Annotated in this window: 37 protein-coding genes and 1 tRNA gene; 18 read left to right on the top strand and 20 right to left on the bottom strand. The window is 29.0% G+C overall.

The annotated features are described in order from the left end of the window. The 8 genes from KQ44_RS00780 to KQ44_RS00810 all read left to right on the top strand — a co-directional run. The coding region (locus tag KQ44_RS00780; RefSeq protein WP_096735826.1) for a pyridoxine kinase at positions 1–682 on the top strand (682 nt) is incomplete at its 5' end. After that, a complete protein-coding gene (locus KQ44_RS00785) occupies positions 670–1,713 on the top strand; it encodes a hypothetical protein (protein ID WP_096735827.1) in 1,044 nt (347 codons plus the stop codon). The genes KQ44_RS00780 and KQ44_RS00785, both read left to right, overlap by 13 nt. Positions 1,714–1,950: 237 nt before the next feature. Further along, the gene (locus KQ44_RS00790) at positions 1,951–2,859 is read left to right on the top strand and encodes a radical SAM protein (RefSeq protein ID WP_096735828.1); all 909 of its coding nucleotides are present in this window, start codon (positions 1,951–1,953) and stop codon (positions 2,857–2,859) included. 368 nt (positions 2,860–3,227) lie between these two features. After that, the gene (locus KQ44_RS00795; RefSeq protein ID WP_168171242.1) at positions 3,228–3,380 is read left to right on the top strand and encodes a 50S ribosomal protein L19; all 153 of its coding nucleotides are present in this window, start codon (positions 3,228–3,230) and stop codon (positions 3,378–3,380) included. Positions 3,381–3,487: 107 nt separating this feature from the next. Next, a complete protein-coding gene (locus KQ44_RS00800; RefSeq protein ID WP_096735829.1) occupies positions 3,488–5,467 on the top strand; it encodes a hypothetical protein in 1,980 nt (659 codons plus the stop codon). A gap of 18 nt (positions 5,468–5,485) precedes the next feature. Further along, positions 5,486–5,611, top strand: coding sequence for a hypothetical protein (locus KQ44_RS15340; protein WP_276307022.1), 126 nt, complete (start codon positions 5,486–5,488; stop codon positions 5,609–5,611). Positions 5,612–5,877: 266 nt separating this feature from the next. Beyond that, entirely contained in the window at positions 5,878–8,055 is a 2,178-nt protein-coding gene (locus KQ44_RS00805) for a PTS transporter subunit IIABC (protein ID WP_096735830.1), read from the top strand. A 197-nt stretch (positions 8,056–8,252) separates the two neighbouring features. Further along, positions 8,253–10,058 (top strand): methyl-accepting chemotaxis protein, encoded by a 1,806-nt coding sequence (locus tag KQ44_RS00810; RefSeq protein WP_096735831.1) that lies wholly within the window; start codon positions 8,253–8,255, stop codon positions 10,056–10,058. 297 nt (positions 10,059–10,355) lie between these two features. Here KQ44_RS00810 and KQ44_RS00820 read toward each other — a convergent pair whose 3' ends face one another. After that, a complete protein-coding gene (locus KQ44_RS00820) occupies positions 10,356–11,444 on the bottom strand; it encodes a PP2C family protein-serine/threonine phosphatase (RefSeq protein WP_096735969.1) in 1,089 nt (362 codons plus the stop codon). Positions 11,445–11,619: 175 nt separating this feature from the next. Between KQ44_RS00820 and KQ44_RS00825 the strand changes: the two genes are divergently transcribed. Together KQ44_RS00825 and KQ44_RS00830 are read left to right on the top strand one after the other, a co-directional pair. Next, the gene (locus KQ44_RS00825; RefSeq protein WP_096735833.1) at positions 11,620–12,516 is read left to right on the top strand and encodes an N-acetylneuraminate lyase; all 897 of its coding nucleotides are present in this window, start codon (positions 11,620–11,622) and stop codon (positions 12,514–12,516) included. Positions 12,517–12,607: 91 nt separating this feature from the next. Further along, positions 12,608–13,072, top strand: a complete 465-nt coding sequence (locus KQ44_RS00830) for a YhcH/YjgK/YiaL family protein (protein WP_096735834.1) — start codon at positions 12,608–12,610, stop codon at positions 13,070–13,072. 679 nt (positions 13,073–13,751) lie between these two features. Here the strand turns inward: KQ44_RS00830 and KQ44_RS00835 are convergent. The 12 genes from KQ44_RS00835 to rpmG all read right to left on the bottom strand — a co-directional run bounded on the left by KQ44_RS00835 (position 13,752) and on the right by rpmG (position 27,644). Further along, entirely contained in the window at positions 13,752–14,702 is a 951-nt protein-coding gene (locus KQ44_RS00835; protein WP_096735835.1) for a flavodoxin family protein, read from the bottom strand. A gap of 492 nt (positions 14,703–15,194) precedes the next feature. Further along, the gene (locus KQ44_RS00840) at positions 15,195–16,136 is read right to left on the bottom strand and encodes a TDT family transporter (protein ID WP_096735836.1); all 942 of its coding nucleotides are present in this window, start codon (positions 16,134–16,136) and stop codon (positions 15,195–15,197) included. A gap of 85 nt (positions 16,137–16,221) precedes the next feature. After that, on the bottom strand, positions 16,222–20,424 hold the full coding sequence (gene rpoC / locus KQ44_RS00845; protein WP_096735837.1) for a DNA-directed RNA polymerase subunit beta': 4,203 nt from the start codon (positions 20,422–20,424) through the stop codon (positions 16,222–16,224). Positions 20,425–20,443: 19 nt separating this feature from the next. Next, entirely contained in the window at positions 20,444–23,965 is a 3,522-nt protein-coding gene (rpoB, locus tag KQ44_RS00850; protein ID WP_096735838.1) for a DNA-directed RNA polymerase subunit beta, read from the bottom strand. Between the two features lie 132 nt (positions 23,966–24,097). Continuing rightward, on the bottom strand, positions 24,098–24,484 hold the full coding sequence (gene rplL, locus KQ44_RS00855) for a 50S ribosomal protein L7/L12 (protein ID WP_013114408.1): 387 nt from the start codon (positions 24,482–24,484) through the stop codon (positions 24,098–24,100). Positions 24,485–24,545: 61 nt separating this feature from the next. Further along, positions 24,546–25,070 carry a 50S ribosomal protein L10 gene (gene rplJ, locus KQ44_RS00860; RefSeq protein ID WP_020004950.1) on the bottom strand — a complete coding sequence of 175 codons (525 nt, stop codon included), beginning with the start codon at positions 25,068–25,070 and terminating at the stop codon, positions 24,546–24,548. Positions 25,071–25,174: 104 nt separating this feature from the next. Continuing rightward, on the bottom strand, positions 25,175–25,876 hold the full coding sequence (rplA, locus tag KQ44_RS00865) for a 50S ribosomal protein L1 (RefSeq protein WP_013114406.1): 702 nt from the start codon (positions 25,874–25,876) through the stop codon (positions 25,175–25,177). A gap of 75 nt (positions 25,877–25,951) precedes the next feature. Beyond that, entirely contained in the window at positions 25,952–26,374 is a 423-nt protein-coding gene (gene rplK, locus KQ44_RS00870) for a 50S ribosomal protein L11 (protein WP_020004949.1), read from the bottom strand. Positions 26,375–26,401: 27 nt separating this feature from the next. Then, complete coding sequence (gene nusG, locus KQ44_RS00875; protein WP_096735839.1) at positions 26,402–26,989, bottom strand: transcription termination/antitermination protein NusG; 588 nt, start codon at positions 26,987–26,989, stop codon at positions 26,402–26,404. 5 nt (positions 26,990–26,994) lie between these two features. Then, a complete protein-coding gene (gene secE / locus KQ44_RS00880) occupies positions 26,995–27,315 on the bottom strand; it encodes a preprotein translocase subunit SecE (RefSeq protein WP_096735840.1) in 321 nt (106 codons plus the stop codon). A 43-nt stretch (positions 27,316–27,358) separates the two neighbouring features. Next, positions 27,359–27,431, bottom strand: a tRNA-Trp gene (locus KQ44_RS00885). 36 nt (positions 27,432–27,467) lie between these two features. After that, positions 27,468–27,644, bottom strand: a complete 177-nt coding sequence (rpmG, locus tag KQ44_RS00890; protein ID WP_008723772.1) for a 50S ribosomal protein L33 — start codon at positions 27,642–27,644, stop codon at positions 27,468–27,470. Positions 27,645–27,855: 211 nt separating this feature from the next. Here rpmG and KQ44_RS00895 point away from each other — a divergent pair, with 211 nt between their 5' ends. Beyond that, positions 27,856–28,215, top strand: coding sequence for a CidA/LrgA family protein (locus KQ44_RS00895; protein ID WP_096735841.1), 360 nt, complete (start codon positions 27,856–27,858; stop codon positions 28,213–28,215). Positions 28,216–28,245: 30 nt separating this feature from the next. Next, on the top strand, positions 28,246–28,956 hold the full coding sequence (locus KQ44_RS00900; RefSeq protein WP_096735842.1) for an LrgB family protein: 711 nt from the start codon (positions 28,246–28,248) through the stop codon (positions 28,954–28,956). A gap of 3 nt (positions 28,957–28,959) precedes the next feature. Here the strand turns inward: KQ44_RS00900 and KQ44_RS00905 are convergent, their stop codons facing one another. After that, a complete protein-coding gene (locus tag KQ44_RS00905; RefSeq protein ID WP_096735843.1) occupies positions 28,960–29,373 on the bottom strand; it encodes a hypothetical protein in 414 nt (137 codons plus the stop codon). A gap of 26 nt (positions 29,374–29,399) precedes the next feature. Continuing rightward, a complete protein-coding gene (locus KQ44_RS00910; RefSeq protein ID WP_096735844.1) occupies positions 29,400–29,624 on the bottom strand; it encodes a hypothetical protein in 225 nt (74 codons plus the stop codon). A 185-nt stretch (positions 29,625–29,809) separates the two neighbouring features. On the opposite strand from KQ44_RS00910, the gene KQ44_RS15345 reads away from it, so the two are divergent. Together KQ44_RS15345 and KQ44_RS15350 are read left to right on the top strand one after the other, a co-directional pair. Then, a complete protein-coding gene (locus tag KQ44_RS15345; RefSeq protein WP_276307023.1) occupies positions 29,810–30,478 on the top strand; it encodes an ATP phosphoribosyltransferase regulatory subunit in 669 nt (222 codons plus the stop codon). Continuing rightward, positions 30,454–30,921 (top strand): ATP phosphoribosyltransferase regulatory subunit, encoded by a 468-nt coding sequence (locus KQ44_RS15350; protein ID WP_276307024.1) that lies wholly within the window; start codon positions 30,454–30,456, stop codon positions 30,919–30,921. The genes KQ44_RS15345 and KQ44_RS15350 overlap by 25 nt, the downstream gene beginning before the upstream one ends. Positions 30,922–30,924: 3 nt before the next feature. On the opposite strand, the gene KQ44_RS14365 is transcribed toward KQ44_RS15350, so the two are convergent. Together KQ44_RS14365 and KQ44_RS00920 are read right to left on the bottom strand one after the other, a co-directional pair. Then, the gene (locus KQ44_RS14365) at positions 30,925–31,068 is read right to left on the bottom strand and encodes a hypothetical protein (protein ID WP_168171243.1); all 144 of its coding nucleotides are present in this window, start codon (positions 31,066–31,068) and stop codon (positions 30,925–30,927) included. 539 nt (positions 31,069–31,607) lie between these two features. Then, on the bottom strand, positions 31,608–32,609 hold the full coding sequence (locus KQ44_RS00920) for an FAD:protein FMN transferase (RefSeq protein WP_096735845.1): 1,002 nt from the start codon (positions 32,607–32,609) through the stop codon (positions 31,608–31,610). A gap of 406 nt (positions 32,610–33,015) precedes the next feature. Between KQ44_RS00920 and KQ44_RS00925 the strand changes: the two genes are divergently transcribed. From KQ44_RS00925 to hisD, 3 genes are all read left to right on the top strand, one after another. Then, positions 33,016–33,447 carry a PepSY-like domain-containing protein gene (locus tag KQ44_RS00925; RefSeq protein WP_096735846.1) on the top strand — a complete coding sequence of 144 codons (432 nt, stop codon included), beginning with the start codon at positions 33,016–33,018 and terminating at the stop codon, positions 33,445–33,447. Positions 33,448–33,791: 344 nt separating this feature from the next. Beyond that, positions 33,792–34,412 carry an ATP phosphoribosyltransferase gene (gene hisG, locus KQ44_RS00930; RefSeq protein WP_096735847.1) on the top strand — a complete coding sequence of 207 codons (621 nt, stop codon included), beginning with the start codon at positions 33,792–33,794 and terminating at the stop codon, positions 34,410–34,412. A gap of 12 nt (positions 34,413–34,424) precedes the next feature. After that, entirely contained in the window at positions 34,425–35,699 is a 1,275-nt protein-coding gene (gene hisD / locus KQ44_RS00935) for a histidinol dehydrogenase (RefSeq protein ID WP_096735848.1), read from the top strand. 571 nt (positions 35,700–36,270) lie between these two features. On the opposite strand, the gene KQ44_RS00940 is transcribed toward hisD, so the two are convergent. Together KQ44_RS00940 and KQ44_RS00945 are read right to left on the bottom strand one after the other, a co-directional pair. Continuing rightward, complete coding sequence (locus tag KQ44_RS00940; protein WP_096735849.1) at positions 36,271–37,428, bottom strand: phosphopentomutase; 1,158 nt, start codon at positions 37,426–37,428, stop codon at positions 36,271–36,273. A 109-nt stretch (positions 37,429–37,537) separates the two neighbouring features. Continuing rightward, on the bottom strand, positions 37,538–38,299 hold the full coding sequence (locus tag KQ44_RS00945; RefSeq protein WP_096735850.1) for a glucosamine-6-phosphate deaminase: 762 nt from the start codon (positions 38,297–38,299) through the stop codon (positions 37,538–37,540). A 180-nt stretch (positions 38,300–38,479) separates the two neighbouring features. On the opposite strand from KQ44_RS00945, the gene KQ44_RS00950 reads away from it, so the two are divergent. After that, positions 38,480–39,139: an HAD family phosphatase gene (locus tag KQ44_RS00950; protein WP_096735851.1), complete on the top strand. Its 660-nt coding sequence runs from the start codon at positions 38,480–38,482 to the stop codon at positions 39,137–39,139. Positions 39,140–39,221: 82 nt separating this feature from the next. On the opposite strand, the gene glyA is transcribed toward KQ44_RS00950, so the two are convergent. Beyond that, on the bottom strand, positions 39,222–40,622 hold the full coding sequence (glyA, locus tag KQ44_RS00955; RefSeq protein WP_096735852.1) for a serine hydroxymethyltransferase: 1,401 nt from the start codon (positions 40,620–40,622) through the stop codon (positions 39,222–39,224). Between the last annotated feature and the right edge of the window lie 426 nt (positions 40,623–41,048).

Consider the following 41,048-nt stretch of genomic DNA (forward strand, 5'->3'; position numbering starts at 1 on the left):
TTCTCATATACCTGGTTCAGATGATAAATTAGAAGTTCAAAGAGAATCTATTATCAATTTAATAAGAAGATCAAACAGCAATGAAGCTTTTTTGGACTATATATCATATACATATACTATACTAGAAAATGACATAATAAGACAGATAATCTCCATCTCTTGGATTAAAGGCAATGGTATTGAGGATAGAATTATTAATGATGATAAATTTGAACTTAATAATAATGAGCTTATAAATTACATATCTATACTCTTGGTATTAAGAGATATAATGCATACAAGCTATATAGCCTCTCTTCCTATATACTATGAATACAAGTATGAACCAAAAGAGTTTATAGATAAAGCCAGAGAAATGATAGAGCATTCTATATCAAATATATCAACACTAGAGCATATTAATCCCATATTTATAGCAATAGCAGCTAAAAGTGTTTTACCATATTCTATAACAAATGATGAGCTTTCAAGTTCTTCTAAATTAATAGCAATACTTTTTAATTTGTCAAGAATAATGGCTTCATATCCTTATACTGATAAAATTATAGAAAACACTCAGCCTATATTTTCAAGTGCTTTGTATAACTTGGTAAACAACGCTTCTTTTTTGGGACTGGATTATAAAATGGTTAGGGTAATATATGATAAAGCAAAAACAGGAGAAATAAAGTGGAAAAACTAGCAAAATATAATATCACTTTTATAGTAGCTGCTGTATCATCTTTAACTATAATATCGATGTGTGCATACATGATAGTGAATATGCATACTTATATTATGAGAGTATTAATGTTTATAGAGTTTTTATGCTCTTTTTATTTTGTATGTGTTTTCTTCTATAAGATGAACAGATACTCAAGAATAGAACTTTTCTTCTATCTTATTGTATATTTAGTACCATTTGTATTATCAATATTAGGTCTTTTTTATATAACTAACTTTTTCTCTCTAAACAGAGTATTTTTAAGAGAAAATATTGCAGCCTCTTTCCTTACAAGAGGATATCATGTATTATTTATATTTTATATATCACATATAATATATTTCTTTTATTTGTTTAGTGCTGAAAATAAAACCAGCTTTTATTCTCTTATATCATCATATTTTATAATAACTATTTCTATCATTATGGCTATAATATTTATAGTATTATACGGAGTAATAAACTGGGTATTTGACAATAAAATCATTACATCTTATGAAAACACAAAAAATGAAATTGTATATGAAGCAGAACTTGCTTTTTCTCAAAATGCTGATAATGATAAATTAGAGTATGAAGGATTTGCTAAAAGCTATAATATGGCGGCAATTTATTATGAAAATGAACTTAAATACAGAACTAATAATTGGGAAGATTTCGAAAGCAGACATTTGCTTTTTGAAGCAGCTATTATGCAGGGAAATGGATTCTTATTTATAGGAAGCGGAAAAGATTTTACATATCCTTATTATATGTTTATACTAATATACGTAATAGTAAACTCTTTAATATTAACTTGCTCAATAATATTCTTTAAGATTTTCCTTACTAACAAATTTAGTAATTATGTTCATATTATGATAAAGGGTTTTAAAGAAGATAGTTATATATATGCCATAGAAACAGAAAATATGGATAATACCGAAATTAAAACTTTATCAGAACTATACAATAAAAAATTATTAACTTATAAATATAGAGAAAGATTTATTAAGATGTTCACTAGATAATATTATTATCCATTTTATATTTCTAATTTGCAAGTATTTTTTATAAGTTTAATATAATAAATATATTTTTGTTTTATCAATTTTTTCTAAATCAATATTTTTATATTATAGATGTTTATGTGTAATATTTTTTTAAATTTTTTGTTTTGATTTTTACAACCATACTTGATAAAAATATTAATATACAGTATTATATATAAATATAATGTTTTAATATATTATTAAAGAGATAAATATATGATTAAATACAGAGAAATTAACTGCAAATCAGCTTTAAATAAAATAGATAATGAATATGGATTTTGCTATGATTTAAATATTTACAGAGGATGTATCCATAAATGCTATTACTGTTTTGCTGTATATTCTCATAAATATATTAATTCAAAAGATTTTTTTGGTGAAATATTTGTAAAAAAGAATATTGCAGAAGTTTTAGAAAAAGAATTAGCATCAAGAAATTGGAAAAGAGATATTATTAATCTAGGAAGTGTTACAGACAATTATCAGGAAGCAGAAAAAGATTATAAACTTATGAGAGATGTTTTGAAACTATTAATAAGATATAAAACTCCAATGTGTATATCCACAAAAAGCGATTTGATATTAAGAGATTTTGACTTGATAGATGAGCTTTCAAGTATAGTACCTGTAAGAATAGCAACAACAATAACGGCATTAGATGAAAAATTATCTTCATTAATAGAGCCTAATGTAATAATCCCAGAGAGAAGATTAAATATATTAAAAGAGTTTAAAAAGACAAAAGCTGTAACAGCAGTTCATACTATGCCAGTAATGCCTTTTATTACAGAAAATGAAATTGAAAATATTTTTAAAAAAGTGAAAGAGTATAATATAGACTATTGTGCAACAGATGTTCTCAAATTAAGAGGAGAATGTAGAAAGATATATTTAAACTTTGTTAGGCGTACATTTCCAGAACATTATAAAAAATATTTGTATATTTACGGAAGCGATGGGCTTTTAAAAGATGAATATAAAGAAAAACTATACTCAAAAATAGAAGCACTAGAAGAAAAATATAATATTACATATAAAACTAAAGAAGAACTCAATACAGAAGATAGTGTTTATAATAGATACAAGAATAAAGTGCTGGAAGAAGAGCCTAGTTTATTTTAATTTTACATCATAATATATTAAATCAATATAAATTCATTTTTTATTAGTATTATTTTACAATTAATATTACGTAATTCATCATAAAATAACAAACTTAAAAAATTCTTTGTCAATTACTTTGAAACAACCAATATATATTTTTTTTATACTTTTAAATATAATTAATATTTTTATATTATAAATAAATTTTATATAAATTTTTTTATTAATATTATAACACTATATATATAATTACATAGTATTATTAATATTATTTAAAATAAATATATGGTTTTAAAATATATAATAAATTAATATATATAAATAAATTGACATATTTAATTAATTAGTGTATAATTTCAAGTAACTATTTACTTAAAGAGAACATTATGACAAGCATCAAGCATCAAGCATCAAGCATCAAGCATCAAGCATCAAGCATCAAGCATCAAGCATCAAGCATCAAGCATCAAGCATCAAGCATCAAGCATCAAGCATCAAGCATCAAGCATCAAGCATCAAGCATCAAGCATCAAGCATAATAATATTATTTTATTTATTACACATCATTATTTTATATCAAAAAAATTATTATGATAACAAAGTCATACCTTTTGACTTTTTATAAAAATATTTAAGGAGTAAAACTATGAAAAAGTTTTTTTTACAATTTTTTATAGCAGCTTTAGTAACCATTATTGCTGTAAGCTGTTCTAAAAGCCCAACAAATCCATCAGGAGGTATTAACACACCTGCCAGTCCTAGCGAATTTGTAGAAAAATTAAAATATATAGGCATGGTAAAGGCAGGAGAGCAGGAGTGGAATTTTGCGACTATTAGTCAATCTGGAAATGTTTTGACAGTAAAGCCTATGAATAATAATAAGTCTGGATATTTAAGAGGGCTTGAAAATTATATAAGAGAAAAAATATATGAAATTGAAGAAAGTTTTCAATATGAAGTGAACTTTATCACTTCTGACAGTACTGCCTCAGACGGATCGGAACCCAATTCGCAAGCAAACAGTAATCCTTTAGAAGCAAAAATAACTTTTGATGACAAACAAACTGGAAACCCAGTAACTGATGCAAATTTTAAAGACGGCTTTATATTAAAAATAGAAGCTAATGCAAATTGGGCAGTTACACCTGAGGCTACAGAAGAAGATTATAAAAAATCTATCAATCAATTAGGCACTATAAATGTAACAGGTAAAAGCGGAAATACTTTTGCTGTTAATTTTGGCGATTTAAATGTAACTAAAGAAAGTCAATATAGATATACTGCTAACTTAACTATAGACGCTAACGGCAAAACTGATACTATTGATTTACTTAACTTTGTAAATGCTATAGAAGGACAAATATCAAAATCAAAAACAGAGTATTTAGAAATATCTTATGTATCTATTAGTAGTGAAAATAGTTTCTATATTAGTTTTAATCAGGTATCTGCTAATAAAGTAATAAATAATTCTGTTAATCTTCAGGTAAACTTTAGTGGAAATTTAAGCTTTGCTAAAAGAGATTTGAGTATAACTATTAACAGCATACCTGAAATAGTTACAGACAACAGAGGTGAATATAAATCTGCTGAGTTTAATATTTCTACAGATGCAGAAAGTATAGGTTTTCAATCTACATCAATAGTAGAAACAACTTCAACAGGAATAAAAATTGATTATATTTCTGCCTCTTATTATAAAGAAGATGGAGCTGCATCTATACAATTGCAAGGTAATGATCTATTAAATGCCCATAATACTTTAAAAGCAGGAGAAACTGCAGAATTTGAAATAACTTTCACAGCAAGAGCTAGCGGATATAATGATAAAACAGATGTAAAAGTTACTCTTAAAATTAGAAAAGGAGATGACTTACCTGATATAACATTAGATGAGTTTAATACTTGGCTTAATACTATTGAAGTAAGCGGATTCAGCAAAAGTGTAGGCTCTGCTTCTCTTACTCTTACAGCATCAGCAGATACTACTCCAGATACAGCTTTAAATAACATTAAAGAGGCTTTGAAAAAACTTTCTAAAGATAAAATAGTTATTGATGATTATAGTATAAATTATTTAAGCTGGAGTACATTCCCTACAGGAAATAAAGACGGCATTATAAATGTATATAGCATAGAGGCAGCAGAAGGATATGCATTCAGTGATGAGTTAAATAATGGCGGCTATGCTAATTTTACAATAACAGTTAAAGCTGCATCAAGCTGGCCTTTAAATATATCTATAGAAGGTGCAGGTTCAAGTTCTTCAAATCCTTTAACTGTTAATTTGGGAGACGGAACTGTAAATACTCAAGTTTCTTATACAATAAAATATCCTGAAAATGCCCAACAGGCATATAATATAAGCGTATCATCATTAAAACAGGCTGATTCAATAACTGACAGCTGGGGTTTAGTTGGTAATCAACTTTTTAATCAATATAATAGTTCGGCAGTATTGGAGATACAGTCTTATGCAGTTCAAAATATAATAAATGATCAGAACATAGCTAAAGATTCATCTCAAGTTTATAAAGTTACTTTAACTGTAAACTATAGTATGAATGGTTCAGTTTTAGAAGATATTGATTTGTATGTAAAATTGGTTAAAGATTATTCTGCATAATACGTATTGGATTTAAGTATGAATATATATGATAATGCTGCAGTTATTAATAATTTATCAAAAGTAGATAGTTATATATTCAGTGATACAGTGTTTGATACTTCAACTGGTATAACAATTGACTACTTCTCAAACTTGGCTTGATTAATTTCAATCATTATTTTCAAAAAAGGCTGTCTGCTTTTTGCGGGCAGTCTTTTTTATGAACATAATAAATTAATTATAATAATTCAATATAAAAGCCAATTTATAAAAATTGTTGATAAAAATATATACAATTATAAAAAAATTTATTATACTTATAGTAAGAATTGATGTTTATATGTGATATTAGTATACATAATACTTTATTTTATCATGTCTCTCATATTCTTATCAAAAATATATTTTAATAATCTGGAGTTCTTTATATGAAGGATAAAATTTTCGGTGTACTGCAAAGGGTAGGAAGATCATTTATGCTTCCTATAGCCGTACTTCCTGTTGCAGGTTTGTTTTTAGGTATAGGAAGTTCATTAACTAATACCACAATGCTTGAAACCTATAATTTAATGGGTATCTTGGGGCCGGGTACTATTGCTTATGATATATTATCAGTATTAAGTGAGGCTGGTAATATCATATTTGGAAACCTTCCCATTATATTTGCTATGAGTGTAGCTATAGGTATGGCAAAAAAAGAGAAAGAGGTTGCTGCTTTATCTGGAGCTATAGCATTTTTTGTAATGCATGCTTCTATAGGTAAAATGATACAAGTTATGGGCGGAGCTGAAAAACTTTTGGCTGGATCTACTACAAATGTTGTAGGTATATTATCACTTCAAATGGGTGTATTCGGTGGTATTATAGTAGGTCTTGGAGTAGCTGCTTTGCATAATAAATATTATAATATAGAGCTTCCTCAAGTATTGTCATTTTTCGGCGGTACAAGATTTGTTCCTATAATATCTTCTATAGTATTTTTAGTAGTTGGTATATTGATGTATTATGTATGGCCTCCAGTACAGGTTGTCATGAATAAATTAGGAGACTTAATAGCTGGTTCTGGTTATATAGGTACTTTATTCTATGGTATAATAGAGAGAGCATTAATACCTTTCGGACTTCACCATGTATTCTATACTCCATTATGGCAGACTTCACTTGGCGGTACTATGATGATAGACGGCAATTTGGTAGAAGGTGCTCAAAACATATTCTTTGCTCAGTTAGGCTCCCCTACTACAACTGCTTTCAGTGTTGAAGCTACTCGTTTTATGACTGGTAAATTCCCATTTATGATATTCGGTTTACCTGGTGCTGCTTTGGCTATGTATAAAACTTCAAGACCAGAAAAAAGACAGGTAGTAGGTGCTTTGCTTTTCTCTGCTGCCCTAACAGCTATGCTTACTGGTATTACTGAGCCTATAGAGTTTACATTTATATTCGTAGCTCCTATATTTTATGCTATTCACTGTGTACTTGCAGGTATATCTTTCATGCTTATGCATATACTTCATGTTACAGTAGGTATGACATTCTCTGGCGGTTTTATAGACTTGTTGTTATTCGGTATAATACAAGGCAATGCTAAAACTAATTGGGTATGGATAGTAATAGTTGGTGTTGTTTATTTCTTTGTTTACTATTTCCTATTCTCTGCCTTAATTAAAAAATTCGATTGGAAAACACCTGGAAGAGAACCAGATACAGAAGAGCCTAAACTATATAGAAGATCTGATGTTGAAGCTGCTAAAAATGCAGGAAAAGAAGGTGAATCATCTCCAGCATCTAAATATGAAGAAGCTCCTTTAATAACATCAGGGCTTGGCGGAAAGAAAAACATAAGCGATGTGGACTGCTGTGCTACAAGACTTCGTATAACAGTATTTGATGCCTCTAAAGTTGATGATGCTCTATTAAAACAAAGCGGTGCTGCTGGTATTATCAAAAAAGGAAATGGTATACAGGTAATATACGGACCTAAAGTTACTGTAATAAAATCAAGACTTGAAGATTATTTGCATGATCCTATAAGTGATGAAGAAGTATCTGTTAATACTGCAAATACTGCGTCAGAAACAGTAAAACAGGAAGAAAAGAAAGAAGAGCCTTCTGCAGATAAAAAAGAAGAGAATAAAGAAACTACTTCTTTGGTAGATAAAGTATATGCTCCTATAAAAGGTAATATAGTAAAATTAGAAAGTGTTAAAGATGAAGCATTCTCAAGCGGTGCTATGGGTAAAGGTATAGCTATAGAACCTAAAGAAGGTAAAGTATATGCTCCTTTTGACGGTATAATAGAGACTGCTTTCCCTACAAAACATGCTATAGGATTAACTTCTGATAATGGAGTTGAACTTCTTATCCATGTTGGTATGGATACTGTAAAATTGGGCGGTGCTCACTTTATTTCACATATAGAAGAAGGACAAAAAATTAAAAAAGGTGATTTATTATTGGAATTTAATATTGAAAAAATAAGGGGAGAAGGATATCCTACACTTACTCCTGTTATAGTAACAAATTCTGATGATTATTCTGAAGTTAATGTTATAAGTGCTTCTTCTGTAAATATAGGTGACGATTTGCTTGATATAAAAAAATAAAAAGTAAAAAACAAATAATATAAAAATAGGAGAGTTATTAATTTAGCTCTCCTATTTTTTTATTTTATTTTTTTATTGCATTTTTTCTATTTTATTATTATATTATCAATATAATTTTTTTGATTATTAATTAATAATATTTGATAATATTACCGAAAAATGTTAATTTATTAATTAAAAGATTTGGAGAATTATTTATGAATGATAACAAAAAGAAGTATATATTAATGCTTAAATTTTTACTTCCATTTGCTGGGTTTATAATAGTTATAGTTGCAGCGTTGATGTTATATTTTATACCTAGGTACGAAAGAGAATTTGCCTTAGAGATAGAGTCTAATATGTATAAGAATGAAACATCAGTTACTACTTGGCTTAATTATTATTATTCACAAATAGAAGTTTTAGCAGCATATTGTAAATATGAAACAGATTATACTCAAATGCTTGATTCTTTTAAGGAATTAGAAAGCATAAAAGAAGAGATTAAAAATATACATTTCAGCGGAACAGTATCATATAAAGACGGAGGATTATTGGTAATAGTATACGGAGATAATATTGAAGGATTTGACCAAACTACTAGAGAATGGTATATAGAAGCTAAAAAAAATCCTTCCAACATATTTATAAGCTCTCCATATATAGATGCAGAAAGTAAGGAAACAGTTATTACTATATCCAAAGGCGTAACATTAAATGGAAGTTTTATAGGTGTAATTGGTATAGATATATCTTTTAAAAAAATATCTGAGCTTTTGCTTAGCAATAGCGACAGTAAATATTATATAGCATTAGAAGATGGGCTATTTATTACTCATTCGGACAATACTTTAATTTTTAATAAACAAAGAACTATATATACAGAACTTAATGCTCCTAAACTCAATGGAACAGATTATACTTCTAGTATTGGTAAATCCAAATGGACAGCCGTGTATGATATACCTAATACTCCTTGGCTTTTAGTTGGAAATGGAAGTTCATCTTATCTTAATAATAAAATAATCACACTTTCTATTATAATGGTTGTTGTTGCTATAGGATTTTTATTAATTCAGTTTGTACTTGTTATGTTAAATGTTACACCATTATCTCAAACTTTAGATAGAGCTATAGATGTTATAAAAAATATGACAGATAAACATTTCAATGCTGTATTTGAAGATAAGTTATTAAAAAAGTCTGACCAAACAGGTGTTTTAGTAAATTCTATACAGAATATGCAGAAATCTCTTGGAAACTCTATACATTCTCTACAAGAATCTTTAAATTTTATTAATAATGAAATAGATACAGTTTCTGATGGAAGTACAAATTTATCTGACAGAACTAATACTCAGGCTTCTTCACTTGAGGAATTATCTAGCTTAATAGAATCTTTATCATCATCACTTGATGAAACAAATATTCAGTCTAATGATGCTAAGGATATGAGTGTAAAAGTGGCAGATGCTACTAAAATAGGGGTTGAATCCTCTTCAGAAATTATAAGCAGTATGAGTGAGATATCTGAATCTAGTAAAAAAATATCAGAAATGACAAAACTTATACAGTCTATTGCTTTTCAGACAAATATACTTGCATTAAATGCAGCAGTTGAGGCTGCAAGAGCTGGGGAGCAAGGTAAAGGTTTTGCTGTAGTAGCAAGCGAGATACGTTCTTTAGCCCAGAATGTTGATGAAACGGCTAAAAATATTACTAATACTATTAATGATGCTTTAGCAAAAGTAGAGGCTGGAAATAAAGCCGTTGAAAACTCTTCAAAAATACTTGAGGATATAGAATCTTTAGCACAGGATATGCTTACTAAATTAAGCTCTATCTCAGAGAGAGCAGTTATAGAGGCTGACAGTATAAATCAAATTAATGTTTCTGTAAGACAGCTTAATTCTATTACAGGTGAAAATAGTAATTTAGCAGAGGCAAATGCTAGTTCCACAAAAGAAGTAAGAACAAAAATAGAAGATATGGTTGAACAAATTAATAGTTTTAAATTTTAATATTTATATAAAAGAAATGGCTTTTTATATAGGTCATTTCTTTTATATAAATTTTCTTCACAAAATATATATTATACTTGTTTCAAAACTAATTTCATTTATGATTGCAAGGACTAGACCTGAGAAATACACAGTTATCCTCTCTGCCGAAAGACTGCATATTTGATACTAAAATGATAATTTATACAACATATAAAACATTGTTTTTTAAATTTATTAATTAATAAAATTTTATATATAATCTTGTCTGGCATTTCTTAAATAAGTCTATTAATTTATAATTTAATAAAAAATTATCTATTTTAATTTAAATGCTGCAATAGTAAAATCATCATCAGGTACCATATATGAAAGATATTCATAAAAATCTTTTTCTATATTCTCCATTACTTTTTCTATTTTATTACTTCTATTATCATAAAGAACTTTTTTTAATCTATCTATACCATATAAATCGTACTTATTCTTTGATTTTGATGCTTCTGTTACTCCATCAGTATAAAAAAATAATATGTCATTTGTTTTTATATCAATTGTTTCTTCCTCATATTTTGCTTTTGGAAAAAGCCCTATTATAGTACCTCCCTTAGTAAATTCATTTATACTATTTTCTCTTACTAAAAGCATTGGAGTATGAGAGGCATTTGAATATGTAAGTTTTTTATTTTTTAAGTCTATTTCTGCTATAATCATAGTAAGATAATAGTTAATTGGAAGTATCTGTAATAGGTAGTTATTTATATCATACAAAAAAGAACTTACAGATTTGAAAGAAGAGGCCAAATTTCTAAAAGCTGTTTTAAACATAGCAGTAATGATTGCCGCCTCTACACCATGTCCGCTTATATCAGACATAATAAACAGTATTCGGTTATTATCTATATTTACATAATCAAAAAAATCTCCGCCTATTACTTCAAATGGTTTATATAATGATGCTGAAGTAATATAATTATTGTTTGGCATTTTATTTGGAATCATGTATTGCTGAAGTTTTCTTGCTTTTTTCATATCTCTCTTATATTGTTTTTTTATATTATCAAGTACATCATATCTTCCTAAAATATAGCTGTTTTTCTCTTTTAAGTCTATTATTGCCTTTTGATAATCATTTATTACAGAACTATTTATTTTTGAAAATCTGTATATTTTACCGTCTAATATCTTTTCTTCTATTTCTTTATATTCTTTAATTAAATACGTTTTTGTTAAATATTTGTAAAGTATAAATGAAGGAACAAAAAATAATAAAAATAATAGAAACAATAGTATAAATATAAATTTATTTTCATAATACGAAATAGAAGCTATATTAAGAAGTATAAACAGCACTAGAAATACTATAGAAATAAATTTTAAAAATATTAAAATACGCTCATCTTTCATTTTCATATACAAAACTTTATATTACAATAATGAATTATAACAAAAAGATTATAGTTTGCAAATATTTTTTGCAAAATAAAGAGTATAGATATTGCAAAAATTGGACTTACTTTATACAATATAGATATATTAAGCATACATAAACGCTTAATAAATTTTTTTAAGGAGAAGTAATATGAATAGATGCGAAGGTATATTATCAGCTCTAATGACTCCATTTACAAAAGAAGGTAAATTGGACGAAAATGTTTTAAGAAAATATGTAAGACATAATATAGACCGCATGAAAGTAGATGGTTTATATGTAGGAGGTTCTACAGGAGAGGGACTTCTTATGTCTAAAGAAGAAAGAATGGCAGTTTTTGAAATAACAAAAGAAGAGGTTGCTGGTAAAATTCCTCTTATTGCTCATGTAGGTACTTTAAATCTTAATGAAGCATGCGAAATGGCAAATAAAGCTGAAGAATTAGGTTATGATCTTATTTCTGCTGTTACTCCATACTATTATCCATTCTCTTTTGATGATATTAGCAAATATTATAATACTATATTAAACTCTACAAGCAAAACACCTATTGTTATATATTTCTTACCTACACTTTCAAATAACAGTATATCTTTAGATGATTTTGGAAAATTATTTGAAAATGATAGAGTAATGGGTATAAAATACACTTCATCTGATTTGTTCCTACTTGAAAGATTAAAACAAAAATTCCCTACAAAAATGATGTGGGCAGGTTTTGATGAATTATTAATAGCTTATGCTTCTTATGGTTTAAGATCTGGTATTGGTTCTACTTACAATATTCAAGCTCCATTGGCTAAAAAAGTTATAGAAGCTGTTGAAAAAAAAGATATGGAAGAAGCTTTAAAAATTCAGCATAATATGAATGATGTAATATCAACTTTATTAAAAGTAGGTATATATCCAGCTCTTAAAGAATGTATTACTTTCTACGATCCTTCCGCTGTTTCTTACTGCAGAGCTCCTATGGGTTCAAAACCTCTTGGTGAAACTGAAAAAGCTTTATTAAAGAGTATGTTTGATAAATATTTATCTAAACTATAATTAAAAAAGTATTATTTTTTGATGTTATGCTTATTAAACATAATTGTTCACGTGTGCATAACAGCATTAAAAAATTATTAAAGGATTTATTATGATATTAAAACCAATAAACAGTGAATTTAATCAGGATTTTCATGATACTATATGGAAAGCAAAAAACTATATTAGAGATCATTATGATGAATTAAAAAAACTTCCTAACGGGAAACATTTACTAGACAAAGAAATTTGTGAGGGTGCTTTTATCAATGTTGCAGAATATGATAACAAAGATAATCCGCCTTGGGAATCTCATTTAAAATTTGTTGATATTCAGATTATATTTGAGGGGGCTGAAGATTTTATCATAGCAAATACTTCTACTTTAAAGCCTAAAACTTATGATGAAAAAACAGATTATCATGATTGGGAAGGTGAAGGAACTGTACGCTTAACTTTATCTCAGGGAGAAATTTTGATACTTCTTCCTTATGATGCACATAGAGTAGGACTTCCTCCAAAAACTGGAAAAACTCATGTTAAAAAAGCTATAGTAAAAGTTCCATATAAAGCTTAATAAAAATTAATAAAAAAATTTAAAGACTGATGCTAGAATTAGTATCAGTCTTTTATTTGTTCTAAAATTATTTTAATAATTATTAGTAATAGTTTAAATATTTAGTGGAACAATTTTATTTTGTAAACAGACACACTTTATATAGAATTATATACTTTTTGACGTACAGCTCTGCTGTTTTTGCCCGAGGTACACTTCGCGAAAAAACAATTGCTATAATTTTATATTTTAAAGATATGTATTAAATTGTAGGATATGACTTAAATTTAGGCTAAAAATGCAGGCTTTTGCTACTTCGGGCTGTGTCTGCTTCTAACCACACAGGCGTACTTCGTATGTGGCACACCTATCTACGGTACGCAGAGCGTGCAGACAGGGTACAAACGAACTTGCTAGCATCATGACTGTGAAGCCCTCAATATTTTAAATTTAAAAAATTAATTTTTTGACAAACTATATTTTTTAGGTATATACCTACATACATATACAAAATTGCAAAAAACTATATTTATTTTTGATAAGTTATAGTTGTTTAAATTCAGCATAAAATATGTGACTTACAAAAATTGTCTCTTAATATATTTTCAACATATATATCATAAGCAAAAAGCACTATGATAAATAATTAAATATTATCATAGTGCTTATTTTTATTTTATTGAAAAAGTTTTATTAACGGCTATTTTATAGTTTCAAATTTCATTTCTCTGAATTTCTTATATTCTTCTTCTATTTCGCTTTTTTTCGACATAAAATTTTCTCTTGTATGAAGTATTTCCTGCAAATGAACAGCCCTTGCTTCATTGATATTTCTGTCTCTTATAAGTCCATTTTCAGCAATTACAAATTTATATTTTCCATTTTCATCTTTTACTAAATCGCCACCCGCACCGCATACAGCACATTCAAAATTAAATTTCACTCCGTCCCAATGCTCATCACCTTGATATATTAAAGAAGAATGACATCTAGGGCATAATCCCAAATCAGTATCTCCAAGCCATTTTCTTTCATTAACGGGTGTATTTATCGCATCAACAATATTTTTACCCATCTGATAAGCTCTTTCTAAATAGTCTTTATGTATTAAAACATTACCAGGTCTTCCAACACTAGTAGCCAAATACATATCAACAACTGTCATAGATTGAGTAAACATTGTAGCAGCAAGTCCTTCCAAACTCATAGTCTGCCAATCATGTTTGGATCCGCCTACAGCTATAAGACCTGCAACTGTATGAGGGTCCTCTTTTACCTGCCCTATTTGTATTCTAAAAGATAATTCGTATGCCAAAAATCTCTGAGCAAAAGATAAATATAGAGAAGAAGGAAGGAGATCATATGTAGGACAACCTACTATTATACCTTGACATTCATTCATAACATTTACTATTTTATCCATATCATCTTTTTCTTTGTAAATACAACCCTTATACTCCCCACCTTCTTTAAATATTTTACCCATAGCTATAGTACAAGATTCACATCCTGAGCATGGTTTTATATTGTAATCAAACAGATTAATAAGTACTACTTCACCGCCTGCATCTTTGATAGCTGTTAAAGCTTGTTTCACCAAAATTTCACTATTGCCATTATGTCTTCCAGCTACTATTCCCATAACTTTCATAAAATATAATTCTCCTTTTTATAAAAATGATTATTACTGGACAGGCTGCCAGTCTTCGTTTTTGAATATAAAAGAGTAAATTATCGAAGTTTATCGGAAATCTTATATTAAAGAACTAATATAAGCCCTACCTTATTAACACATATAGCATACAATATATTTTAATATTGTCAATATAAAAATATGATATTATCTACTGAATTTTATGAACAATTAAAGCATGTAAATTTTAGTACATACCTAGACAATTACAATTTGTCAAAAAATTAATTTTTTAAATTTTGATATTTGCAGGGCTTCACTACCGTACCGCTACCAACTTCTTTTTGACTTAGCAAAGCAAACCTTCGATAAAGCAATCGCTAAAGACTGCATATTTGTGTATTAAAATAACAACTTACACAATATATAAAACATTATATTTCATAATTTCAAAATTAAATAATTTTAAAGTTAATATTGTCAAGTACTTTTGAAACAAGTATAATAGTATTATTTATTTTCTTTTATAACATTATTATGAACAAAGAACATCATATTAATAAACACATAAAGTATCATCATACTTGCTATTATAAGCTCAAATATAGCTATAGCACCCCATACATTTGAATATTCTCCATTAATACTTTTTGAATAATTAGCATATTTAAGCAAAGCCTGAGCACCAACAGCCAAAGGGAAAGTATAAGCTGCAAATAAAGGTATAAACTTAATTCTAAAAGCCCTTATAAGAGATAAATAAACCTTAAATGTGGTAAATAATCCCAAAGCTAAAAGAAAATTAAGCAAGGCAGTATTGTAAGTTTGAAAAGCTGCTAAATAGCCGCATAAACAAAGATTAGCAGGAGCACCCATTACAGCAAAAGCAGGAAATCTGTCATCAGGTAAAGGTTCATGAAAAATAATTCGGTAAAATATAAAAGGAAATATTACAATATAAAGAATAGTTCCTATATAAACTATTATTTGAGACACTTGAGGAAAACCCATATTAGCACCGCTAACAGCAGCAACAACTATACCAACAGGAGGAACAAACCAGCTAGGCACCATATGATGTAAATCTTTTAAATTAATTCTGTGTGCTATAAATGTAAAAGCAAATATTATATGTACAGCAATTGCAATAAACCACATAGCTATACCAAGAGGTCTTATAAACTGTACCACAGAAGAAGATATAACCATAACAGCCATATCAAGAGTAGGAATAGTGCTTCCTGCAACTGGGTGTTCTAAATCATTTAGGAAATCACCAAATGATGAAAATATTTTAGTTATGACTGTAAGTATTAAAATAGATGAAATTACAGCACCAATATAAGCAAAATACTTAATGCCAGTAAATATAGTCCAAGCATTAAATATACCTCCTATACCAAGTGCTAAACCAGTAAGAGCCAAAGGCATTTTATTAATTTTATTTATCATTTTATTACACTTTATTATTTGAATATACTAAGCATTATAAAAAGAGGTTCTCATATTATAATGAAAACCTCTTTAATTAAATTATTTATACGGTTATTTGCATAACCTCTTCTTCTTTATCGGTAGTTTCCACAGTATCTTTTTTATCTAAATCTCCGCTATTTTTGTTATAGACATGCAATTTATTATATAATTTAACACCAGTACCTGCAGGTATCAAATGACCTATAATAACATTTTCTTTAAGCCCTAGAAGTTTATCAACTTTTCCTTTAATAGCAGCATTAGTTAAAACTTTAGTAGTTTCTTGGAAAGAAGCAGAAGATATAAAGCTTTCAGTATTTAAAGCAGCCTTAGTTAATCCTAAAAGTACTGGCTTACCGCTTGCAGGAGAACCGCCAGCTTCTTCATAGCGTTTATTTTCTTCTTCAAACTCATATTTATCTACATACTGACCTACAATATATTTGGTATCGCCTGGATCGGTAATTTCAAGTCTTCTTAACATCTGTCTTATAATGAGTGCAAAGTGCTTATCATTAATGCCTACACCCTGCTGCTTATATACACCCTGAATCTCTTCAAGCAAATAAGTCTGTAAAGCCAAATCTCCCTGAGTTTCTAATATGTCATGAGGATTTATTTTACCAGCACATAACTGAGTACCAGTTTTTACATAGTCTCCGTTTCTTACAAGAAGCATTTTACCATGAGGAACTAAATGTTTAGTTTCATCAAATTCATTTCTGATTTTAACTACTTTTTTACCCTTATGAGAACCACCTATTTCAACCTCGCCGTCAATACCTGCAATAATAGCAGTATCTTTAGGTTTCTGAGCTTCAAGTAATTCCTGTACTCTAGGAAGACCTCCAGTAATATCCCTACTTTTTTGCTGTATACGAGTAGTTTTGGCTATAACTTCCCCTATTTCAACTTTTTGGTTATTTTCAACCATAAGCTGAGCACCATTAGGTATATCTGTTTCAAAAGGATCACCCTCGCCTGTAATTAATATCTTAGGCTGCATACTGGCATCTTTAAACTCTTGAATGATATTGGTTACGTTTCCAGTCTGTTCGTCTATGGATTCAACTAAAGTTCTTCCAGGGATAATATCCTGCCATCTTACAATACCTGATTTTTCAGAGATAATAGGTTCATTATAAGTATCAAAGCTAGCTATAACAGTATTAGGTTCTATGAATACATGTTCATCAACTTTATACTCACTTCCCACTTTAATAGCAAGAGAGTGTTTTACTCCTGTAATCATCACATATTTATCATCATCAGTAACTATCAAAGTACCATTATGAGTAGCTTTTATTTCATTTCCGTCTTTAGTATTGGCAATAACGTCTCCTATAAGAACTTTAGAATTATTTTCAACTAGTAATTCTTTTATAGTATTTTTCTCAAATTTTTCAAGTACACGTCTTATAACCAAATCACCCTTTCTAGCAGTAATTTTTACACCATTAGGCTGAACAACATAATTTGAGAATTGTTCTATATATATAGGATAATTAACTTTAACTTCATTTTCTTCAACCATCTGAGTAGCAACACCACCGATGTGGAAAGTTCTCATTGTAAGCTGAGTACCCGGCTGACCAATACTTTGAGCAGCAACAACACCAACGGCCTCTCCAATAGAAGCAAGATTATTAGTAGATAAACTTCTTCCATAACATTTCTGACAAACACCCATTCTACTTTCACAAGTAAGAGGATGTCTTATTCTTATTTTTTCTATGCCAGCTTTTTCTATAATATCCCCAATCTCTTCAGTAATTTCAGTATTAGCAGGGCAAATAAGCTCTTTAGTAACTGGATGATAAATATATTCATTACTGAAGAAACCAACTATACGGTTTTTAAGAGGGTCAATAATTTCATCCCCAGATTTTATAGCTTCTATTTCAATACCTTTAACAGTACCGCAGTCATGCTCAGAAACAACAACCCCAATAGCAACATCTACTAATCTTCTAGTAAGATAACCAGCATTAGAAGTTTTTAATGCTGTATCGGCAAGACCTTTTCTAGCACCGTGTGTAGAAATAAAGTATTCTTGTACAGTAAGACCTTCTTTAAAGTTAGATATAATAGGAAGCTCAATAATTTCACCAGAAGGTTTAGCCATAAGTCCTCTCATACTAGCAAGCTGTCTTATCTGCTGCTTAGAACCTCTAGCTCCTGAGTCTGCCATTATATACACTGGATTAAATCCGTCTTGGTCTTGTCTTAAATTATCCATCATAGCTTCAGTTATTTTACCTTCAACAGTAGTCCAAAGGTCGATAACTTTCTGTTTTTTCTCATCTGTAGTAATAACACCATTTTGATATTGATTTTCAATAAACTCTACCTGTTTAGTAGCCTCTTCTATCTCATGCTTTTTCATTGGAGGTATAAGTATATCAGCTATAGAAATAGTAGAAGCAAATACAGTAGCACTTTTATATCCAAGTTCTTTGATATCATCAAGCATATTAACTGTTACAGCTGTACCATGTTTTAAATATACTTCATGAATAAATTTAGCTAAATCTTTACTGTTAAAATCTCTGTTTTGAAATCTAAAATCTTCTGGAATAACTTCATTAAATTTTAATCTTCCAACAGAAGTTTCAAGGAATTGTTCCTCCCCATCTTTATTTTTCATCAAGACTTTAATTCTAGCCTCAAGCTCAACCAAATTATTGTCATAGGCAAGAAGAGCATCTTTAGGAGAAGAGAATATTTTTCCCTCACCTTTAATTCCAGTTCTTAATTTAGTTAAATAACTAATACCAAGTACTATATCCTGAGTAGGGTTAACAATAGGTTCTCCGTTTGCAGGGTTTAATATATTATGAGGAGCAAGCATCAAAGTCCAAGCCTCAATCTGAGCCTCAGCAGAAAGCGGAGTGTGAACTGCCATCTGGTCGCCATCAAAGTCAGCATTATAAGCATGACAAACTAATGGGTGAAGCTGAATAGCCTTTCCTTCAACAAGTACTGGTTCAAATGCCTGAATACCAAGTCTGTGAAGTGTAGGTGCTCTGTTTAATAGAACAGGATGCTCTTTAGCTATTTCTTCTAATACACCCCAAACTTCTTCTCTGCCCTCTTCTACAAATCTTTTTGCCGATTTTATATTATGAGCTGAATTAATTTCAACTAATTTTTTCATAATAAATGGTTTGAATAATTCAACAGCCATTTTTTTAGGAAGACCGCATTGATGCATTTTAAGTCTAGGACCAGCAACAATAACAGAACGACCTGAATAGTCAACACGTTTACCCAAAAGGTTTTGTCTGAAACGTCCCTGCTTACCTTTAAGCATATCAGAAAGCGATTTTAAAGGTCTGTTACCAGGTCCCTTAACTACTTTTTTACGTCTGCTATTATCAAATAAAGCATCAACAGCCTCCTGAAGCATTCTTTTTTCATTTCTTATGATAATATCAGGTGCTCTTAACACTAATAATCTTCTTAAACGTATATTTCTATTAATAACTCTTCTATATAGATCATTCAAGTCTGAAGTAGCGAAACGTCCGCCGTCAAGCTGAACCATAGGTCTTAAATCTGGAGGAATTACAGGCACTACATCAAGTATCATCCAAGTAGGATCATTTCCGCTAGCCTTAAAGTCTTCAAAGATTTCAAGACGCTTTCTTAAACGTCTGTCGCTCTTCTCCCCTTTTTTAATCATCTCTTCTCTGAGCTTTCTAATCTCTTCGTCCATATCAAGGTCTTTAAGCATATCTCGTATGCCCTCAGCACCTATACCTATTCTTATGTTATCGCCGTATCTATCTAAAGCCTCATTATATTCATCTTCAGTTAAAAGATCGCCTTTTGAATATGCACTATCGCCTGCATCAATAACAACGTATCTTTCAAAATAAAGTACACTTCTTAAATGAGCAATATTCATATTAAGAAGAAGTCCTATTCTTGAAGGTGTGTTTCTATAATACCAAATATGAGCAACAGGAGCAGCCAATTCTATATGCCCCATTCTCTCACGTCTTACCTTAAAATGAGTAACTTCAACACCGCATTTATCGCAAACTACACCTTTATAACGAATACTTTTAAACTTACCGCAGTAACATTCATATTCTTTAGTAGTTCCGAATATCTTTTCACAAAAAAGTCCGTCTCTTTCAGGTCTTAAAGTTCTATAGTTGATAGTTTCAGGTTTTTTTACCTCACCATAACTCCATTCTCTCATAACCTGAGGACTTGCTATACTAATTTTTATTTGGTCAAAGTTTGAAAATTGCATATACTTAAACTTCTCCTAATTATTTAAAAATCTGTGTTTTCTTTTTAGTTTTTTGTCTAAGCTCTTTTTCAGTAGAAGGAAGCTGATTGCCCTCTTCATCATGAATAGTAATATTAAGACCCAAACCTCTAAGCTCCTGAACTAATACATTAAAGCTTTCTGGTATACCCGGAGAAGATATAACATCACCTTTAACAATAGATTCATATATTCTAGCACGTCCTGTCATATCATCTGATTTAACAGTTAAGAACTCTTGAAGCATATTTGCAGCTCCATAAGCCTCTAATGCCCAAACTTCCATCTCTCCTAAACGCTGACCTCCAAACTGAGATTTACCTCCCAAAGGCTGCTGAGTAACAAGTGAGTAAGGACCTGTACTTCTAGCATGTACTTTATCTTCAACCAAGTGGTTAAGTTTAAGCATGTACATATATCCTACAGCTACTTCATTTTTGAAAGGCTCTCCTGTTCTTCCATCATAAAGTCTAACCTTTCCATTAGGATTCATACCGCTTGTAACAAATGCTTCTCTCAAAGCCTCTTCTTTTGGTCCTTCAAATACTGGACAAGCATATTTAAGTCCCATTTTATGACCAGACCAACCGAGTAACATCTCAATTACCTGACCTATATTCATACGTGAAGGTACACCTAATGGGTTAAGACATATATCTACTGGAGTGCCGTCTTCCAAGAAAGGCATATCCTCTATAGGCATAATTCTAGCAACAACCCCTTTGTTACCGTGACGACCTGCCATTTTATCGCCTTCCTGTATTATACGTTTTTTAGCTAAAAATACTTTTACTACTTCCTCAACTCCCGGCTTCAATTCATCTCCGTTTTCTCTGCTGTATACTCTTACATCTATAACAGTACCCTCTTTACCATGAGGAACTCTTAAAGAAGTATCTTTTACATCTCTTGCTTTTTCACCGAATATTGAGTGAAGAAGTCTGTATTCTGGAGTTATTTCAGTTTCACCTTTTGGTGTTACTTTACCTACTAATATATCTCCTGCTTTTACCTTAGCACCTATTCTTACAATACCTCTTTCATCTAGGTTTTTGAAAGCTGAATCTGATACATTAGGTATATCTCTAGTAATGTTTTCTTTATCTAATTTTGTTTCGCGTGCTTCTACAGAAAACTCTTCTATATGAATGGAAGTAAATACATCTTCCTGAACTAATCTTCTGCTTAAAAGTATAGCGTCCTCAAAGTTGTATCCTTCAAAAATCATGAAAGCAGCTAAAACATTTCTTCCAAGTGCTAACTCACCATGGTCAGTTGCAGGTCCGTCAGCTAGAAGTCCCCCAGCCTTAACTACATCTCCCACATTTACTACAGGTCTTTGGTGATAATTAGTATCTTGGTTAGTTCTTTGATATTTTACCAATTCATAAACATCAAAATCATCATCACTGTTTTGTTTTGTAGGTTTAATTATGATTTCATCATGTACAACTTTTATAACCTTTCCTGCTCTTTTTGCATGAACTGCTATTCCAGTACCAGGCTGACAAATTTTTGCCTCTACACCTGTTCCCACTATAGGAGCTTCTGGATAAAGCAAAGGAACACTTTGACGCTGCATGTTTGAACCCATCAAAGCTCTGTTAGCATCGTCATGCTCTAAGAATGGTATTAATGAACTTGAAAGAGAAACTATTTGCTGAGGTGAAACGTCCATATACTGAACCTGATCTGGTGAAGAATATGGGAATTCACTTCTGTATCTTGTTGATATAAGATTTTCTTTAAATGTTCCATCTTCATTTAAAGGAGCATTAGCATCAGCAATATGGTATCTCTCCTCATCATGTGCTGTTAAGTATTCTATTTCATCTGTTACTTTTCCGTCAATTACTTTTCTGTATGGAGTTTCTAAAAATCCATGTTTATTAATCTTAGCATAAGTAGCAAGTGAAACTATAAGTCCGATATTTGGTCCTTCTGGTGTTTCAATAGGACATATTTTACCATAGTGAGTATGGTGTACGTCTCTTACTTCAAAACCTGCTCTGTCTCTAGTAAGACCGCCCGGACCTAATGCGTTTAATCTTCTTTTATGTGTAATCTCTGATAATGGATTGTTCTGATCCATGAACTGAGATAATTGGCTTGTACCGTAAAACTCTTTTATTACAGCCTGTATAAGTTTAATGCTTACAAGAGACTGAGGAGTTACTGCTTCCATATCCTGCATCTGCATTCTTTCTTTGGCTATACGCTCCATTCTAGTAAATCCAGCTTTTATTTGTATAGCAAGCAATTCTCCTACGCTTCTTACACGTCTGTTTCCTAAGTGATCTATATCATCTAACTGTTCTTCATTAATAAATACTTTTATTAAAAAACGAATAGTCTCTATTATATCTTTATGCCTTAAAACTTTATCCTGTTCGCTTTCAGGGAAGTTTAATCTTTTATTGATTTTATAACGTCCTACATCACCCAAGGCATATAATTTAGGATCAAATACCAAATCATTACAAGTTCTTACAACGTTTTCTATTAAGGCAGGTTCACCTGGTCTTATAACATTGTATATTTTTGTACATGCTTCTTCTTGATTTTTTGTAGTATCTTTATCTAAAGTATTAATTATAGTAACATTATCTTTTATTGCTTCCATATTTAATACTGATATTTCTTTAATTCCACTCATTAAAAGTCTTTCAGCAAGGTTTGTATTGATAAGTTCACCAGGGTTTAATATAATTTCATCTGGGTTTTCTGTATCAAATACTGTAGAATAAGAACGTCTTCCTATTAGGGCTTCTTTCTTTTCATCATCTGAAAGTTTTTCTAACGATATATTATCTACTTCATAAAATAATTTCAAAATTTCTTCATTAGTTGTGATACCAATAGCTCTCAAAAATACTGTAACAGGAAGTTTTTTCTTTCTGTCTATTCTGACATACATAATATCTTTTTTGGTATCAAGTTCAAATTCAAGCCAAGTACCTCTATCTGGAATGATTTTTGCTACAAACATAGCATCTCTGTCGCTTCTATTGAAAACAACACCAGGAGATCTGTGAATTTGAGAAACTACAACACGTTCAGCACCATTAATTATAAATGTGCCTCTATCTGTCATAGCAGGTATATCACCTACAAAAATTTCTTGTTCTATAATTCTTTCTGGGTCTCTTACAGTTAATTGAACTTTTATTTTAAAAGGATAAGCGTAAGTTTTATCTCTTCTTCTAGCTTCTTTTTCTGTAATTTTAGGCTCTCCTATAGAATAGGAGATGAATTCTATCTGCATTTTCTCATTGGAAGCCACTATAGGAAATATAGAAGTTAATACTTCTTGCAATCCTTCATTTTTTCTTTTATTTTCAGGTACATCCTTTTGAAGGAAGCTCTCGTATGACTCTTTCTGTATAGCGAGGAGATCAGGAGGTTCTATTACGGAAGCGGAACGTGAAAAGTTTACACGTCCATTTTCTATCCTATATTTCTTTGCGAACTCTACCCCTCGTTCTGGATATACTTTATTATCTATCTGAATGTTATTGGCCATATTAAAAGATCTCCACAATTAAACGCTTTTTATAATTGAATTGACAAAAACAGTAATAAGAAGGGTACAAGCGTATCATACCCTTCTTAATATTTAAATCATTAAATGTTAATGATATATTTACAAAAATAATTATTTAACTTCAACTTTACCGCCTGCAGCTTCCAATTGTTTTTTGATTGCTGCTGCTTCATCTTTAGAAACACCTGATTTAATAGTTTCTCCGCCTTTTTCTACTGCATCTTTAGCTTCTTTTAATCCTAAGCCACTAACTGCTCTAACTTCTTTAATAAGAGCAATTTTTTTATCAGCTTCAAAACCTGTAAGAATGATATCAAATTCATTTTTTTCTTCTTCTGCTGGAGCTGCTGCACCGCCTGCTGGAGCTGCTGCTACTGCTGCAACTGGCATAGCTGCTGTTACATTAAATTTTTCTTTAATAGCTTCTACTAATTCATGAAGCTCGATAACTTTCATTTCTTCTATTGCTTGTAATATTTCTTCTTTACTTAAAGCCATTGTTTATCTCCTTAAATATTGTTTAATAATTTTCTTTAGTTTTTAATAATTTTTCAGCATATTAAGCTGATTTCTTCTTTTCTTCTTCAACACTGTCAAGCACATAAGCAAGCTCTGATATAATGCTTTGCAAACTGTTTGCAAAACTTGATATAGGAGACTCGAGTGCTGTAACAAGATGAGAAAGCAAAACTTCTCTTGGCGGAATATTTGCTACAACCTGTACTTGTGCTGGGTCAAGTAAATCTTCACCCATATAGCCGCCTTTAATTTTTATTTTGTCATTTTTCTTAGATGCTTCGCTTATTACTTTAGCTGCACCTGGTACATCTTCCTTAGCAAATACTACTGCTGTAGGATTGACAAACATTTCATCTTTTACTTCTCTGCCTAACTCTTTTAAAGCAATATCAACTAAAGAGTTTTTACATATTTTCATTGAAGAAGAAGTCTTAGCTAGTTCACGTCTTAAATCTGTGAGCTGAGATACTGTTACTCCTCTGTAATCGAAGAACACCAATCCTGCACAGCCGCCAATACTTTCTTTAAGAAATGATACTGTTTCAATGTTTTTCTTATTAGGCATACTACCACCTCTATTATATTAAACCATTTCATTCTAACTATTCATATAATGGGATCACAAAATATGACTTCGCTAAAAACAAAACAGGCTTATCGCTAAATTAATTACATTTTGATTTTTTTATGATCTATTTTTATACCTACACCCATTGTAGATGTTACACCTACTGCTTTAATGTATTCACCTTTCAAATCTGTAGGTTTTTTTCTTAAAATCTCATCATAGAATGCTTTGAAATTTTCATTTAATTGAGAAGCATTCATAGAAGCCTTACCAATACCCATTCTCACTATACCATTTTTATCAGCTCTGTATTCCATCCTTCCAGCTTTGAAACTTTTTACAGCCTGAGCTATATCAAGTGTAACTGTTCCTGTTTTTGGGTTAGGCATAAGACCTTTTCTTCCGAGAATTTGTCCTAATTTACCTACTTCTTTCATCAAATCTGGTGTAGAAATAGCAACATCAAAGTCAGTATATCCGCCTTTAACTTTATCTATTAAATCTTCAAAACCAACTTCCATAGCTCCTGCTGCTTTTGCCTCATCAGCTTTCTCACCTTGAGCAAATACTACTACTCTTTTTTCTTTACCAAATGCATTTGGGAATGATAATGTATCTCTTATTGAGTGTTTTGGTAATATATTAAGGTTTATTGTTACCTCAATAGTTTCATCAAATTTACAGGTAGCGTTTTTCTTAGCTAAATCAATAGCCTCTTCTACTGAATAGAGTTTTAATCTCTCTACTTGCTTACGTATAGCGTCGTAACGTTTGCCACCTATTTTCTTTTCTTTTGTTGCCATAATTATTTTCTTCCTTTACTTTCAAACGTCTACTTCCATTTATCCAAATTAATAAATGGTATGCCTATTAAAATATTATTCTACTTTTATACCCATAGCACGAGCTGTACCCGCAACTATCTTTTTAGCTGCTTCTATATCATTAGCTGACATATAAGCCATTTTTTCCTGAGCTATTTCTTCAAGCTGCTTTTGATTGATCGTAGCAACCTTAGTTTTATTAGGCTCCCCAGAACCTTTTTCTATGCCCAATTTTTTCTTAATCAAAGTAGAAGTAGATGTACCTTTAGTAACAAATGTATAGGTTTTATCTTCATACACTGTTATATAGGTATTTAATATTTGCCCTTTCATTTTAGAAGTTTTAGCATTAAAATCTTTAACGAAAGCGGCTATTTGTATCTGCTTCTGACCCAATGCTGGTCCTAATGGTGGAGCAGGTGTTGCCTCTCCGCCCGGTATGCGAACCTTTACAATACCAACTACTCTTTTAGCCATTTTTACTACCTCTTGATTTATTTATTTTTATAATTTCTTTACTTTACTAAACTCTAATTCTGTAGGAGTACTTCTGCCAAATATTTCTATTTTCACAGTTACTTTTCCCTTATCAGAATTAATATTCTCTATAACTCCATTCAAACCATTGAAAGGCCCGTCTATTACCTGAACCTTTTCACCTATATCAAATTCCATTCCTATAATTTCATTTATTTCTGTTTTAGATTTCTCATCTCTATTTTCAAATATACGAGCAACATCTGCCTCACTTAAAGGAGTAGGTATTATATTACCTTCTTCCTTAGTTGTAGCATGACTGCCTATAAAGCCTGCAACACCAGGAGTACGTCTAACCATAGACTGTGTTGCATCATTCATAACCATCTTTACTAAAACATAGCCCGGATAAAAAAATTCTTCTTTAGATACTTTCTTTCCATTTTTTGTAGAAGTTACAGTTTCAGAAGGTATATATATATCAACTATTAAATCAGACATGCCATTTTCTTTAGCCCTTTTCTCTATACGTTCACGAACTTTATTTTCATAACCATGCTGAGTATGAACTATATACCATTTATAATCTTTTATATCAGCCATTTCTTCAGACATATTTTTCACCTATTATATCTATTTTTTCTCATGTAGCGAATAGCAAAATATATTACAAACAAAACAACTACAGCCAATACCAACACCAATGTAATTTTTGAAGATATCAAACCACCTAAAATAGAACCGTCCAACAAAGCCCTAACCACAAATGTCACAACATAGTCAGCAGCACCCAAAAAAATAGAAGCTGCTATAAGCAAAATTATCACCACAACTGTTTGATTTATAACATCTTGACGAGTAGGCCATACACTTCTTTCAAAAAGCTCTTTCTTAATTTCTTGTATAGAATTCAAAAAACTATTTTTCTTTTTATCTGCCATAAAGCTTACCTTAAATTATTTTTTTTAATAATTAAGAATCATTCAGGTCAGACAGGAGTCGAACCTGCAACACCCGGTTTTGGAGACCGGTGCTCTACCAATTGAACTACTGACCCAAAATTTATAAATATATCCTCTTTAAAAAGAATTATTTATCTTGATACTTTTAATTCCTTATGAATTGTATGTTTTTTATCATGAGGACAATATTTTTTTAGCTCTAATTTTTCTGGTACATTTTGTTTATTTTTAGTTGTTATATAATTTTTTCTTTTACATTCTGTACATTGAAGATGTATTTGTTCGGTTTTTACTTTAGCACCTGCCATTGTTAGCTCCTCAAATTTATATCACCTATAATTTACAAGGTATCCTATTATATACCTAAAAATAATTTATGTCAATAACTAAATACAAAAATAATGTTTTATATAAAACTATAAAAACATTATTTTTAATAGTATTAAACTATTGAAAAACAGATAAGATATATATATAATTTATAGCAAATTTTTTTATTTTAAAAACGGAAAATTAAATATGAAACTCATTAAACAATTTACAATCATTTTTTCTATATACTCTATCGCTGATATTTTAAGCAAAACATTGAAACTTCCAATACCAGGTAATGTAATAGGAATGATACTTCTATTTATACTGCTTATGCTTGGAATAGTAAAAGAAAATCACATAGATGAAGCAAGCGATATATTAATAGCAAACATGTCAATGCTTTTTATACCGGGTACTTTAGCTATAATGGACGAATACAAATATGTAAAAGATGAAATTATACCTTTTGTAATCATATGTGTATTTATGGTAGTTGTTATTATGGCGGCTACTGGATTATCTGCACAAATACTCGAAAAATTATTATCAAAATTAAGAAAATAGTATAATACTAAATTAGTCAGGAGATCAATTATGAAAGAACTATTTATACAAAATCCTATAATACCAATAGTAATGACTCTAATAGCATACATTATATCATACACAATATATATAAAAACTAAACTTCCTATACTAACCCCGCTAGTAACTAGTGTAATATTAGTTGGTTTTTCTCTATACTTTATGAAAGTACCATATAATGTATACAATGAAAGCGGCGGTAAATTTATAAACGCTCTTGTAGGACCTGCAACTGTAGTTTTAGCCCTCCCTATATATAGAAACCTACCTATACTTAAAGCAAATCTAGCTGTTATATTAATAAGCATAGCAATAGGAAGCTCTATAGGAATAACTGGTATATTTATATCAGCAAAATTACTCGGTATATCTGAAGAGTTATTCCCTTCTCTATTAACAAAATCAGTTACAACTGCAATTGCTGTAGATATTACTGCAAATATGGGAGGAATGAGATCTATTACTGTTTTATCGGTTATTATTTCAGGAGTGGTTGGTGCTATAATCGCTCCATTTGTATGCAAAATATTTAAAATAAAATCGCCTCTAGCTATAGGGCTTGCAATAGGAACATCTTCGCATGCTGTGGGAACAAGTAAGGCTATAGAAATAGGAGAAACAGAAGGAGCTATGTCTGGACTTGCTATAGGAGTTGCTGGAGCTTTAACTGTTGTACTTCTTCCTATTCTTTATAAACTGCTTTTAATGATATGGGCTTAAATACTATCTTATATTAGATTCCATAATATTTACTATATCATTATTTCTAAAATACACATTGAATGTATTTTCATCATCGCCGCATTCTACTCTTGATTCTATACTGCCGTCTTCATTTATTTTTATCAGTATTTTATATATATCTATATTATTATACCAATCATCATCTACATCTTTAAACATAAAGTCTCCATAGGCATTTTTAAGCTCCTCTCTTGAGTCTGATAATATATTAACATGAGATTTCAAATTATTAATAATATCTTCAAGTTTCCAAACTTTATGTATACCTATATCAAATAATGTTTCCAAATGTTTGCCAAAAACTTTCATAGGTTTAAATACTTTATACAACTCCCAATCATCTTCTTTTATATTAGCATCTTCTACATCAACTAAATCTTCCATATTTATCATAAATTATCTCCAAAAAATATATTTTATCAGTCTATTTTTTTATTAACTATATAAAGTAAAGGCAAAGCAATACCTGAAAATATTATTATGCTGTAAAAAAGCCCTTCAACATCCAAATAATATTTGTAGCCAATAAAAGCTGATTCTTTTCTAAAAGGAGTTGGTTTACTGTCGCCATCTGGTCCTTTGCATTCCTGCTCTGAAAATAATACTATAAACATAAATGATAATATAAATAAATATTTCTTCATAAAATAATCTCTTTTTTATATATAAAATTTTAGTATATTAAAAAAAATTAATAAGTCAACACTTAATTTTTATTGTTGTAAAATTTATTTAAATAAATATTTTTAATTACTGTATATGGTTATTTTTTTATTTTTAGATTATAATATTTTTCAAAATAATCTTAAAAAAAGAAGAAATAAATATCATGAATGAAAATACTATAGTTTCTAAATTAACAAAAATATATGAAGAGTACGGATATAAAAAAATAAAATTAAGCAAATTTGAAGATTATAATTTATATAATAATTATAAAGATTTTCTTCAAACAGAACATATATTAACATTTATGAATCTAAATGGAAATCTTCAGTCATTAAGACCAGATGTTACATTATCTATAGTTAAAAAAGTTCTAAAAGATAATGATAAATACACAAAAAAGTTATACTACATAGAAGATATTTATAAAATAGATGAAGTTTCAAATGAGTATGAAGAAATACAACAAGTAGGCGTTGAAATAATAGGAACTTTAACTAAATATTCAAATTTAGAAATTATAAGTATGGCAATAGATAGTTTAAAATCAATCAATAAAGAATATATACTCGAAATATCAAGCATAGATTTTATGTCTGCTTTAATAGATGAGCTTAACCTAGATGAAGATAAAAAATTAGAAATTCTTAAATTAATATACAACAAAAATAAACATGATTTAGAAAAAACATTAATATCAAATAATATAGACGATAAATTAAAAAGCTATATTATATCATTAATAGATATGTCTGGAAATTATAAAGAAGTATTAGAAAAAATAGAAAATATAATAATAAACGAAAAATGCAGCAGGCATATGATGAATTAAAAAGCCTATTAGTGGTATTTGAAAACTATAATAACTTTGAAAATATACTCTTAGATTTTTCTATAGAAAGCAAATTAGGATATTATAATGGTATAATTTTTAAAGGATATATAAAAGGAAATAATGATGCTGTACTTTCTGGAGGAAGATACGATAAATTATTAGACAAATTCAATGCTCATACACAAAATAAAAATAAAAAAAATGCAATAGGCTTTGCAGTTTATATGGATAAATTATACAAAAAAAATACAGAAAAAAATGAGTATGACTTTGATATATTAATACTATATAAAAGCGGTGATGAAAAAGAATTATTGAATAAAGTACATAGTTTTATAAGAGAAGGAAAGAAAGTGAGAACAGATATGTATACTGATGAATATAATACTGAATATAATTATAAACAAAAATACATATTTGATAATAATACTCTAGTATAATTATTAATTAACTTTATTTTTATTATCAAACAATACTATTCTTGTAACTGTAGGATTAAGTTTTACTATTGTTCCATCATCAAGTTTATGTTCGGTTAACATATTATTAGTTTTTTTTAAATTTAATTTTTTTACTTTTTTATGCATATAATCCCCCCTTTATTTAAAAGTATATAAATAATAATATGATTGTCAAGAAAATATGAAAAAATATTATTTTATCAAGTTTTTAACACATTATCAAACATTATTAGAAAATAAAATAATAGAATATTAATTAAAAATATAAACACTTTTCTTCACATTATATTTAATCATAAGTAAATTTACCTTACTCTTATAAAATTATACTTAATTTTATATATAAACAACTCTTATATATAAAAAGTGAAATTTATAAGCAATTAAAATCGGACTTTTTTGCAAAACTATTCTATATTATTTATAGTGATTAAAATATATTATTTTCAAATTTAAAACTTATCTTTACCTGCAAATGCTAATGTTATATTTTAGTCTAAATTTTATAATTTATTCTCAAATATAATTAATACAATTTGATAATCATTTTAATACTTGCACTTTCGCGAAGCGTGCCGACGAAGTCTTACTACGACCGAAGGAAGTACCATTAGGTATAGTGTCGGAAGCAACTCTTCCAAAAGTTTAATAAAAAATTTATAAACTTAAAAATTTTCATTAGTTACAATATAAAGCTCTCCTTCTGGAGTTACTATATAAGCCTCTTTATATTTAAAAGCTTCATTTGTGAAAAAGTTAGTACCCATCAAAAATGCAGTAGTAGATAATGCATCCGCCTCTTCAGCATTGGTATGTACTATTGTAGCAGATATACTATTATAGGTAGGGTACCCTATTTCAGCATCTATTATATGATGATAATTAGTACCGTCCTGAGTAAAATATCTTTCATAATCGCCGCTTGTAACTATAGTACAATTTGTAGCTTCTAGTAATCCTAAATAACCGTCAGCATCATTTCTAGGATTTCTTATCGCTATAACCCAAGGATTGCCCTTACTATTTATTCCGTTAGCATATGTATCTCCGCCATAATCTATTAAATAATTTTTTATATTATTTTTAGCAAATACATCTTTTAATTTTTCTATTATATATCCTTTTCCATATGATCCGAAATCAAATGTTAATGGCTTTGATAATTTTAACATTTTTTTACCATCATCATTTGTTATTATACTCAAAGCTGAATAATCTATGTATGACAAGGCCTTATCTATATCTTCTTTTAATGGAACAGTTTGATTTTCTTTAACGCCAAATCCCCAAAGCTCTATTAAGGGTCTTATACTTATATCAAATGAAGAGCTTAATTTAGAATATCTCAAACCTGTTTCAAATATATGTGCAAGCTCATCAGATACTGCTATATTAGTTTCACCGCCTAAACTTTCTTTATTTATTTTAGCTATTTCAGAATTAACATTATATGGATTTAATATATTATCTATTCTGTTAATCTCATTTGTAATATCCTGTGTTAACTTACTCATAACTTTATCAGAAGTTTGTGCCGTTATATTGAGTATTGTATCACTTATTATTAGAGTTGTTCTTATGTATTTATCTCTGCTTCTGTAAAAAGAAATCGCTATTATTAATGCTAATGCTATTATAGGTATAGCAAAATAAATCTTATTTTTCATAAATAAATCCGTACATTTTTTATTTAATAAAACACTTATTAAAAATGATTGTAAAAATGATATTTTTAATCTCATTATTTATAAAATAGATTTGTTTTAAAACTTAATTAATAAAAATTATACTATTTTATTTTTTAGTATTTTGTAATTTTATATTTAATCTTGTCAAGTATTTTTGAAACAAGTATAATTATATAAAGTAAAGAATATTTACTAGCATATATAAAAGTTTAATATATATTTTTATATAATGTTTGATATGTAGTGTATATTAATAAAAAAATAATTATTCTGTAAAAAAATTGTAAAAATAAAGTAAATTCTATTGACATTAATAGCTTTTCTGCTATACTTATAATTGTAAAGATAATTTACAGGGTATTAATAGAAATTAAGGAGATTAAATATGACTAAAAAATTATTTGCTTTATTAATAACATTAACAGTAATTTCGACTTCAAGTCTTTTTGCTGATTGGGTAGTACCTGCTTCTGCACTTCCACAAAGAGCAAGAACATTTATAAAAAGAGTTTATCCTCAGGCACAAATATGGAAAGTGGAGAGAGATGGAGGAAAATTTGAAGTTAAATTATCAAACGGAGCTTCTATAGACTTTTCAGCTAACGGAACTTGGCTTAATATAGACGGAGAATATAACGGAGTACCTATGAGCGTATTGCCTCAGGCAGTTGCCAATACAGTAAGAAGATCTTATCCTCAGGCTAGAATGATAGATGTAGAGAAAGAATGGGGTAATTATAAAATAAAACTTAATAATATGATGGAATTATTCGTATCAGCTAATGGACAGTTAATGGGACAAAAATGGGACGATTAAAACAAGGTTTATGAAAGAATAGCGGTTTATGAAAAATACTAAAAAAAGAGATGTTTTCTTAAGCATCTCTTTTTATATTTAACATTTAAAATTATTATTAGTAAACTGCTCAAGCAGTTCTATTAATTTTTTATTGTATTAGTATTTCCGCCACAAAAAATCCAATAAAAAACATTACACTTGTAATCAACTGTAATATAAAGATTTTAGTAACAAGTTTCTTATAAATCCAACCAATAATTATTAAAATAGTTTAGAAACAACTCTATTACTATTTGAAAAAATGTTCCTTATACATTATAATATTTTTTAAATAATTTTATAATATAAAAAAGAATATGAATATGATTAATATAGCATTACCTAAAGGAAGATTAGTAAATAAAGTGTATACTCTGTTTGAAAAAATAGGATATGAAAACAAAGAACTATTGGAAGATAACAGAAAATTAGTATTTGAAAATAAGGATAAAAATGTAAGATACCTTATAGTAAAGCCATCAGATGTCGGAATATATGTTGAGAAAGGAGTTGCTGATATTGGTATTGTAGGAAAAGATATACTTCTTGAAAATAATCATGATGTATATGAGCTTCTTGATTTGAAATTTGGAAAATGTAAGGTTTGTATGGCTTCTGTCAACGGATATAAAGAAGATATTGAGAGAAGATTAAGGGTTGCTACAAAGTATGTTAATATATCAAAAAATTATTTTAATTCTATAAACAGAGACGTTGAGATAATAAAATTAAACGGCTCTATTGAATTAGCCCCTATACTCAATTTATCTGATGTGATAGTTGATATAGTAGAGACTGGAAGCACTTTAAGAGAAAATAACCTTGTAGTTATAAAAGATATTATTGATTATATAAGTGCAAGGCTAATAGTTAATAAAGTAAGCTATAAGTTTAAAAATGATTTAATAAAAAAAATAGTAAAAAATATAGAAGAAGTTTTATAAGGAATTAGTATTATGATAAAAGTAATTAATTATAAAGAATGCCAATCATTAGATGATATATTATTAAGAAGTCAATTTAGCTATGATGATGTTAATGAAAAGGTAAAAGCAATACTTGAAGATGTTAAACAAAACGGAGATAATGCTTTAAAAAAGTATGCTGAAATGTTTGATAATGCTAAAATAGATAATTTAAAAGTAACAGAAAAAGAGATAGAAGAAGCATATAATAGAGTTGATGAAAAGTTTAAAGAAACATTAAAACTAGCTTATAACAATATAGAAAAATTCCATAAAAAACAATTAAAAAACAGTTTTATAACCAATGAAGAAGACGGCATTGTTATGGGTCAGATTGTAAACCCTATAGAAAAAGTAGGTGTTTATATACCGGGCGGCACAGCAGTTTATCCTTCAACAGTGCTTATGAATGTTATACCTGCAAAAGTAGCTGGAGTAAGCGAAATAATATTAGTATCACCTCCAAACAAAGAAGGAAAAATTAATGATAATATACTTGCTGCAGCAAAAATAGCTGGAGTAAATAAAGTATTTAAAACAGGAGGAGCTCAGGCAATAGCGGCTTTAAGTTACGGTACAGAGTCTATACCAAAAGTATATAAAATAGTAGGACCAGGAAATATATATGTTGCTATGGCTAAAAGACTTGTATATGGAGAAGTGTCTATAGATATGGTGGCAGGACCAAGTGAAGTATTAATAATAGCAGATGAAACTGCAAATCCAATACATATAGCCTCTGATATGCTTGCACAAGCTGAACATGATAAATTAGCTTCAAGCATATTAATCACAACAAGTAAAAATATATCAGAAAAAGTAAAAGAAGAATTATATAAACAATTAGAAAAATTAAGCCGTAGGGATATAGCGATAGAATCTATAGAAAATAACGGCAGAATAATATTAACTGAAACTATAGATGAAGCAGTATATATAAGCAATGAAATAGCTCCAGAGCATTTGGAGATAAGTATAAAAGATCCTTTCTCTGTATTAAGCAAAATAAAAAATGCAGGGTCAATATTTTTGGGTGATTATACTCCTGAAGCATTGGGAGATTATTTATCAGGTGCTAATCATGTAATACCTACAAGCGGAACAGCTAAGTTTGCATCTCCATTATCAGTAGATGACTTTATAAAAAAATCTTATATAACCTACTACACTAAAGAAGCATTAGAAAAAGTGAAAGACAATATAATTAACTTTGCAGAGCATGAAAGTTTAGAAGCACATGCCAATTCTGTAAAAGTAAGGTTTTAACATATATGAACTTTAATATAATAATTTACATAAATATATAAATAAAAATTTGCCATATTATTTTTTGAAAAAAGAAATAAGGAATATTTAGTTTGGGAGTTTAGATTTAAAGATATGAATAATTATAATAGTATTTATCTATATAAAGAAGCAAAATATGTTATTAAGTAATAATAATAAAAATTTTTAAGTTTTATAGTTTATTATTGCTCTTTCTAGTTAATGTAGACTTTATCAAATATGCAAAAGTACAAATATATTAATATTAATAACTGGAGATAGTTTTTCCTCAGTTATTAAATGATATTAAACTTGTTTCAAAAGTACTTGATAAGATTATATATAAAAATTTAACAATTTATCAATCATAAAAATAATGTTTTACATGTTATATAAATTATTATATTAGCATGTAAATATGCAGTATTTTTGCTTCTTTGGGGCACCACCGAGTAGGTGCCTATTCGGCAAAAGAAGTGTGGTCTGGGGCAAAGCCCCAGTTATAAAAATACTAAAAATCAAAACAGTATAAATATTTCTTAATTTAGTTTTGAAACAAGTCTATTGACAATTACAAGAAACAGCCTTCTAATTTTGTACACCCTAGAAGATGTTTTTCTATTGAAGCGGCTATTGATACAAATGAATCTTTCTCTCCTATATTAATATTCTTTTTTAAATTTTTTCCATATGCTAATATAGGAATATACTCCCTTGTATGATCACTTCCTTTATATGTAGGATCGCATCCATGGTCTGCTGTTATAATAAATAAATCATCATCATTCAAATTATCAGTCATCTCTGGTATATATTTATCAAACTCTTCCAAAGCATTTTTATATCCTTTAGTATCTCTTCTATGACCATAAAGCATATCAAAATCAACCAAATTGGTAAATATTAATCCTTCATTAATTTCCTTAATAGCTTTTATAGTTTTTTCTATGCCGTCAAGATTATTTTTATTTGTGAGTCTGTTTTCGGTAATGCCCACTCCTGCAAATATATCGCTTGTTTTTCCTATTCCGACAACTGGAAGATTATGATTTTTTAATCTATCAAGCATAGTTTCTCCGCTTGGAGGCACAGAATAATCATGTCTTCTTTCTGTTCTTTTATAACTGCCTTTAGTTCCTATATAAGGACGAGCTATAACTCTTGCTACAGGTGAATATTCATTACATATTTCAAGAGCTTTTTTGCATATACTATATAATTCATCTATAGATATTATATCTTCATGAGCTGCAATTTGAAGTACAGAATCTGCAGAAGTGTATACTATCAAAGCACCGTCTTTTAATTGTTCGTCTGCATAATCATCTATTACTTCAGTTCCAGAATAAGGTTTATTACATACTACCCTTCTTTTTGAAAACTCTTCTATATTTTTTATAGTAATTTCTGGAAAACCATTAGGATATGTATTAAAAGGCTTTTCCGAAACAAGTCCTGCTATTTCCCAATGTCCTGTAGTAGTATCCTTTGCCTTAGAAGTTTCCATAGCCTTTCCATAATATCCTAAAGCATTATTATTTTTGGCAACTCCCTTTATATCTATAATATTCCCAAGTCCCATTTGCTCCATATTAGGAAGACTTATTCCGCCTTCAGCTTCGGCTAAATGAGCAAGTGTATTAACTCCTTCATCACCAAATAGAGCTGCATCAGGCAAAGCACCTACTCCGCAGCTGTCTACCACTATTAAAACAGCTTTCTTTTTCATATACAAAATCCTATACTTAAATTTATATATCTATATAACCATTTTCAAAGAATAATATAAAAAGGACAGCATTATAAGCTGCCCTAAATTATAAGTATTATTTTTTTAATTATTTTTTATTAGCTTTTTTCTCTTTAAGTTCTGGTATAGCGTCAGCCAATTCCTGATCTATAACAACAACTACATCATTATGAAGTTTTAAAAATGTAACAGGACATTTAGTAGTAATTTTATCATTAGTTAAAAGCTCTTTCATAGCGGAAGCCTTTCCTTTACCGATAGCAGCTATAACTATTTTTTTAGCTTTTAATATTCCTCCCATACCCATACTGAATGCTTCTTTAGGAACATCTTTTTCTGAGGCAAAAAATCTTGAATTAGCTTTTATAGTTTTTTCATTGAGTTTGACACACAAAGCATTTGCATGCAAAACTTCATCAGGCTCATTAAATGCTATATGACCATTAGGACCTACTCCTAATAATTGTATATCTCTAGGAAATTTTTCTATTTTTTTATTGAAATCATCTAATATTTTTTCTTTTTCACCTATACCGCTTGGAACAAAAGTATTTTTCTTATCAATATTAACATGGTCAAATAAATTTTTATTCATAAAATATCTATAGCTTTGTTCATTTTTTGGGTCTAATCCTTTATACTCATCTAAGTTTACAGACTTAACATTTTTAAAATCTATTTCTTTTTTCTCATAGGCTTTTATTAGATAAGGATACACAGCCTCAGCAGTACCTCCTGTAGCAAGACCTAAAACTGCATCTTTTTTTACCTTTAGTAAATTAATGATTTCTGCGGCTGTTTTTTTTCCTACTCCTTTAGCATCTTTTGCAATAATTAATTTTAAACCCATAATATATACTCCTTAAAAATTTGGATTATCATATTTTTCATAAAATAGCCTACTAAAAGAATTATAACACATATGTAATTTATTATCAAACAATACAAATTTTTTATTAATTTTTTATCTTGATTTTGATATAAATAAATATACAATTCTTGATAACAAAAATCGCTTAAGGAAAATTCTATGAATACTATAAAAATAAAAGGAGCTATATTTGATTTTGACGGTACTTTAGTTGACAGCGAAAGTTTATATACAAAAGCACTAATTCATACTGCATCCGAAATGAATACACTTAAAGACTTTGATTTCAAATCATTGGCTGGATATCAAACTAATGATATATATAATTTTCTAAAAAATAACGGATACTATGTACCTGATAATTTTTTTAAAGAGGCAGAAGTTTATTTTCATGAAATAATAGAAACAGATTTGGAAACATTTGATGGTGTTATTGAAACATTGGAAAGATTAAAAAGTATTGATATTGTTATAGCTTCAAACAGTAATATAGATTATGTAAAAAGAATGGCTGAAAAAAAATCTATAGCAAAATATATAAAAGACTATTCCTGTCATAATGAAAAACTAAGAGCAAAACCTGAAGCAGATTTATTTCTTAATGCTTTTGAACTTTTAAAAAAATATAACAATAATATAAAAAAAGAAGATGTAATAATATTTGAAGACAGTATTGCAGGAGTAATAGGAGCTAAAAAAACTGGTATAAAAACGGCTGCAATTACAAATACCTACAGCAAAGAAGAATTATTAAAAAATGGAGCTGATATTGCAGTAGATAGAATAGATAAAGTACTAGAATATATAGAACTTATATAAAAACGATTTAATAAAAAATAAAGGGAGGATTAAAAAATCACTCCCTTTTATTTACAATAATAAACCTACAATATATAAAAAATTACATCTCAGATATATATTTATACATTGGGAATTTTTTACATAAAGCAGCAACTTTTTTTGCCACAGAGTTTATCACTTTTTCATTATCACTATTACTTAAAACCTCATCAATATACTGAGTTAATTCCATAACATCTTTTTCTTTTAAACCTCTTGTAGTTATAGCAGGAGTACCAAGTCTTATACCGCTTGTAACCATTGGAGATTCTGTATCATAAGGTATACCGTTTTTATTTGTAGTGATATGTGCTTTATCTAAAACTGTTTCAGCAACTTGTCCTGTTATACCTTTAGATTTTTTTACATCAACTAATATTAAATGAGTATCTGTTCCGCCTGAAACTAATTCATATCCTTTTGATAAAAACATATTAGACATAGCTTCAGCATTTTTTAAAACCTGTTCCTGATATTTAACAAATTTAGGGTCTAATGCCTCTTTAAAACATACAGCTTTAGCAGCTATAACATGCATTAAAGGTCCGCCTTGTATACCCGGAAATATTGTTTTATCTACTTTTTTAGCTAAATCTTCTTCAGTAGAAATAATATATCCGCCCCTAGGTCCTCTCAAAGTTTTATGAGTAGTTCCAGTAACAAAATGGGCATGTTTAACAGGATTTGGGTGAAGTCCTGCTGCTACTAGTCCTGAAATATGTGCCATGTCTACCATTAACATAGCTCCAACCTCATCTGCTATCTCTCTAAACTTTTTAAAATCAATTACTCTAGGATAAGCACTTCCGCCTGCTACTATTAATTTAGGCTTAACTCTTTTGGCTATATCTCTTACTTCATCATAGTCAATCTGCATAGTATCTTTTCTAACACTGTAATGTTCAAAATTATATATCTTACCAGAAAAGTTTACATTTTTTCCATGAGTTAAATGTCCGCCTGCATCAAGAGATAAACCTAAACAAGTATCACCCGGCTGAAGTACAGCCATATAAACGCCCATATTAGCCTGAGAGCCAGAATGAGGCTGCACATTTATAAATGGTGCTTTAAATAGTTTTTTTGCTCTTTCTCTAGCTAAGTTTTCAACAATATCAACTTCACTGCATCCGCCATAATATCTTCTTGACGGATAGCCTTCAGCATATTTATTTGTAAATATTGAGCCCTGAGCTTCCATAACAGCACGTGAAACTATATTCTCACTTGCTATTAACTCAAAACCATTAACTTCCCTTTTATACTCATTTTTCATTGCAGCAAATATCTCTCTATCAGCTGTCTTTAATGGAACTTCTGATACATAATATTTTGGAGCAGGTATTTTTTTCTCTGCTGTTTTTACTGCTTTTTTACTAGCTGCAGTTTTTTTAGCTGCTGCAGTTTTCTTACTAGATTTTGACGAAGCTTTTTCTGCTGACTTTTTTTTAGATACAGCCATGTTTCCTCCAATGAATTTTTATTTACAGTAATGATATACTAATATAATTTTTTTTTCAATTATCATACATATCATATGTATATTTTTTTAACTTTTTATTATTTTTTTTCTACATTTAATTTTAATATTTAAACTCAATTAATTAAAAAAATTAGCGAAATTATATTTTATATATTGATTTTTTTATTTTAAATGTTAGAATATACTAACAAATTATATAACTATACTAACAATTTTAAAAACAGGATTTCTTTAATGAGAATAAAAACTATAATATATTTAATTATAATAACTATTATAACAAATAAAGCATACTCCTATAATTCAAAAGAAATTAATAATTTTTATAATAATTATTACTCTTCAAGCTATAATATAAAAGAAATAGAAAATAATAATTCAAAAACATTTCAAAATATATATGCT

Source organism: Brachyspira sp. G79, assembly GCF_002379365.1.
Classification (GTDB): Bacteria; Spirochaetota; Brachyspiria; order Brachyspirales; family Brachyspiraceae; genus Brachyspira.

Coding starts and splice junctions, on each gene's coding strand:
- KQ44_RS00790 (WP_096735828.1), top strand. CDS start 1,951: ATGATTAAATACAGAGAAATTAACTGCAAATCAGCTTTAAATAAAATA.
- KQ44_RS00795 (WP_168171242.1), top strand. CDS start 3,228: ATGACAAGCATCAAGCATCAAGCATCAAGCATCAAGCATCAAGCATCA.
- KQ44_RS00800 (WP_096735829.1), top strand. CDS start 3,488: ATGAAAAAGTTTTTTTTACAATTTTTTATAGCAGCTTTAGTAACCATT.
- KQ44_RS15340 (WP_276307022.1), top strand. CDS start 5,486: ATGAATATATATGATAATGCTGCAGTTATTAATAATTTATCAAAAGTA.
- KQ44_RS00805 (WP_096735830.1), top strand. CDS start 5,878: ATGAAGGATAAAATTTTCGGTGTACTGCAAAGGGTAGGAAGATCATTT.
- KQ44_RS00810 (WP_096735831.1), top strand. CDS start 8,253: ATGAATGATAACAAAAAGAAGTATATATTAATGCTTAAATTTTTACTT.
- KQ44_RS00820 (WP_096735969.1), bottom strand. CDS start 11,444: ATGAAAGATGAGCGTATTTTAATATTTTTAAAATTTATTTCTATAGTA.
- KQ44_RS00825 (WP_096735833.1), top strand. CDS start 11,620: ATGAATAGATGCGAAGGTATATTATCAGCTCTAATGACTCCATTTACA.
- KQ44_RS00830 (WP_096735834.1), top strand. CDS start 12,608: ATGATATTAAAACCAATAAACAGTGAATTTAATCAGGATTTTCATGAT.
- KQ44_RS00835 (WP_096735835.1), bottom strand. CDS start 14,702: ATGAAAGTTATGGGAATAGTAGCTGGAAGACATAATGGCAATAGTGAA.
- KQ44_RS00840 (WP_096735836.1), bottom strand. CDS start 16,136: ATGATAAATAAAATTAATAAAATGCCTTTGGCTCTTACTGGTTTAGCA.
- rpoC (WP_096735837.1), bottom strand. CDS start 20,424: ATGCAATTTTCAAACTTTGACCAAATAAAAATTAGTATAGCAAGTCCT.
- rpoB (WP_096735838.1), bottom strand. CDS start 23,965: ATGGCCAATAACATTCAGATAGATAATAAAGTATATCCAGAACGAGGG.
- rplL (WP_013114408.1), bottom strand. CDS start 24,484: ATGGCTTTAAGTAAAGAAGAAATATTACAAGCAATAGAAGAAATGAAA.
- rplJ (WP_020004950.1), bottom strand. CDS start 25,070: ATGCCTAATAAGAAAAACATTGAAACAGTATCATTTCTTAAAGAAAGT.
- rplA (WP_013114406.1), bottom strand. CDS start 25,876: ATGGCAACAAAAGAAAAGAAAATAGGTGGCAAACGTTACGACGCTATA.
- rplK (WP_020004949.1), bottom strand. CDS start 26,374: ATGGCTAAAAGAGTAGTTGGTATTGTAAAGGTTCGCATACCGGGCGGA.
- nusG (WP_096735839.1), bottom strand. CDS start 26,989: ATGTCTGAAGAAATGGCTGATATAAAAGATTATAAATGGTATATAGTT.
- secE (WP_096735840.1), bottom strand. CDS start 27,315: ATGGCAGATAAAAAGAAAAATAGTTTTTTGAATTCTATACAAGAAATT.
- rpmG (WP_008723772.1), bottom strand. CDS start 27,644: ATGGCAGGTGCTAAAGTAAAAACCGAACAAATACATCTTCAATGTACA.
- KQ44_RS00895 (WP_096735841.1), top strand. CDS start 27,856: ATGAAACTCATTAAACAATTTACAATCATTTTTTCTATATACTCTATC.
- KQ44_RS00900 (WP_096735842.1), top strand. CDS start 28,246: ATGAAAGAACTATTTATACAAAATCCTATAATACCAATAGTAATGACT.
- KQ44_RS00905 (WP_096735843.1), bottom strand. CDS start 29,373: ATGATAAATATGGAAGATTTAGTTGATGTAGAAGATGCTAATATAAAA.
- KQ44_RS00910 (WP_096735844.1), bottom strand. CDS start 29,624: ATGAAGAAATATTTATTTATATTATCATTTATGTTTATAGTATTATTT.
- KQ44_RS15345 (WP_276307023.1), top strand. CDS start 29,810: ATGAATGAAAATACTATAGTTTCTAAATTAACAAAAATATATGAAGAG.
- KQ44_RS15350 (WP_276307024.1), top strand. CDS start 30,454: ATGCAGCAGGCATATGATGAATTAAAAAGCCTATTAGTGGTATTTGAA.
- KQ44_RS14365 (WP_168171243.1), bottom strand. CDS start 31,068: ATGCATAAAAAAGTAAAAAAATTAAATTTAAAAAAAACTAATAATATG.
- KQ44_RS00920 (WP_096735845.1), bottom strand. CDS start 32,609: ATGAAAAATAAGATTTATTTTGCTATACCTATAATAGCATTAGCATTA.
- KQ44_RS00925 (WP_096735846.1), top strand. CDS start 33,016: ATGACTAAAAAATTATTTGCTTTATTAATAACATTAACAGTAATTTCG.
- hisG (WP_096735847.1), top strand. CDS start 33,792: ATGATTAATATAGCATTACCTAAAGGAAGATTAGTAAATAAAGTGTAT.
- hisD (WP_096735848.1), top strand. CDS start 34,425: ATGATAAAAGTAATTAATTATAAAGAATGCCAATCATTAGATGATATA.
- KQ44_RS00940 (WP_096735849.1), bottom strand. CDS start 37,428: ATGAAAAAGAAAGCTGTTTTAATAGTGGTAGACAGCTGCGGAGTAGGT.
- KQ44_RS00945 (WP_096735850.1), bottom strand. CDS start 38,299: ATGGGTTTAAAATTAATTATTGCAAAAGATGCTAAAGGAGTAGGAAAA.
- KQ44_RS00950 (WP_096735851.1), top strand. CDS start 38,480: ATGAATACTATAAAAATAAAAGGAGCTATATTTGATTTTGACGGTACT.
- glyA (WP_096735852.1), bottom strand. CDS start 40,622: ATGGCTGTATCTAAAAAAAAGTCAGCAGAAAAAGCTTCGTCAAAATCT.